The organism is Anaerostipes hominis (ex Lee et al. 2021) (assembly GCF_002270485.1).
Lineage (GTDB): Bacteria > Bacillota > Clostridia > Lachnospirales > Lachnospiraceae > Anaerostipes > Anaerostipes hominis.
The window spans coordinates 1-57,671 of sequence record NZ_NQOG01000002.1 but is presented as its reverse complement, the minus strand read 5'-3'; the positions used below and the strand labels follow the sequence as shown (position 1 = coordinate 57,671).

Annotated in this window: 54 protein-coding genes, 2 tRNA genes and 1 pseudogene; 8 read left to right on the top strand and 49 right to left on the bottom strand. The window is 45.8% G+C overall.

Annotated features, from left to right (window positions below; genetic code table 11):
* Positions 1-40: 40 nt before the first annotated feature.
* From CI597_RS02705 to CI597_RS02635, 15 genes are all read right to left on the bottom strand, one after another.
* On the bottom strand, positions 41-1,243 hold the full coding sequence (locus tag CI597_RS02705; protein ID WP_024728282.1) for a DNA polymerase Y family protein: 1,203 nt from the start codon (positions 1,241-1,243) through the stop codon (positions 41-43).
* 227 nt (positions 1,244-1,470) lie between these two features.
* Positions 1,471-1,605 (bottom strand): lysophospholipase, encoded by a 135-nt coding sequence (locus CI597_RS18330; protein ID WP_235824529.1) that lies wholly within the window; start codon positions 1,603-1,605, stop codon positions 1,471-1,473.
* Between the two features lie 200 nt (positions 1,606-1,805).
* A complete protein-coding gene (gene feoB, locus CI597_RS02695) occupies positions 1,806-3,785 on the bottom strand; it encodes a ferrous iron transport protein B (RefSeq protein ID WP_024728283.1) in 1,980 nt (659 codons plus the stop codon).
* Positions 3,782-4,024 carry a FeoA family protein gene (locus tag CI597_RS02690; RefSeq protein ID WP_009288955.1) on the bottom strand — a complete coding sequence of 81 codons (243 nt, stop codon included), beginning with the start codon at positions 4,022-4,024 and terminating at the stop codon, positions 3,782-3,784. The genes feoB and CI597_RS02690 overlap by 4 nt, the downstream gene beginning before the upstream one ends.
* 59 nt (positions 4,025-4,083) lie before the next feature.
* On the bottom strand, positions 4,084-4,884 hold the full coding sequence (locus CI597_RS02685; RefSeq protein WP_024728284.1) for an ABC transporter permease: 801 nt from the start codon (positions 4,882-4,884) through the stop codon (positions 4,084-4,086).
* 12 nt (positions 4,885-4,896) lie between these two features.
* Positions 4,897-5,748 carry an ABC transporter permease gene (locus CI597_RS02680; RefSeq protein WP_024728285.1) on the bottom strand — a complete coding sequence of 284 codons (852 nt, stop codon included), beginning with the start codon at positions 5,746-5,748 and terminating at the stop codon, positions 4,897-4,899.
* On the bottom strand, positions 5,729-6,850 hold the full coding sequence (locus tag CI597_RS02675) for an ABC transporter ATP-binding protein (protein WP_024728286.1): 1,122 nt from the start codon (positions 6,848-6,850) through the stop codon (positions 5,729-5,731). The genes CI597_RS02680 and CI597_RS02675 overlap by 20 nt, the downstream gene beginning before the upstream one ends.
* 19 nt (positions 6,851-6,869) lie before the next feature.
* A complete protein-coding gene (locus tag CI597_RS02670; RefSeq protein WP_009288959.1) occupies positions 6,870-7,217 on the bottom strand; it encodes a P-II family nitrogen regulator in 348 nt (115 codons plus the stop codon).
* An 18-nt stretch (positions 7,218-7,235) separates the two neighbouring features.
* A complete protein-coding gene (locus CI597_RS02665; protein ID WP_024728288.1) occupies positions 7,236-8,315 on the bottom strand; it encodes a polyamine ABC transporter substrate-binding protein in 1,080 nt (359 codons plus the stop codon).
* A 104-nt stretch (positions 8,316-8,419) separates the two neighbouring features.
* Positions 8,420-10,141 carry a ComEC/Rec2 family competence protein gene (locus CI597_RS02660; protein WP_024728289.1) on the bottom strand — a complete coding sequence of 574 codons (1,722 nt, stop codon included), beginning with the start codon at positions 10,139-10,141 and terminating at the stop codon, positions 8,420-8,422.
* 193 nt (positions 10,142-10,334) lie between these two features.
* Positions 10,335-10,733 (bottom strand): HAD family hydrolase, encoded by a 399-nt coding sequence (locus tag CI597_RS02655; protein ID WP_024728290.1) that lies wholly within the window; start codon positions 10,731-10,733, stop codon positions 10,335-10,337.
* A 25-nt stretch (positions 10,734-10,758) separates the two neighbouring features.
* On the bottom strand, positions 10,759-11,415 hold the full coding sequence (locus tag CI597_RS02650; protein WP_024728291.1) for an HAD family hydrolase: 657 nt from the start codon (positions 11,413-11,415) through the stop codon (positions 10,759-10,761).
* On the bottom strand, positions 11,409-12,203 hold the full coding sequence (locus tag CI597_RS02645) for a Cof-type HAD-IIB family hydrolase (protein WP_024728292.1): 795 nt from the start codon (positions 12,201-12,203) through the stop codon (positions 11,409-11,411). The genes CI597_RS02650 and CI597_RS02645 overlap by 7 nt, the downstream gene beginning before the upstream one ends.
* A gap of 304 nt (positions 12,204-12,507) precedes the next feature.
* Positions 12,508-12,642, bottom strand: a complete 135-nt coding sequence (locus tag CI597_RS18905) for a hypothetical protein (protein ID WP_268876100.1) — start codon at positions 12,640-12,642, stop codon at positions 12,508-12,510.
* 29 nt (positions 12,643-12,671) lie between these two features.
* Positions 12,672-13,028 (bottom strand): hypothetical protein, encoded by a 357-nt coding sequence (locus CI597_RS02635; protein ID WP_024728293.1) that lies wholly within the window; start codon positions 13,026-13,028, stop codon positions 12,672-12,674.
* Between the two features lie 343 nt (positions 13,029-13,371).
* Here CI597_RS02635 and CI597_RS02630 point away from each other — a divergent pair, with 343 nt between their 5' ends.
* From CI597_RS02630 to CI597_RS02615, 3 genes are all read left to right on the top strand, one after another.
* On the top strand, positions 13,372-15,099 hold the full coding sequence (locus CI597_RS02630) for an FUSC family protein (protein WP_024728294.1): 1,728 nt from the start codon (positions 13,372-13,374) through the stop codon (positions 15,097-15,099).
* A gap of 145 nt (positions 15,100-15,244) precedes the next feature.
* The gene (locus CI597_RS02625) at positions 15,245-15,556 is read left to right on the top strand and encodes a prepilin-type N-terminal cleavage/methylation domain-containing protein (protein ID WP_024728295.1); all 312 of its coding nucleotides are present in this window, start codon (positions 15,245-15,247) and stop codon (positions 15,554-15,556) included.
* A gap of 693 nt (positions 15,557-16,249) precedes the next feature.
* Positions 16,250-16,492, top strand: coding sequence for a hypothetical protein (locus CI597_RS02615; RefSeq protein WP_024728297.1), 243 nt, complete (start codon positions 16,250-16,252; stop codon positions 16,490-16,492).
* A 544-nt stretch (positions 16,493-17,036) separates the two neighbouring features.
* On the opposite strand, the gene CI597_RS02610 is transcribed toward CI597_RS02615, so the two are convergent.
* The 19 genes from CI597_RS02610 to CI597_RS02520 all read right to left on the bottom strand — a co-directional run bounded on the left by CI597_RS02610 (position 17,037) and on the right by CI597_RS02520 (position 38,602).
* Positions 17,037-17,942 (bottom strand): homoserine O-succinyltransferase, encoded by a 906-nt coding sequence (locus tag CI597_RS02610; RefSeq protein WP_024728298.1) that lies wholly within the window; start codon positions 17,940-17,942, stop codon positions 17,037-17,039.
* Positions 17,943-18,034: 92 nt separating this feature from the next.
* Entirely contained in the window at positions 18,035-19,333 is a 1,299-nt protein-coding gene (locus CI597_RS02605) for a ComEC/Rec2 family competence protein (protein ID WP_051405232.1), read from the bottom strand.
* Between the two features lie 12 nt (positions 19,334-19,345).
* Entirely contained in the window at positions 19,346-21,301 is a 1,956-nt protein-coding gene (ligA, locus tag CI597_RS02600; protein ID WP_024728299.1) for an NAD-dependent DNA ligase LigA, read from the bottom strand.
* Positions 21,291-22,028 carry a pseudouridine synthase gene (locus tag CI597_RS02595; RefSeq protein WP_034549771.1) on the bottom strand — a complete coding sequence of 246 codons (738 nt, stop codon included), beginning with the start codon at positions 22,026-22,028 and terminating at the stop codon, positions 21,291-21,293. The genes ligA and CI597_RS02595 overlap by 11 nt, the downstream gene beginning before the upstream one ends.
* 101 nt (positions 22,029-22,129) lie before the next feature.
* Positions 22,130-22,327 carry a heavy-metal-associated domain-containing protein gene (locus tag CI597_RS02590; RefSeq protein WP_024728301.1) on the bottom strand — a complete coding sequence of 66 codons (198 nt, stop codon included), beginning with the start codon at positions 22,325-22,327 and terminating at the stop codon, positions 22,130-22,132.
* 44 nt (positions 22,328-22,371) lie between these two features.
* Entirely contained in the window at positions 22,372-23,973 is a 1,602-nt protein-coding gene (locus tag CI597_RS02585) for an MBL fold metallo-hydrolase RNA specificity domain-containing protein (RefSeq protein ID WP_024728302.1), read from the bottom strand.
* Positions 23,974-23,975: 2 nt separating this feature from the next.
* The gene (locus tag CI597_RS02580; RefSeq protein WP_024728303.1) at positions 23,976-25,043 is read right to left on the bottom strand and encodes a GNAT family N-acetyltransferase; all 1,068 of its coding nucleotides are present in this window, start codon (positions 25,041-25,043) and stop codon (positions 23,976-23,978) included.
* Positions 25,044-25,598 (bottom strand): 2-C-methyl-D-erythritol 2,4-cyclodiphosphate synthase, encoded by a 555-nt coding sequence (gene ispF, locus CI597_RS02575; protein ID WP_024728304.1) that lies wholly within the window; start codon positions 25,596-25,598, stop codon positions 25,044-25,046.
* A gap of 122 nt (positions 25,599-25,720) precedes the next feature.
* Positions 25,721-25,794 (bottom strand) — tRNA-Met (locus CI597_RS02570).
* Between the two features lie 27 nt (positions 25,795-25,821).
* Positions 25,822-25,894 (bottom strand) — tRNA-Val (locus CI597_RS02565).
* 216 nt (positions 25,895-26,110) lie between these two features.
* Positions 26,111-27,403 carry a C39 family peptidase gene (locus tag CI597_RS02560; protein WP_235824528.1) on the bottom strand — a complete coding sequence of 431 codons (1,293 nt, stop codon included), beginning with the start codon at positions 27,401-27,403 and terminating at the stop codon, positions 26,111-26,113.
* A gap of 65 nt (positions 27,404-27,468) precedes the next feature.
* Positions 27,469-30,000 (bottom strand): SbcC/MukB-like Walker B domain-containing protein, encoded by a 2,532-nt coding sequence (locus CI597_RS02555; RefSeq protein ID WP_024728306.1) that lies wholly within the window; start codon positions 29,998-30,000, stop codon positions 27,469-27,471.
* A complete protein-coding gene (locus CI597_RS02550) occupies positions 29,997-31,133 on the bottom strand; it encodes an exonuclease SbcCD subunit D (RefSeq protein WP_024728307.1) in 1,137 nt (378 codons plus the stop codon). The genes CI597_RS02555 and CI597_RS02550 overlap by 4 nt, the downstream gene beginning before the upstream one ends.
* A gap of 16 nt (positions 31,134-31,149) precedes the next feature.
* Positions 31,150-31,977, bottom strand: a complete 828-nt coding sequence (locus CI597_RS02545; RefSeq protein ID WP_024728308.1) for a Cof-type HAD-IIB family hydrolase — start codon at positions 31,975-31,977, stop codon at positions 31,150-31,152.
* A gap of 11 nt (positions 31,978-31,988) precedes the next feature.
* Positions 31,989-33,713, bottom strand: a complete 1,725-nt coding sequence (gene recJ / locus CI597_RS02540) for a single-stranded-DNA-specific exonuclease RecJ (protein WP_024728309.1) — start codon at positions 33,711-33,713, stop codon at positions 31,989-31,991.
* A 78-nt stretch (positions 33,714-33,791) separates the two neighbouring features.
* Positions 33,792-36,056, bottom strand: a complete 2,265-nt coding sequence (locus CI597_RS02535; RefSeq protein WP_024728310.1) for a protein translocase subunit SecDF — start codon at positions 36,054-36,056, stop codon at positions 33,792-33,794.
* Positions 36,057-36,071: 15 nt separating this feature from the next.
* Positions 36,072-37,433, bottom strand: coding sequence for a thioether cross-link-forming SCIFF peptide maturase (scfB, locus tag CI597_RS02530; protein ID WP_024728311.1), 1,362 nt, complete (start codon positions 37,431-37,433; stop codon positions 36,072-36,074).
* Between the two features lie 89 nt (positions 37,434-37,522).
* Positions 37,523-37,666, bottom strand: coding sequence for a six-cysteine ranthipeptide SCIFF (gene scfA / locus CI597_RS02525; RefSeq protein WP_006566408.1), 144 nt, complete (start codon positions 37,664-37,666; stop codon positions 37,523-37,525).
* A gap of 75 nt (positions 37,667-37,741) precedes the next feature.
* A complete protein-coding gene (locus CI597_RS02520) occupies positions 37,742-38,602 on the bottom strand; it encodes a PHP domain-containing protein (protein ID WP_235824527.1) in 861 nt (286 codons plus the stop codon).
* A gap of 46 nt (positions 38,603-38,648) precedes the next feature.
* Here CI597_RS02520 and CI597_RS02515 point away from each other — a divergent pair, with 46 nt between their 5' ends.
* Positions 38,649-39,011: a TIGR04086 family membrane protein gene (locus tag CI597_RS02515; RefSeq protein WP_006566410.1), complete on the top strand. Its 363-nt coding sequence runs from the start codon at positions 38,649-38,651 to the stop codon at positions 39,009-39,011.
* Positions 39,012-39,034: 23 nt separating this feature from the next.
* Here CI597_RS02515 and CI597_RS02510 read toward each other — a convergent pair whose 3' ends face one another.
* From CI597_RS02510 to CI597_RS02475, 8 genes are all read right to left on the bottom strand, one after another.
* Entirely contained in the window at positions 39,035-40,165 is a 1,131-nt protein-coding gene (locus CI597_RS02510; protein WP_024728313.1) for a 5-methyltetrahydropteroyltriglutamate--homocysteine S-methyltransferase, read from the bottom strand.
* Between the two features lie 110 nt (positions 40,166-40,275).
* A complete protein-coding gene (gene yajC, locus CI597_RS02505) occupies positions 40,276-40,569 on the bottom strand; it encodes a preprotein translocase subunit YajC (protein WP_024728314.1) in 294 nt (97 codons plus the stop codon).
* 59 nt (positions 40,570-40,628) lie between these two features.
* Positions 40,629-41,756 (bottom strand): tRNA guanosine(34) transglycosylase Tgt, encoded by a 1,128-nt coding sequence (gene tgt / locus CI597_RS02500; protein WP_024728315.1) that lies wholly within the window; start codon positions 41,754-41,756, stop codon positions 40,629-40,631.
* A gap of 4 nt (positions 41,757-41,760) precedes the next feature.
* Entirely contained in the window at positions 41,761-42,864 is a 1,104-nt protein-coding gene (gene aroC / locus CI597_RS02495) for a chorismate synthase (protein WP_024728316.1), read from the bottom strand.
* Between the two features lie 19 nt (positions 42,865-42,883).
* Positions 42,884-43,795, bottom strand: coding sequence for a S1 RNA-binding domain-containing protein (locus CI597_RS02490; protein ID WP_243167368.1), 912 nt, complete (start codon positions 43,793-43,795; stop codon positions 42,884-42,886).
* Positions 43,796-43,871: 76 nt separating this feature from the next.
* On the bottom strand, positions 43,872-45,968 hold the full coding sequence (locus CI597_RS02485) for a hypothetical protein (protein WP_095142874.1): 2,097 nt from the start codon (positions 45,966-45,968) through the stop codon (positions 43,872-43,874).
* Positions 45,969-47,759 (bottom strand): protein kinase domain-containing protein, encoded by a 1,791-nt coding sequence (locus CI597_RS02480; protein ID WP_024728319.1) that lies wholly within the window; start codon positions 47,757-47,759, stop codon positions 45,969-45,971.
* Between the two features lies 1 nt (position 47,760).
* A complete protein-coding gene (locus tag CI597_RS02475; protein ID WP_024728320.1) occupies positions 47,761-48,510 on the bottom strand; it encodes a PP2C family protein-serine/threonine phosphatase in 750 nt (249 codons plus the stop codon).
* Between the two features lie 150 nt (positions 48,511-48,660).
* Here CI597_RS02475 and CI597_RS02470 point away from each other — a divergent pair, with 150 nt between their 5' ends.
* The 3 genes from CI597_RS02470 to CI597_RS02460 are packed head-to-tail and all read left to right on the top strand — an operon-like array spanning position 48,661 to position 50,500.
* On the top strand, positions 48,661-49,008 hold the full coding sequence (locus tag CI597_RS02470; RefSeq protein ID WP_024728321.1) for a GntR family transcriptional regulator: 348 nt from the start codon (positions 48,661-48,663) through the stop codon (positions 49,006-49,008).
* Between the two features lie 17 nt (positions 49,009-49,025).
* Positions 49,026-49,724 (top strand): ABC transporter ATP-binding protein, encoded by a 699-nt coding sequence (locus CI597_RS02465; RefSeq protein ID WP_024728322.1) that lies wholly within the window; start codon positions 49,026-49,028, stop codon positions 49,722-49,724.
* Positions 49,718-50,500, top strand: a complete 783-nt coding sequence (locus CI597_RS02460) for a hypothetical protein (protein ID WP_024728323.1) — start codon at positions 49,718-49,720, stop codon at positions 50,498-50,500. The genes CI597_RS02465 and CI597_RS02460 overlap by 7 nt, the downstream gene beginning before the upstream one ends.
* 68 nt (positions 50,501-50,568) lie before the next feature.
* Here the strand turns inward: CI597_RS02460 and CI597_RS02455 are convergent, their stop codons facing one another.
* The 7 genes and pseudogenes from CI597_RS02455 to CI597_RS02425 all read right to left on the bottom strand — a co-directional run bounded on the left by CI597_RS02455 (position 50,569) and on the right by CI597_RS02425 (position 56,722).
* A complete protein-coding gene (locus CI597_RS02455; RefSeq protein WP_006566422.1) occupies positions 50,569-50,859 on the bottom strand; it encodes a hypothetical protein in 291 nt (96 codons plus the stop codon).
* Positions 50,860-51,304: 445 nt separating this feature from the next.
* Positions 51,305-51,896, bottom strand: a pseudogene (locus CI597_RS02450) (DUF2461 domain-containing protein).
* 13 nt (positions 51,897-51,909) lie between these two features.
* Complete coding sequence (locus tag CI597_RS02445; protein ID WP_024728324.1) at positions 51,910-52,761, bottom strand: RNA polymerase sigma factor; 852 nt, start codon at positions 52,759-52,761, stop codon at positions 51,910-51,912.
* A 96-nt stretch (positions 52,762-52,857) separates the two neighbouring features.
* Positions 52,858-54,345, bottom strand: coding sequence for a threonine synthase (thrC, locus tag CI597_RS02440; RefSeq protein WP_024728325.1), 1,488 nt, complete (start codon positions 54,343-54,345; stop codon positions 52,858-52,860).
* A gap of 154 nt (positions 54,346-54,499) precedes the next feature.
* Positions 54,500-55,639, bottom strand: coding sequence for a M20 metallopeptidase family protein (locus tag CI597_RS02435; RefSeq protein ID WP_024728326.1), 1,140 nt, complete (start codon positions 55,637-55,639; stop codon positions 54,500-54,502).
* 9 nt (positions 55,640-55,648) lie between these two features.
* Positions 55,649-56,080 (bottom strand): DUF1700 domain-containing protein, encoded by a 432-nt coding sequence (locus CI597_RS02430; protein WP_024728327.1) that lies wholly within the window; start codon positions 56,078-56,080, stop codon positions 55,649-55,651.
* A 36-nt stretch (positions 56,081-56,116) separates the two neighbouring features.
* A complete protein-coding gene (locus tag CI597_RS02425) occupies positions 56,117-56,722 on the bottom strand; it encodes a histidine phosphatase family protein (RefSeq protein ID WP_024728328.1) in 606 nt (201 codons plus the stop codon).
* 248 nt (positions 56,723-56,970) lie between these two features.
* On the opposite strand from CI597_RS02425, the gene CI597_RS02420 reads away from it, so the two are divergent.
* Positions 56,971-57,360: a thioesterase family protein gene (locus CI597_RS02420; RefSeq protein WP_024728329.1), complete on the top strand. Its 390-nt coding sequence runs from the start codon at positions 56,971-56,973 to the stop codon at positions 57,358-57,360.
* Positions 57,361-57,671: the final 311 nt, after the last annotated feature.

The following is a 57,671-nucleotide window of genomic DNA, read 5'->3' as shown; positions in this document are numbered from 1 at the left end:
CAGACAGCTGTCTTTCTCTGAAAAACCATCTTAATATAAATTAATCTGTTTTTCCGCCAAGAAACGTGGCCCGCTGCACCGCGTCTCTTCCATACCTGTTCCTGATGGCATCGATGGACTGATCCAGTCTGCGGAGTTTCTCTTTTTTCTGATCACCGAAGAGATCCATCTGTGAGAATTCTACACTTGATATGTCTGTAGCCCGCAGCCCGATCAGACGAACAGAAACACCCCGAAAGCATTCTCTGTACAGTTTCTTTGCCGCCTGGACAATCTCATCAGTGATATCCGTGGGCACAGAAAGTTTTCTCTGATGGGAACTCCGTCGGAAATGACAGTCTTTGATCTCCACCGTGATGCATGAAGTCTTAACGCGGTCCGCCCTGAGCCTGGAGGCAACAGACTCTGCCAAAGATAATAAAACCACATCCGACTCCTCTAAAGAATCAACATCTGAGGGTAAAGTAACACTGTTGCCGTACCCCTTGCTGTCCGCCTGTCCGGCTTCAACGGGAGCCCTGTCAATGCCGTTGGCATATTCATAGATCAGCATGCCGTGCTTATTTCCTATATGGGACCTCAACAGTTCCGGATTCATATGTGCCAGTTCACCAATGGTCCGAATGCCCAGGTTGTGAAGCTTCTTTTTTGTGGCAGGACCGACAGAAAACAAATTCTCCACAGGCAGGGGCCACATTTTTGCCGGTATTTCTTCCTGAAACAAGGTATGCACTTTATTTGGCTTCTCAAAATCGGATGCCATCTTGGCCAGCAGTTTATTCGGCGCCACGCCGATATTGACCGTAAAACCAAGCTTTTCATAAATACGGTCTTTCAGCAGACAGGCCGCCTCATAAGGACTCTCGTACTGCCCCGCCGTCTCGGTCATATCCAAAAACACCTCATCGATACTGAATTTCTCAAGAACCGGTGAAAACTCCAGCGCCTCTTTTAAAAAAGCTTCGGAGAACTTTTCATATAGCCCGTGACAGGGAGGACGAATAATAAGATCCGGACATTTGTTCAATGCTTCACGGACAGTCTCCGCTGTGCGTATTCCCTTTTTCTTGGCGGGTATGGAGGCCGCCAGTACGATCCCGCGGCGCTTAGACTCATCTCCGCCAATGATGGACGGTACTTCCCTCAGATCCACCTCATCTTTCCGTACAGAAATCCCATAGACCGCCTCCCAGCTGAGATAGGCAGAATTGACATCAATATGAAAAATCACCCTGGAATTCATTCTCATCTCTCCTTTTACTCACTGTTGAGATTATAGCACATCCAAACATATGTTTTCAACGAAAAAACTGCTCAGATCATTAATAAAAAAAGACCCTTTGCATTAAACAAAAGATCTTTTTCATCTTATTAATTATAAATGTTTTTCAATCCACAGCAGCGTGTCGTCGATGACTTCTTCTTTCTCCACTTCATTGTAGATTTCATGAAAAAGTTTTGCATATATCTTTAATGTCTTGTCCTCAGAGCGATATCTCCAAAAAACTCTCTGTAGTCTTTTTCGCTGACCAGTCCGTCGTTGGCCCCGTGAAGGATCAGTACAGGATCGGTGAACTCCCTGCTGTTTTCTTTCAGCCATTCCACTCCCCGTAAATGCTGTTTAAAAGTACCGCGGAGATCTCCTTCTCCACCAGGGGATCATTGTTGTATGCCTCCAATCATAGCTGGCTTCCTTATTTGTATTTATTTTAATACAATTCCAAGCCATTGAAAAGGATATTCTTACGCATCTGTGCACAACCCGCGGAGCGTTTTTATTTCACAGAGAAGGTCGCAGAACTTTCCTATGGAATAAGAAAACTTCCCACCTGGTAGATAATTACAGCCACGGCCCACGCAAAGACCATCTGGAAAGCGACCAGCCCCAGCGTCCACCGGGTGGACCCTGTCTCTTTTCTTATGGTCATGACGGTTGCAAGACAAGGTGTATACAGAAGGCAGAACACCAGCAGGCAGTAAGCATTCAGCGAAGTGAAGCCCATTCCGGACAGCATGTGCACAATGTTTGCGTCCGAAGACGATGATACCTGAAACAGGACCATAAAGCTTGATGCCACCACTTCCTTGGCGGCCAGCCCTGAAATCAGCATGACTGCGATCTGCCAGAGTCCAAGACCTGCCGGGGCCAGCAGAGGCACTAAAAATTTTCCGAAAGAAGCACCAAAACTCTGACTCATGTCGCTGACCAGCCCTGTATGATTCAGATTGAGCAGCACCCACATGACGATGGATGCGGCACAGATCGTCGTTCCCGCCTTTGAGAGGAAATCTTTCAGCTTGCTCCACACATAGATGGCAATCGTCCGCTTATTTGGCGTCTTATATTCCGGCAGTTCGATCAGAAGCGGCTGTTTTACACTGCCTTTGAGCATCTTACTGTGGACAAACGCCACAAAAATCCCCAGAACCAGCCCCAGGATATACATGGAATAAGCCACTAACATGGCGGCTTTTCCAAAAAACAGCTGGGAAAACACAAGGTAAATAGGAAGCTTTGCGCTGCATGACATAAACGGGATCAGCATAATCGTCCTCTTCCGGTCCCTTTCATCTTCCAGAGCCCTTGATGCCATGACTGCCGGCACACTGCATCCGAATCCCAGAAGCATCGGGATAAACGCCCTTCCGGAGAGACCCAGTCTGTCCATGACGCTGTCCATGACAAATGCGACTCTGGACATATATCCGCTGTCCTCCAGAAGTCCCAGACTCAAAAACAGAATAAAGATATTCGGTACAAAAGAAAGTACACCTCCCACTCCGGCAAATACTCCGTCCTTCATGAGGGAGATCACCCACGCTCCCGCTCCCAGACTTTCAAGTCCGCCTATTATGTACCCGCTGACATAGTCGATCATCATCTCGACATATCCTTTTAAGAAATCTCCGACCGTAAATGTCAGGAAAAATACCACGGCCATAATGCCAAGAAAGATAGGAATTCCCAGGACCGGATGCGTCAGGACATTGTCGATCTTATCGGTAAACGCTTCCTTCTTTTCTTTGTTGACCAGAACTTCAGCCATAACCCGTTCGATAAAGTGATATTTTTCATTGATAATATCATTCTCGTAGGACCTGTCCACGATCCCTTTCACGAGAGTTCCGTACTTTTGTGTAACTTCCTCGTCCTGTTCGAGAAGTTTTATGGCATACCACCGGCTGTTGGGCATATCCGGATATTTCTCCTTCAGCCGCAGCCTGATCTGTGTAATCTTTTCCTCGATCCTGTCCGGATAGTCAAAGACCTGGCGGTCATTTCCCTCCACCTTGTGATGAGCTACCGCATGCATGAGCACTTCCAGTCCGGTCTTTTTCCGGGCTGAAACCGGCACCACCGGAATCCCCAGCACCTCCGGCAGACGGTGAAGGTCCAGCTCCATTCCCCGCTCCTTGACAATATCCATCATATTTAAAGCCAGAATCACAGGCTTTCCAAGCTCAATCAGGCATAAAGTCAAATAAAGATTGCGTTCCAGCGCAGATGCATCTGCCACATCAACGATGACATCCACATCATCCTGAAGAATATATTCCCTGGAAAGCTTTTCTTCCATCGTATAGGATGTCAGGCTGTAAATGCCGGGGAGATCCACCAGCCTGTACATGTGATTGTGGTATTTTAAAGCCCCTTCTTTCTTTTCCACCGTGACACCAGGCCAGTTTGCCACTTTAAGCTTGGCCCCGGTATAGGCGTTAAATAACGTAGTCTTTCCGCAGTTCGGATTTCCCACGAATCCGACCTGCAATTCCTCTGCACTCATGATAAATCCCTCTTTCCTGCACGGTCCCTGACCTTGATCCCCATAACAATCTCTCTTCCGAGAGCAAATCGGGTCCCTCTGATCTTAATGATCACAGCCCCGTTGCGCTTCTTCCGCATCACGTTAATTTTAGAACCTTCCGTCATGCCGAGAGATTCAAGACGGCGTTTCGTTGCAAGTTCCAGCTGGATTTCTTCCACCAGATACTGATTACCTGGATTTGTCTCTGTTAATCTCATCTTTCGCTCCATTTTGATAATTGTTCTCAACAAAATAGTACGTCATATAAAGCTCCGTGTCAAGCTTCTTCTTTCTTTTCCATTCTCATCTCAAAAAATGTTGCGGCCAGCATAATGAGGACCGTTCCAAGGATCATCAGCGTCGAGAGTGCATTTACGTCCGGCGACACTCCTTTTCTCACCATTCCGAGGATCTTGATCGGAAGTGTCATGCTGTCCGGTCCGGTTGTGAAAAAGCTGACTACTACGTCATCCAGGGACATCGTAAGCGCCAGCATGGCTCCGGATAAAACCCCCGGCAGGATCATCGGCAGCGTAACCCTGCGAAAAATTCTCCAGTCATTTGCCCCGAGGTCTCTTGCCGCCTCCTCCACGGAAGGGTCGAAGCCCGCAAGCCTTGACCGCACTGTGATGACTACAAAAGGCATGGAAAATGTCACATGAGAAATGATCAGGGTAGCCATACTCATCTGTATTTTCACCATCGTAAAAAATGCCAGCACCGCAATACCGAGCACGATCTCCGGGATCACAATAGGAATATACAGCAGATTGCTGACAGTTTCCCGTCCTCTGAATTTAAACCGGTACATGCCCACGGCACACAGTGTCCCAAGAATCACGGAGAGCAGGGTGCTGACGGCCGCTACGATCAGAGTGTTGAAAAACGACTGCATCAGCTGGACATTTTCAAACATCCTTCCATACCACTCAAATGTAAAGCCCTGAAAGGTCACATTGAGCTGGGATGTGTTAAAGGAAAATGCAACGACCACCGCGATCGGCAAATATAAAAACAGATAGAAAAGACATGCATAGCACAGTGCCAAAGGGCGGAATCCAATCTTTTTCTTTTTCATTGCTCATTCCTCCTATACCATATCTTCTATACTTCCGACCCGTGTATACAGCTTCATGATAACGATCGTCACTGCGATGAGTGCAATCGCAAGCGCCGCTCCGAGAGGCCAGTTTCTCGCAGTCAGGAATTGGTTCTTGATCACATTTCCAATGTTCATCGTGGTGGCCCCTCCCATCATATCCGTGATAAAGAAGTACCCCAAAGACGGAATGAAGGTCTGAACCGATGCCGCAAAAATCCCGGGCATCGTGAGAGGAAGTATGACTTTTCGGAACACATGTACCTTGGATGCCCCCAGATCGCTGGCCGCCTCCAAAAGGGAATGATCAAGCTTTTCAATGGAAGAATACAGCGGCAGCACTGTAAACGGGATCAGCGCATACACCATACCCAGCAGGACTGCCCCGTCTGTGTAGAGCATCTGAAGCGGCTGGTTTATGATCCCCAGCTGCATCAGGAGTGTATTTAATATCCCCTGCTCGCGCAGGATACTGTTCCATCCGTAAGTACGGATCAGAGAATTGATCCAGAAGGGCAGCATGATCAGCAGGACACAAAACGGTTTCCATTTTTTCTTTGTATTTGAAATAATATAGGCAAACGGATAGCCGAACAGCAGGCAGAGCCCGGTAGTCTTCAGTGACAGCCACAGCGAATCTAAAAGAATCTTCATATACTTCGACTGAAACATCGTCTTATAGGCTGTCAGATCAAAGGTCTGGATCACGCCCCCATAAAGCCCTTTTTTCATGAAACTGATACCAACGATATACAGAAGAGGCAGCACCAGGAACAAAATAAGCCAGATGATGGCCGGCGATACGGTTGACAGAAACGGAATTTTATTGCTCTTCTTTTTCATTTCCGGCCCCCTCTATAATCTCATAGACCCGGTCTTCCCGCGTGTGCATGACCACAGTTTTTTGGGGAAGCCAGTGAAGGTATACGTTGGTACCCACCGGGATCACTTCATCTTCCGGAGGATTTGTCATCTTGACCAGCTGGCTGCTGGGCAGTTCTATGATGGTCTTTATAGTGGAACCAACAAAAATATGTTCCATCACAGTCCCTCTCAGGGTAAATCCATCCCTGGGTTCCATGGACGCTTTCATATTTTCCGGCCGTACACATACATAGACCATCTCATCGTATTCAAAATCCGGAGCGTCAAGTTCCACTTTCCCGGACTCCATCACGAGAGAAATCCTGTTTCCCTTCTTTTCCTCAATGTAGGCTTCAAAAATATTGGACTCCCCGATAAAATCAGCTACAAATTTTGTCTTAGGGTGATTGTAGATCTCGACCGGAGTCCCCAGCTGTTCGATCCTTCCCTCATTCATAACCGCGATCCGGTCGCTCATGGTCAGTGCTTCTTCCTGATCGTGGGTCACGTAAATGAACGTGATCTTCAGCTTTTTCTGCAGTTCTTTCAGTTCAAACTGCATCTGCTTTCTCAATTTTAGATCCAGAGCTCCCAGCGGCTCATCCAGAAGAAGCACCTTTGGCCGGTTCACCAGCGCTCTGGCGATGGCGACTCTCTGTTTCTGTCCCCCTGACATCTGAGATGGCATTCTTTTTTCCATACCCTGAAGCTGCACCAATTCAATCATCTCATCAACCCGTTTTTTGATCTCCGCTTTCGGCACCTTTTTTTCCACAAGGCCAAAAGCCACATTGTCAAAAACGTTCATGTGAGGAAACAGCGCATAGCTCTGAAACACCGTGTTCACATCCCGGTGATTCGGCGCTTTGCCCGCCACATCTTTATCTTCCAGAAAAATTTGTCCGCCGTCCGTATCTTCAAAACCTCCGATCATTCGAAGCGTAGTCGTTTTTCCGCAGCCTGACGGACCGAGGAGCGTCAAAAATTCACCCCGGGCCACATTAAGATTCAGATGATCAATGACAGATTTTCCTCCGTAAATTTTTTCTATGTTTCTTAAGCGTACGATGATATTTTTCAACGAAGTTTCCACCACCCTTCTACAAAGTTTCAGCGCCCCGTTCTCCGGTGCGGATGCGCATCACATCGTCCACCGGGGATATAAAGACCCTTCCGTCTCCCACCTGTCCGGTGGCCAGTTCCTCATGGATCGCCCCCAGCAGATCCTCCACGTCTTCTTCCCACACGACAACCATCACGACAACCTTCGGCAGCAGATTGATCTCAAAATTCATTTCCTCAAATTCAGGGATAAAGCCTTCCTGGTATCCGCATCCCATTGCCGTGAATACAGTCATGCCCGAATAGTCTTTCTTTTCCAGTATCTCTTTTAACTTCTCCAGTTTTTCCGGACGGATGATAATATCCAGACGTTTCATCGCTTTCATACTCATTCCTCCCATATATTACTCTGTCTTTAATTTCGTATACAGATCGTCATAGATGCTCGCCGAATCCTTTACATCATCAATATATTCTGCCCTTTTTAACTCTTTCTGATCGACATTTGCACCGGGATTTTTCAGATAGTGGTCATCCAGCAGCTTCTTTGTGCCGTTATTGATACATACACCATAGTACTCATCCAGAACTTTTTTGTAGTTTTCAGGCCGTAAAACATAATCGATAAACAGCCTTGCCTCTTTGGCATGCTTTGCCCCCTTGATGATCACAAAATTGTCCAGACATTTCTGCGCGGGTTCTTTTGTATAGATCACGTCCAGGTCTTTATTCTCCTCAATGGCCATAGCCGCATCCATACTGTACATGAGGCCGACTGCCACGTCATTGGAGATCATTACGCTTTTCGGTGCATCAGCATCATAGACCTTCACATTTTTCGCCAGCTTCTTAAGCCACGGCAGTGTGCTCATAATCTCATCTTCCTTTGTGGTACTGGAGCTGTATCCTTTGACTTTCAGTGCCATGGCGGCGATCTCACGGATATCATCCACAAGCACAATATTATTTTTCAACTTCGGGTTCGTCAGATCATTAAAGCTTTTGATATCCACACCCAGCTCTTTTAATTTTTTTTTGTTTCCACACAGTACTGTAAATGAAGTCATATATGGAATCGTGTATTCATTGTTCTTGTCAAATGGCTGGTTCAGCGTGCTTTTGTCCAGATACTTCACATTTTTCACCTGATCCATCTGGATCGGCTCGATCAGGTCCTGTTCTTTCATGGCATCGATCACATAATTGCTGGCGATGGTCATGTCATACTGTCCGGTCCCTCCGGCCGTCAGCTTGGCAAGCATCTCTTCGTTGGACGTAAATGTGGATTCCACAACTTTGATGCCATATTCCTTCTCAAATCCATCCATCACACTCTGCGGGATATATTCTGTCCAATTATACAGGTACAATTTCTTTGCATATCCGTCTTTTGTTTTTTCTTCTTCCTTCCCGCCGCATCCGGCCAGCAAAGATACGGTAAGTGCCATCAGAAGCAGCAGAACTGTTACTTTTGTTTTTCTCATATCACTTCTCCTTTATAATCTTCCATATTTAAAATGCCGTCAGCTTACACTGACGACATTCATTCTTTCTATCCTATTATCTACCATCTTTTTTCATTTGTCTATTATTTTTTAATATAAAATCCGTTTGTTTTTCTCGTAGTCGTATTTCCTGATTTGTCGGTAAACTTCACATAAACGCGGACCCATTTCTTTTTTTTCTTATACGTCACACTGTTTCCTGTTTTCCATTTATACTTTGTATTTTTCTTGCCCCTGGGGACGATCTTATACTGGACTTTGGATTTCCCGCTTGTCCCGTAGGAGGCAGAAAATGTAAGTTTAATGGACTTCTTATACTTCTTGTTATAGCGGTTTTTCGCAGATGTCTTATAAGTCTTGATGCCTGACTTGCTGCCCTTGATCTTTGCACTGGACGGCGCAGAAGTATCGACCGTAAATCCCGGAAGCTTGATGACAGTGGAGCCGAGCCATGTATTGTATTTTACATAAATTCTTCCCACCGATCCGTTCTTTACTGCCACGGAGCTTCCGCTGCGGTAAGGAACTGTCCGGTTGTCCACGCCTTTTTTCACAAACTTATACTGGACGCTCTTTACTTTCGTAAACGGCTGAGGCGTCCCTGAAAATTTGACCGTCACATTTTTCTTTTCATAAAGCTTATAGCTGTTAGCCGCACTGTAAGTCGTCGGCACCAGCTTGTTTTTTCCGTTGGTAGATACGATGACGCTCTTCATCGTCGGTGACGATTTCTTTTTCGGGTTATAATCGCCTGCGTAACTCGGTGCATTTTTCCCTTTTTCTGTCTGGACAGACAGGTTTGTTCCGTCAGAGGATACAATGACCGTACCTCGGTTGCTGGTCAGATAGACATCTGAACCCGCCAATTCATTTAACACCCTTGGAAGAGGTGATTCATTGTCATTGTCATAGCCATTGCTGACTACGGAAATTGATGCATTTGCTTTGTCAAATAAATATTTGTGGTCAGACGGATAATCTTTTCCAATTTTATTGTCTTCTGTCACATCCTGCATGCCGTGATGAGGAACTTTCAGCACCTGAGCCGACAGATTGTACCCTTTTCTCACAATTCCATCTATCGTCTGTCTCTGTGCATCTCCTGTCATAAGAAACGTATTGCTGCCATTGGTAATCTTGCATACAATAGATCTCTTATTAATCTCACGGACATCCAGATTCACTTTTCTTCCATACTGAAATGAAGTTTCATCCACCGGGCCATAGAACTGAAGCCGTACTGTTCCGATATTCGCCACACTTCCCATCTGGGGAACTTCATAAAAATCATCGCCCTTTCCGTTTCTCTCTGCATAGGAATCAATGGCTTCCAATGTTTCTGTATAAAATTCTTTATTGAACTCTTTATTGCTGCCGTCTGCTCCTGAATAAGTAAGATTCCGGTTATTTCCGTATATTTTTTCGACCTCAATATCATCATCCCGAAGGATTCTTCCGAGACCTCCGATGTGATCCCTGTGCGGGTGGGTCAGAAGGATAAATTTAAGCTTTTTGACGCCTTTTTTCCTGAGATAATTATATGCCCAGTCTTCTGTGGTAATCTGCTCGCCTTTTGTTGTTGTATAATAGTCAGCCCCGGTGTCTATCATGGCATACTCCGCACTGCTTCCTTCCCCATATTGAAGCAGCGCTCCATCCCCTGCGCCCACATCTATAAAATGGATCTGAAATTTTTCCGCTGCCCGGACCTGCTTTTTCTGCAGTCCTCCCGCTGTCACTGCAGCCGAGATAACAAATACTGCTGTCAGCAAGTAACTGATACATTTTTTCATGCCCGCTTTCATAATAAACCTCATTTCTTCTTGTCTTCTCTGGTAAACTCCCCCAGAACCTTGAAGCATATCTTGTAAGTAATTTACTCTATTTCAATTTTAACATAACATATTTTTAATATATAATCAATATATCGTCACAATTTTGTAACAAATAAATCTCCCCAAACATCTTCGGAGAGATTTATTTCGTCTATATAAATTCTTAAAAACTTCTGCACAATTCCAGAGTGATATCTTTCATAGGAGTCACTACATGGTCGGCCGGTTTTAGTCCCTGATTTGCAACCTCTAAATTCCGGAATCCGATCACACTCATTCCGGCACTCTTGGCAGCCGTGACTCCGTTGCTGGAATCCTCGATCACCAGACACTGTTCCCGGATTTCGTGCGTGCCCTTCAGACATTCCTCTACAGGAACATCCAGTCCCAGCATTTCTGTTGTTGTCTTCCACATGTGCACCGATGCGCCGCCGAAAAATTGTTCAAAATATTCTTTGGTAATACTCTTTCCATAGCGCTCCAGAAACTTATTAGCCACAATAAAAAAGCCGGGTTCTGTATCTACGATGACTCCGTCCATGTCGAAAATAACTGCTTCCACTCTATTTCCTCTCCATTTATGTATTTTAATTAAATAATCCTTTCAAAGTAGTTACATTCACGTCTTCCAGGGAATGAACAACTTTGTGTGCCTTTTCATGAGCTGGACTTCCATATTCAGGATTGCTGAAACCGAGAACCTTCATACCTGCCCTGCTGCCTGCCAGAACACCATTGACAGAATCCTCCACCACAGCACAATGTTCCGGATTGATTCCAAGCTGTCCAGCGGCCTTTAAAAAGACTTCAGGATCAGGTTTGGAATGTTCGCAGTCTTCTCCTGTCACTAGCGCACGAAAACAGTCAATGACTCCTAAATTCTCTGTGATCCTTACGATGTGATCCATCGGTGAAGAAGATGCAACCGCTGTCGGAATTCCTTCTTTATGGAGAGAATGGATCAGCTCCAATGCTCCTTTGATCGGGGTAAATCCTTCCTCCTCAACCACTTCTTCATAGATCTCGAAAAAACGCCGAACACAATAATCAACGGTCGTATCCAGGTTTAAATATTCAATGGTATCCGTAAATAACTTTTCCATCGTAGTGCCGAAATACCGGGCATTGTATTCTTCATCCACATATGCATCGAATTCATCCAACAGTCTGAGCAAAGCTTTATAATATCCGGGCTCAGAATCTACAATAACTCCGTCCATATCAAAAATAACTGCTTCTAACATAATTCCCCCCTAAGTACTGCCTTTAACACTTTTAATACACCGTCTTCTTTGTTGGAATCTGTCACAAAATTTGCGGCTTCTTTCACCTCTTCCCTGGCATTGGCTACGGCAAAGCTGTGGGCAGCCCGTTTCAGCATCTCAATATCGTTGATATTATCGCCGAAAGCCAGTGTCTCATCCGCAGAAATATTATAATGCTCCTGAAAACGTTTCAAAGAGTTCCCTTTATTTACTCCAAGGTTCATACAGTCTACCCATTTCTCTCCTGCACTCGCAACGTAGATCCTGCCTCCCCATTTATCATAAAAATCTTTTCCTACCGCATCTTCCGCATTCCGGTTGTGGAACACAGACACTTTGCAGACCCCTGCTTCCACTTTGAATAAATCGTCCACCATCACTGCATTGTATCCATAGTCGTCCTTCATATGGCGGTAAAGCATTTCGGAGTCAAAATAGCTGGTCTCCCCGTCGTTCAGAGCGCAGGTACATCCGGGAATCTCCTTTGCATCCTCCATTATGCTTTTGACGATGAACGGGTCCATCACATCTACATGTTTATATTCTCTGGATGTGATACAGGCACCATTTTCGGACAGGAAAATAATATCATCTTTGATCGGTTCAAAAAAACGCTCAATGCTTTTTCTCTGACGTCCGCTGGCTGCTACGAACAAAACTCCCCGTTTTCTGAACTCCCGGATCACATCGAAATATTCAGGATTCAGATTCATAGCTGCTTCTTCTACCAGAGTTCCGTCAATATCTGTTGCAATTAGTCTAATCATGGGCATCCTTTCTATGAACAATAGTTATCGCTGTAAGATGGTATCTGCCATAAACTCCGCAAAACAAAGTGGGCAATCCCACTTCAATGCCCCAGCCCCTCAAGCTTTGAAGGGCTTGACAACTTTGAGCGCCAAATGCGATTTGACGTAGTCAAATAGGTTCCTTTCGCATTTGTGCGCATCATGCCCGGAGGGCTATATTATTCCATAGGAAGGTTCTTAGGACTTTCCTATGGAATAATATAAAAGCCTTGATACCATAGCTAATGCTATCATATCAAGACTCTAAATTCAACGCCGCCGATTATAAATCTTTCTCTGTCCCAGGGATCTGGTCTCTGACCGCTTTCTCTCTATGGGCAATGGCAAGCATATTTTCAAGATAGACGGAAAAATTCTCATCCTGTAAAAGCATTTCGTTGATGAATCCGCTTCTCAACAAAAGTTCTCCGGCATGGATGATGGCTTCTAGCCTCCCGGAATGATCGTGTAGGCTGCATTCCCTGTACTTCCCTTTCTATTTCTCTCCCACTTTTTCGATGATACCGGGGTCTCGTACACGTTTTCGGGGTCTCTTAAATGCTCTTCTCCTTTTCCAAAAAACCAGCATGCAATGAGTACTCCGAGTCCCGGTCCCAAGTTGCCTTCGAGGAGAAAGTAGATTGATTTTCCGGCCTCGGCCGCGTCTGCAAGTCCAAGCGGTGTCAGCACGCCATACTGAATGGCGTTGTTTAAGATTACGAGAATTTCTGCTGAAGAATTGTCATAAAGCATCTCAAAGCCTGTCGGAATCTTGTTTTTCAGCAGACTGTCCAGCTTTTTCACAAGCTATCCTCCCTGCAAAAAGATCGCGGTGAAAAATCCCATGCGATCAGAGCACTGATGTTTGGCAGCACCATGCCGCTCAAAAAAACGTCCGAACTTCTGTACTTGCTGTTTCATAATGTCTCTCTCTTTTCTTAAAAAGATTGTATTGTTGGTATGCTTTTATTATAAAGGATGTTCAGAGCAAATAGTTGCCTAAGCAATTTAACCTTGGCAAGAATGAATCCTGTCAAAATTTATAGGGACATATTGTTCGTGTACGAAAAAAAAGCCAAAAGTGACGTTCTTGAACAAGGTCCTTTGGCATGATACCATTATGAATTGCTGAAAGGAGGCATTCTAATTGAACAATAAGACTAAAAAGATACTGGCTTCCTGCCAGGAAAGTCTGAAGAAGAATTTCAGATTTGCCACTCTGGATTTTATTTTTATTATTACTTTTGTTACAGTATTCCAGAAAGTATTTGGCATGGAGAATTCCATCGTCGGTGTTATTTTTACCATTATGATGGCATCTTCCATGTTAAAGGATATGACCGCTTCACCGGTAAAACATCTGGCAGGCCAGGCTGCTGTCCTTGCAGCCATGGCTGTCTCCGCCTGTGTTGTAAACACACTGCCCCCTGTGTTTTCATTTCCGCTGAACTTCGGAATGATCTTTCTGATCCTTTATGTTTTTACTTATGAGCATTCCAGCCACCTTTACTTCCCGTACATACTGTCCTATTTGTTCCTGATCTTTATATCACCGATTACACCGGATCTGCTGCCAAAGCGTCTGGCCGCCATGATCACAGGTGCTGTCTGCATCATTCTGTATCAGTTCATTATGGGCCGTAAACGGGTTGTTGAGACCACAAGAGATGCGCTGTCTGATATGATTGATGAGACGTGCAATCTGATCGATTATATGATCACCGGAAAAGGCTCCCCTGACACACCGGAAGACGTGAGAAAAAATCTGTTCCGCTTAAGCCGTATGGTTTATGACCGCCGGAAAAGGATTTTGTGCATTTCAGATGCTGATTTTGCAGTAATTGATTCCGGCCGGGGTATGGAACATCTGTTTCTGATCCTTTCCGGTATGGAACAGCCGCTCTCTGTCTTCCAGACTAAAATGCTTTGCTCCGTCTCCGAAAAGCTCTCTGTCTTCCGGCAGTTTGTCCAGGGACAGATCAAAGAGCTCCCTCCGCTCCTTTGGTCTGAATTTCTGTCTCAGAAAGAGGATTCCAAGGCAAATGAACTATTTGACGGGCTTACCTATCTGCGGGAACATCTCCTCCATATGACGGATCCGAAAAAAAAGACCCGGTACCGGAAGACGATGCTCTCTCTTTCCATCCGCCTTAAGGCCGCCCTGGATATCAGTCCCGTCAGAATCGTATATGCCCTGCGCGTCGGTCTGCTCCTGGCATGTTCATGCTTGTTTGTCCAATCCATGCATCTTGTTCACGGGAAATGGCTGCTGTTTACCATCGCTTCTGTTTCTCTGCCGTATGCCGACGACATCGGACAGAAGGCAAAGAAAAGGTTTGCCGCCACAGCAGCCGGCGGTCTCCTCAGCCTGCTTTTGTATGCGGCTGTCCCGTCTATGACAGGCCGCACTGCGATTATGATGTTATCCGGGTACCTTTCCTTTTACTTTACAGACTATACCGGTACTTTCGCCTGTTCCACCATTGGTGCTCTGGGCGCCGCCGTCTTTACCGATGTCTTTGGGTGGAGCAGTGTGGGAGAAATGCTGGCAATCCGTCTGGCGTATATAATAGCCGGAATCCTTGTCTCCCTGATCTTCAACCTCGTAATCTTTCCATTCAGCCGGAGACTTGCAACAGAACAGCTTTGGAATAAATATGCCGCAGCTACAAAACTGCTGACACAAATATGCAGGCAGGAGGATACGGATACACAGCTCTATTACAGCCTGATCATCCAGTCCCATCTGCTGGAAGAAAAGCTGGCAAAAAATGCGGATGATGAAGAATGGGAGAAACTGAAAAATATGCTTCCAAAATGCCGTCAAAGAGTGAGAAATGCCCACAGAAAGAAAACCCGCATTCAGACAGTGTAGGCATCAGAAAAGGGACAGCTGCAGATCCGAAGGCGAAGCCTCTGTTTCACAGTGATTTAACATAGATTTCTCTTTTCCTGTACCTGATCCTAGGCAGATATACTATACCAAAAGAAAAATGTGGGAAGGAGCTGACCATACTGTGATGTCATACAGATACAAGAACAAAAAGGGATTTACCTTAATGGAACTCATTGTAGTTCTCTTGCTCCTGGCAATACTTCTGGCTCTTTTGATTCCTTCCCTGATCGGCTATATTACAAATGCTCAGAAGAAAGCATGCCTGGTCAACAAAGCAGGGCTTCTGAGGGCTCTCACTGCCAATGAGATCTATGAGCTGGAAGGATCAGGCAAGTACGACACCGCATACCTGAAATCTCTTGCCGAGAAATCCGAATACAAATGCCGGATATGTGGCTGTACGGCGAGAGACATTGTCGGCTTCCGATTCTTTTGACGGAAAACCCCCGTACTTATAACGTGCCCGGAAGAAGCGACAGTGATTGGACGGAGTACACTGGAGTGAAGCAGAGTGAGGATGATAAGAAGAATTATACAAAGATATATCAGATATTTAAGAACATGTAAAATTAATGCTCCATTACCACAGGGACGACTCTGAAAAGTCCTCCCTGCGGTAATGGAGCAAAATTATGAAATAACCACAATCTTTTTTCAACAAGCATTATGCCTCTTATTTTTCTTCCGGCTGTTCCTTTTCATCTTTTTTATTATTTTTACTCATAAACTTATGTTTCTCCCTAAAAAATTTTCTGCAGCTGGGAAAATGCTTTTGTTTAGCATCATATGGAATACTGCTTTATTATGTTCTTTTTGTCCCGCTGCTATAATCTGCATATCTTGAAAGTTCTCAGGGATCCCGTCTATAATCTTTTCAACTGATTTTACATCCAAATGCTTTACAAATCTCAACAATGCAGCTGTACAGTCTGGATTTTCAGCGTTTTCAATGAACCGAAACGGATGAATATTTTTATCGTTTTTTAGACAGAGAAAACAGAAAATCGCTATGTCACAGCCTTGGTAGGCCATCGCGCAGCGATTTTGTTCAATTCCAGTTTATATGGCGAGTGATAGATTGGAAGTTGTCAAAATAAAGCATTTCGGCTATGAAAGGAGATATATAATTATGAAATATATTATTAGGATTATTCAGGTTTCTACACTTCTAGGTGGAGCAGAGTTTATGCTAATGTTGCTTTTTGGAGATTTAACCGAAAGTGTAAAGCCAATAGTATTAGGTGCTGTATCTATCAGTCTGATTATATCTGCGGTACTTGACATAATTGACAGAAGATTAGCAAGTAAAAAAATGGGGTATCTAGTGTTTTATCCTGATATTTTAATGAATTTATCAGGAAATATTAGTTAGCAAAGTATTTATCAAATCCCTGTTTATGCAGGGAATAAGCTTAAAATTTTACAAACCGACAGAGTGATCCAGACACGGTGGCGATCGAAGACATAGAGCCACGCCAGCTATGCTGGCGAGTGTCAGCGAGCCGTTCAAAGCCCCCGTTATCTAACAGGGGGGGTACTATTAGAAGAAATAAGAGACAAAGCAAATACAAAAATGCCGATATGCAACGATTTATAAGGTTATAAGAACTTACTGCACTTCACACCCTGTCTTTTCTACCCGACAGGTCAGAAACAGCATATCGGCACAAGAAATTATATGATACAAGGTGTATGCTCCTATGAGTATATGCCTTTTTTGATTTAAAAAAAACAAATACCGATACCAAGGGCATCCTGATAGATATCTCTTTCATTTGCAATCCTCCTTTCTTTATTTAATTTCACACAAAAAAGAACCATTGATTTTTTCAATGATTCTTTAAATATCCATTATATTAAAGCCTTTTCATAACAGCATGTTACTTTTTTGTTGACACCAATTCTACACAATTTTCCTACAGATCGTAAGGGGTTGCCTGATAAACATAATAATTCAGCCAATTATAATACATGGCATTGGCATGGCATCTCCACGACTTTACAGGCCCCTTTTTCGGGTCGTCATCCAGGTAATAGTTTTTCGGTATCTCAGGGTTTAATCCGCGGTTTATATCCCTTATATATTCCTGATGCAGAGACATGACATCGTACTCCGGATGCCCTGTGACGAAGATCTGGCTCCCGGTCTCGTTTAAAATCAGATATGGCCCCGTCTCCTCGGATTCCGCCACAACCGTCAGCTCCCTGCACTGTTTGATAGCCTCGCCGTCCACACCGGTATTTCTGGAATGAGGGACAAAAAAGTAGTCGTCAAACCCTCTTACCAGCAGCGTCTTTTTGTGAAGCGGATAGTGCCGATACACACCGGAAATCTTTTGGTCCAGAACGTTTTTCTTAACCCCATAGTGATAGTAAAGCCCTGCCTGGGCAGCCCAGCAGATATGTAAGGTGGAAGTGACATTCTCTTTCGTCCATTCCATGATCTCCTCCACTTCCTTCCAGTAATCCACTTCTTCAAATTCTTTCAGCTCCACGGGAGCACCGGTTATGATCATTCCGTCAAATTTTTTGTCCCGTACCTCATCAAAGTACACATAAAATTTCTCCATGTGGGATTCCGGCACATGAGTGGGCTCATAAGAGGCTGTCTTTAAAAATGTAATATCGATCTGCAGCGGAGTGTTGGAGAGACTCCGGAGCAAATGCAGCTCTGTATCCAGCTTATTCGGCATCAGATTCAGGATCGCAATCCTAAGCGGCCGGATATCCTGCGTCACCGCCCGGTCTATATCCATCACAAAGACATTTTCCTCCTCCAGGATGGCCCTGGCCGGCAGGTCTGTATCAATTCTAATCGGCATATTTACACGCTCCTTTGTTCTCTACTTTTTCTTCTTTTTAATTACGAAACCTTTTGTCTTTACAATCGTGCTTCCGGAAGTAGTATTGTATTTTATGTAAAGACATCCTTTAAATCCTTTTTTACCCTGTCCTTCTTTCCGGTCTTCCATCGGTATTTGGCACTGCTTTTCCCCTTTTTGACCAGCTTGTACTGGACATTCTTAGTCCTTGTAAATGACTGGGGTTTGGCCTTAATTGAGATTTTCAAAGGTTTCTTTTCTTTGACCTTATACTTGTTTTTCGCATTGACTGACACGATAGACAGTTTTTTCTTCCCGCTGGACTTCACCGACATCTTTTTCAGGAGCAGTGATGACTTCTTGGAAGAAACATAAGTGCTGGCCCTGGCCGGCTCATTTTTATTTCTGGATGTGCTGACGCTCAGCCTGCTTCCATTGGAAGTAACGATAATATTGCCATTGTCGCCCGTAGTATAAATATTAGACTTGGCAAGTTCCCTCGTGATCAGACCGGACGGCACTCTGTCCTTATTTCGGTATCCATTGCTGATAATCGATATGGCCGGCTGTACTTTGTCAAAAAATTTCTTGTGATTCGATGAAAACTTCCCTTTCGCATCTTTATTGCGCACATCCTCATATCCGTGGTGCGGCACCTTCAGAACCTGGGATTTGAGTTTAAGTCTCTGGTTTATCATATCGTACTCGGATTCCTGCTGAGTATCCCCGGTCATCAGAAATGAATTTTTTCCATAAGTAATTCTGCATACAAGGGAAAATTTATTGACCTGCCGGGAATTAAAATCAACTTCCCGCCCATATTTAAAATTGGTCCGTCCCGGTGAATAAAATGTAAGCTTTGCGTTTCCAAGATATATAGATAATTTCATCCGCGGTACAACAACCGGTATTCCCCGCTTCTCTATCAGTTTATTGACGGCGCGGTAGATTTTTGAGCTGTAAATATCATCCTCGCCCGAATAATGATAATAAACCGGCTGCCGGGTCGCATAGACCCTTCCCACAGAGATCGATCTGTCCTCCAGTATGGAAATAAATCCTCCGATGTGGTCCTTGTGCGGATGAGTCATGATGACAAATTCCAGCCTGCGGATTTTATATTTCTTTAAGTAATTATGTACTCTACGGCTGACATCTATGGTTTTTCCTCCCAGAAGCTGTGTCGTCTGAGGTCCTGCATCGATCAGCGCATATTTTGCACTTTTCCCTGATCCATACTGAAGCAGGGCACCGTCTCCGGTGCCTACCTCGATAAAATGCACTTTAAATGCAGCTGCCGCTTCTGCCTGTTTCTCATTTCCCATCCATACGGCCGCAGATGTCATGACCATCACCGCCGCCAGCATCCATGAAATTAACCTTCGTTTCATTTTCATCATTCCTTACTTTATCATGTCCATAAATTCCTCTTCTGTTATGATCGGTATGGAAAGCTCCATGGCCTTTTTGTTTTTGGATGAAGTGGAATTTTTATTGTTGTTGATTAAATAGTCTGTTTTTTTCGTCACGGAGCCGGTCGCTTTTCCTCCCAGCAGTTCGATCTGCTCCTGGAGCTGCTTTCGGTTTTCGTAGTGCTCTAAAGAACCGGTGATGACAAAAGTCTTGCCGTCCAATATTTTCTCTGTCTTTTCGGGCTGCTTCTTCTCAATCTCCACGTACTGAAGCAGTCCATCCACAGTCTGCCTGTTGTTTTCCAGACGGAAGTATCCGCTGACAGCATCACCGATGACCGGTCCGATACCGTCAATGACTGTGAAATCATCGGCATCCGCATTTCTGATGGCATCCAGGTCATCCTCAAAGTACCGGCAGATCAGCTTTGCATTGGACAGACCTACATTGGCGATGCCAAGGCTGTACAAGAACTTAGGAAGTGTCACTTTTCTGGCTCTTTCAACGGCATCCACCAGGTTATGAAAGGACTTCTCCCCAAAGCCTTCCATCTCTATAATCTCTTCCATGTGATCTTTCAGGGTAAATAAATCGTACAGTTCGTTTAAAAGACCCTTGTTCATCATCTTATGCAGAGATGCCTCTGAAAGTCCGTCTACGTTCATGGCATCCCTGGATACAAAGTGCGAAAACAGCTTAATCTTTTTAGCACTGCAGAATTGATTCGGACAGACCAGGGTGCGGATCCCGTTTTCTTCCTCGATTTCCGTCTTTCCTCCGCAGGCCGGACAGGTATCCGGGATCGGTGCATCGCCGCTTCTTGTCTGATTTTCTGCAAGCTGCGGAATGATCATATTGGCCTTATATACGGAAATCTGATCTCCTACGCCAAGTTCCAGTTCTTCCATCACGCTGATATTATGGAGACTTGCCCTGCTGACCGTAGACCCCTCTAATTCCACAGGATCAAAGATCGCTACAGGATTGATCAGTCCTGTCCTGGACGGGCTCCATTCGATCTCTTTCAGTGTAGTCTCCGCAATCTCATCCGCCCATTTAAAAGCGATGGAATCCCTCGGAAATTTGGCTGTCGTCCCAAGGCTCCTGCCGTATGCAATATCATCATAGATCAGCACCAGTCCGTCGGAAGGCTGATCATTGGTCTCAATGGCCTGCGAGAAGCGTTCCACTTCCTCTGCCACCGTATCTTTCGTCACTGCCACATAATCCACGATATCAAAGCCAAGAGATCTTGCCCAGATGAATTTCTCTTCTACAGAATTATGAAAATCCACATCCGGAACATCCCCCACGGAAAAACCATAAAAGCGGACATTCCGTTTGGCTGTCACTTCATTGTTCAGTTGCCTGACAGAACCGCTGCAAAGATTCCTCGGATTTTTATATCTGCTGTCCAGGTCTTCCATCTCTTCGTTCATCCGCTCAAAATCAGAATAATGGATCACGGCTTCTCCCCGGATTACAAGGGTTCCTTTGTATGCGAGCTTTTTGGGCAGATTTACAAATACCTTTGCATTGTTTGTGACGACCTCTCCCACTTCCCCGTTTCCCCGGGTCACGGCTTTTAAAAGTACGCCGTCCTGGTACGTAAGGACAATGGTAAGCCCGTCCAGTTTCCATGACAAAAGGCCCTTTTGGTCTCCCAGCCATTCTTCCAGCTGTCCCACCTCTTTTGTCTTGTCCAGGGAAAGCATCGGGGAGGAATGGGGTTCTTTTTCCAGTGAAGTTAAAAGCTCATATCCCACATGGACAGACGGGCTGTTGGCCAGCACCGTATCTGTCTCTTTCTCCAGCTCCAAAAGTTCATCATAAAGCTTGTCATATTCAAAATTACTCATGAGCTCTCTGTTTTCCTGATAATAGGCTTTGGATGCCTCACTCAGGATATGGATCAGCTCTTTCATTCGGTCAAACTTATCTTTCACGGATCAGTTCCTCTTTTAACTTTTTTATTTCCTCCGGCGTAAGCTTCCGGTAGGATCCTTCTTTCAAATTGCCGAGCCTGATATTCATGACCCGGACTCTTCTTAGTTTGGTAACCCTGTATCCAAAATATTCACACATTCTGCGGATCTGCCGGTTTAAGCCCTGGGTCAGGATGATCCTGAAGTTCTCGGGACCTTCTTTTTTGACCGTACATTTCCTTGTGACTGTGTCAAGCTCTGAAAGGGGCACACCGTTTCTCATTCCCTGGATAAAGTCATTGGTGATCCTTTTGCTGACTTTCACTTCATATTCCTTTTCGTGATAATTCCTGGCCTTCATAATCTCATTGGCGGCTTCCCCGTCGTTGGTCAGCAGGATCAGTCCCTGGGAATCCTTGTCCAAGCGGCCCACAGGATAGATTCTTGAGGGATAACCGACGGCGTCAATGATATTGTTGGCTTCCTCTTTGCTTGATGTACAGACGATCCCTTTCGGTTTATTGTATGCAAGATATACTGTCTGAGTATTCATCCGGATCGGCTTTCCATTAAAACAGACTTCCTGCCCCTCACAAACCTTTGTCCCCGGCTCGGCTGTTTTTCCGTCAACCGTCACCTTGCCCTGCTCTACATAAAAATCAGCCTGCCTTCTGGAACACACGCCTGCCTGACTTAAAAACTTATTAATCCTCACGGCGGAGTTTTCATTCCGTCTCTCTTCCTTCATCGTTTCTCCCATATCCTTAAAAATGTCATACTTAATAATTGTATCACGATTGCCTGAAAATTGCACGTCTCTATAGACAGTTCCCGGATCATCCGGGTATTTTATATTTCCTGTGCAAAATACCCCAGCTCCCCCAAAACTTCTTTTGCTTTTTCGATCAGTGTATCATCATCTTCCGGAAGGATGATACTTTTGTCACTCAGTTCAACTTCCGCTTCAATGCCCGCGTCCATAAGACCTATCTTTATCCGGTCCACACAGTGGTCGCACAGCATCTCATCAGACTTTAAAACCTTCATCTGTTTCCTCCTTCATGATCGCATCTCATAATGCTCTTATGCTGTCATCGCTCCCATTTGTCACAGAGAGCATTGATCTGATCCGCAAATCTGGCCAGATCCTTGTTGGCCCCGCCTTCACTTTTCCGTATGACAGACATCATGCGCTCACCTGCAGCCAGCAGCCTTGCAAATACAGCATTGGCTCTTCTCGTGCTCTTCCTGCTTTCCGGCACTTTTTTCGGCGCAACTCTGAGCTCCCACTCTCCTGCGGCTAAATCAAAAATATCTCCGCTGTACGGTGCTTCCGCCTTCCTGCCGCATTCACTTTCCAGGTATTGGGCAAAGCTGTCGCAGGTTTCATCCTCTCCGTGAACGATAAAAAATTTTTCAGGCTGGTCTTTAAAAGCCTCCGCCCAAACAGAGAGTCCTTTTTTGTCCGCATGTCCGCTCATTCCTTCCAGGCGCACCACATCGGCTTCTACTTTGATAGTCTCACCGAACAGCCGGACTTCTTTCGTACCTTCCACAAGAGCACGGCCCAATGTGCCGTAAGCCTGGTATCCGACAAACACAATGGTATTTTCAGGCTTCCACAGATTATGCTTTAAATGATGCCGTATCCTTCCCGCCTCACACATACCGGAAGCGGAGATGATCACCTTCCGGTCTTCATCAAAATTGATCGCCTTGGAATCATTGCTTGTGATGGATAATTTCAGATTGGAGAAAGTGATCGGATTGATGCCCTGATTGATCAGTGCCATGGCATCCTCATCAAATGTATCATGTATGTTTTCCTGAAAAACGTTGGTGGCCTCCACTGCAAGAGGACTGTCTACATACACGGCAAAATCTCCGTGGTCCTTCACCCTGCGCTCCTCTTTGATCTGGCGGATATAGTACAGAAGCTCCTGGGTCCTTTCAACCGCAAATGACGGGATAACTACATTTCCGCCCCTGTCAAACGTCTTCTGAATCAAACCTGCAAGTTCACCGACGTAATCGGGATGACTTTCATGAAAACGGTCTCCGTATGTGGATTCCATTACCACATAATCTGCACTCTCCGTATAATGGGGGTCTTTGATCAGAGGCTGGTTGTTATTCCCGATATCACCGGAGAAGACAAGCTTTTTCTGCGTGTCCGCCTCGGTGAGCCATACCTCAATGCTGGCGGAGCCGAGCAGATGTCCTATATCTGTAAAACGGACGCTGATGCCCCGGCTCAGTTCTAATTTCTCGTTATACTGACAGCCTATGAACTGCTCCATAACACTTACCGCGTCATCCATCGTATACAGAGGAGGCTCTTCCGGCTTCCCCGACCGTCTGGCCTTCCGGTTTTTCCACTCCGCCTCAAACTCCTGAATATGGGCGCTGTCACGGAGCATGATGTCACAGAGTTCTTTGGTAGCCTTTGTGGTAATGATACTGCCCCTGAAGCCATTGGCATATAAAAGCGGAAGCAGTCCCGAATGATCAATATGGGCGTGGGTCAGCAGCACAAAGTCAATTTCTGACGGATTCACCGGAAGTTCTGCATTCTCATAAACATTCTTTCCCTGCTCCATTCCATAGTCAACCAAAAAACGCTTCCCACACGCCTCCACGTAATGGCAGCTGCCCGTTACTTCATGGTCTGCTCCGATAAACATTAATTTCATAGTTATACCTCCTCGGTAATATATACGGCGTCCAATGGTATCAGTTCTCTCAGACACGGATGCCTCTCCAATACTTCCTCCCCGCCGTATCCAAATACTGCTTTTGAGAAATCACCGATCGACAGCTCTCCCACAGCTTTTTTGGATGAAGGGCGGATTTCTGTCCCGTCTTTTGAGGCGGAAAACAGGAAAGTTCCGTTATTCTTCCCGATCACAGGGTCCGTTACAGTAAGAATAAATTCTGTTTTCTTTCTGCTCTTCAGGCAGCGGCACAGCGCCTCAAGGGATGTAATTCTGAACATGATCTTCGGGACCTTTTTCCCCTGTTTCAGACAGCCCGCGGATATCTCGATTTTATTGTCCGGAAATGTTCTGCTGATCATCTCTAAAAATCTTTTCTCATCTGTACCGAATCCCAACCGTATATATACTGTATCTTTTTCTTTTCCGTATGCAAAAACTCCGGTTATCTCACCGTGCTCTCTGAACACCATCAAGTCTCCGTCCTGGCTTTTTGCTTCCCTTGCCGCCTGCTGTATATAATCCTGATCTATCACCGTATAAATATCATATGACCGGATCTGCCGGTTTAAGAACCGAAGTACTTCCTGCATATCATCTCCCCGGAACTGTTCCGGAGAACCTGTAACTGCGCCCGCTTCCCCTGTGATCTCTGTCTCTGCCCAGTCCATCACAAACACAAAGTCGAAAGGTTCATAGTAAGCCTTGTCGGCAGGTATCAGATATGTGAACGGCTCACCTCGCTCTGCCATATCATTGAGGACCCTGCAAAGCATTTTTCGCATGACGCCTTTTCTCCTCATTTCTTTCCTTGTGGCCACAGCCACGATATAATGTGCATCAAATTCTTTGTCTGAGATCTTCATGCGGTACGGATTCAGGTGGATCATTCCCTGCAGCCAGACGCCGTCCCATGCCATGAGCACCTGATTTTTAGGATAGATCACATCAAAATAATACTCCGCAAACTTTTCAGGGTCCTTAAAAATATCCTGATACATCTGAAAAATCAGATCCCTGTGGCTTTTGTCGTCATAAACAAGTTCCATCTATTCCCCTTTCCGGCATCCCTGGCATCCCTGACATCCGGTCTGTGCGCCCGGCCTCAATACGTCTTCATAGATATAATTATCTACTGCAGTCAGCATGCAGACCGCCTGGGCGCTGATCCCAAGTCCTTCACCGGTAAATCCCAGATGTTCTTCCGTGGTCGCCTTTACGTTGACCTGTTTTCTTCCGACTCCGAGTGTCTCTGCGATCTTCTCTGTCATATCTTCAATATAGGGCGCCAGCCTGGGTCTCTGTGCGATCACAGTGGCATCTACATTTTCAATCAGATAACACTCTTTCTCCACCAGTTCCCTGACCTTCTTTAACAGTTTCATGCTGTCCACACCTTTATATTTGGGGTCTGTATCCGGAAAATGCCGGCCGATGTCCCCCAGAGCCGCGGCTCCGAGCAATGCGTCACAGATGGCATGCAGAAGCACATCTGCATCTGAATGGCCTAACAGTCCTTTTTCGTATGGAACATGCACGCCTCCTAAAATCAAAGGACGGCCCTCTACTAACTTATGCACATCATATCCCATTCCAACTCTCATATCCCATACCTCGCTTTCATATTTTTCTGTCATCTATATAGAATATCTCATTTTCTTTATTATAATATAATTCCATGCAAGATACAAAAAAAAGACATGTTCTAAAAAAACATGTCTTTTCATAGCGATGAGCAGATTCGAACTGCTGACACTACGGGTATGAACCGTATGCTCTAGCCAACTGAGCTACATCGCCATATCCTTATGCGTTCCGCATAAAGAATGGGACCAATAGGGCTCGAACCTATGACCCTCTGCTTGTAAGGCAGATGCTCTCCCAGCTGAGCTATGATCCCTTGTCTCGCGACAAAAATTAGTATATAAAATAATGCGAAAAATGTCAACAATTTTTTAAATTTTTTTTAAAAAAGTTTCCAGATTCACGGTTTCCTTGAAAAACAAAGCAGACAAATCCACCTCATCGCCTGAACCCTTTCACTCTTATTATTAAAGAAAAAATACAGCCTGACCGCGTCTGTCCGCGGTTCAGACCGTATTGCTTATTGCTCAGTTTAATCTTTTAAGAAATCAGACAGGGTAGGTCCCTGGCTCTTTTCCATCGGATGGGTCATCTCCCAGAAGGTCTGGCTGATCGCCTTCGTCTGCAGTTCATCCACAACCGTCTTCAAAGAATAATCTTTGATCACCTGTTCTTTTAATTCTACGGATACATGATCCCTGGAATCAATATCCAACAGAGTCACAAAGCTTTCTTCCGTCACAATGGTTCCCCTTTTTAATGGAACAACAACGCTCTGGTGCTGCACCAGGACTGCTTTTAAGTCATTATAGCGGTGCTGTTTCTGCCGCTGTTCCTTTGTCTTTTCCGCATCATCTCTTGACTTCTTGGCCTTCAGTGCAGCTTTCTCTTTCTTTCCGGGATTATAGATCTCCCAGAACGGCCCTCCTGCGGATGCAGATTTAGACTGCTCGATCACATCTTTTAAACGGTACTTGTATGTACTGCGCTGTCTGCTTCCCACGTCTGCAACCGTGACCTGGTCTTTGTCATCGATCGCCACCAGAGCTATAAAATGTCCTCCTTTGGTAAAATAGCCGGGTCCCATGAGACCGACTACCGGATGCTTCTTTTTAAGCGCATCCCTGATCTTCTTATAGTCCGTTCCGAGTCCATTGCAGCCCAGCTGATAATTTTTAGCCAGGGCCGGCACAACTTCATGAGCAGAACCTGCATTACTGTAATAACCATGCTCATATGCCCAGACAGTCGTGTCAAGCGGGGTTACCCACTTGCCGGTCAGCGAGGTAATACACACTGCCATGGCAGTAGGTCCGCAGCCGCTGCTCTTAATGCAGTAGCCATTCTGGTTCCAGGCGGAATCTCCCTGATTAAAATAGGTAAAACCTGCGATGGTTTCCTTCTTATCCTTCATGCTGAGACGCGTGTCATTGTAGATCTTGGGGATAATATTGGAAACTGTCTTTTCTTCCTTCAGATTCTTGTTCTTTTTCAGCTTTTTGACTTTGTTTTTCTGTTTGATCTTTTTTGTCTTTTTGTTAGAAGCCTTAGATGTCTGTTTCTTCTTTTTTGTCGTTTTCTGGTCCTTATGCGCCGTTGTCGTCTGCTGTTCCGTCGTCTCCTGCGGCTGTGCCGTGGTTGTGGCTTCTGTCTGTGCAGCCGTTGTCGATGTGCTTTCGGACGCTGTTGTCTGATCTGTTGCCGAGCTCTGTTCTGTTGTCTTTGCCGTTGCTGCCGCTTCCTGACCGTATGCAAACGTGTTGCTGCCCACTACAAGGCAGCCGCATAGTACAGCAGAGCAGATGGATTTCATGTGCTTGTTCATTCTGTATTCACTCCTTAGCTCACTCATTTATTCTCCATCCCCCAAAATTTATTATAATCCTTTTCTCACAATTTCTCAATGATACTCCCCATATTTTTCTTACGGACCGTAATTTTTTCTTCAATCCGCTCAGACAGCTCCGGAACATGGGAAATAATGCCGATCATCCTGTTTTTTCCGGAGAGCTCCTGGAGACAGGAAACTGCCTGTTCTAAGGATTCACTGTCCAGGGAACCGAACCCCTCGTCTACAAACAAAACTTCGATCTCAATGCCTCCGGCGCTGTTCCTGACAATATCCGATAGTCCCAATGCCAGGCACAGTGCCGCCTTAAAGGACTCACCGCCCGAGAGGGTTTTTACAGACCTGCGCTTTCCGGTATAATAATCCATTACTTCTATTTCTAAATTATCTTTTTTTCTGGCATCTGTGACTGTCTCACTCCGAAACATCTCATACCGCCCTCCGGTCATTTTCAGAAACCTGATATTTGCGGCCTTTAAAATATCCCGGAAATAAGTAATGAGAATAAACTGTTCAAAGGTCAGACGAAGTGCATTATTTCCGCTCAAAAGCCGGTCCACATCTCCCACAATGCCGTAACTCTCTTCAAGCTTTTCTCTCTTTTTCTGCTTCTCTTTTAAAGAACAAAGTGCCCTCTGTCTCTGATGCACAAGCACGGCAAGCTGTTCTCTTTCCTCCTCTGTTTTTTTGATCTCTTCTTCCAGTTTCTCCAGATCACCTCTTGAAACCTTCCCGCGTTCAAGCTCAGCCTGCTGTTTCTGCTTTTCCTCAAAATCCGCACGGCGTTCCTCCAGGAGAGTCCGCGTCTTGGAAAGCGCCGTTTCCGACTCGATGCTCTCTGCCGTCAGCCGGTCTTTCCCGGATTCATATTCTTCCAGCTCTTTTGAAAGCATGAGATGCTCCTCCTGGAGTTCCTCCGCTTTGCCCCACGATTTCAGCTGTTCTCTGAACGCCCTCATCTGGCCTTCTGCCTTCATCAGCTGTTCTCTGATGTCCGCCAGACATCTTTCTTCCTCCTGTTTGGAAAGCTTTTCCGCTGAACAGGCTTCTTCTCGCGTGATCTCCTCATATTCAGGTTCTTCTCCGAGCTCTTCCTGTTTTCTTTTCCATTGTGTCTCTGCCGTATTCTTCTGTTCTTTCAATTCCAGCATTTTTTCATACCATTTACGGAAAAGTTCTTCTGCCTTTTCTGCCCGGTCTTTTTGTGCCTCCATCTGCTCCCTGTCCGGAGCTTTTGAAGGAACCCTGGCCGGCTTTGGATGCTCCATGGAACCGCAGACAGGACATGGTTTGCCTGCCCTTAAATCTTTTGCCAAAATGCCAATGCTGCCCGCATAAAAAGCGGACTGCATCTCCATATAGGTGCCCTGTTCTTCTTTCCTTAATGTATCTGCCCTCCGGTACTCGCATTCAGCCTGATCAAATTCATCTGAGAGACGCTTAAAAATCTCAGAAGAAGCCTTTGCCTCTTCCTCTGCTTCAAGCCATTCCTGGTAAACTGCCATCCTGGTCCTCTTGATCTGCCCGAACTCTTTCTGACTGGCTTTTTCATATTCTGTTTCCAGCTGTCCCAATCGTTCCAGTTGGTCTTTGATCTCCTTTAATGCGCCGAGACGCTCCTTTTTAAGATCCATCACATCCCTGAGGCTGTAAAGTTCTTGCTTCTTTTTCCGGATATTCTCACGCTTTTCTTTAAGCTTTACTAATTCCTCTTCCAGACTGCGGATCTTGGAAGCCAGAATTTCTGCCTCCTCAGATATTGTCTTCGACTGCTCAAAAATCTGTTTCTTTGAGTCAAACTCTTCTCTCTTATGCCTGCTGTTTATTAAAGCCTCGGCTGCCTGCTGTTTCTTTTCCTTGTAATCGGCCTTAAGATAAGCGATCACAGACGGGAAATCTTTGTTTTCCCTCATTTCTTCGTATGCCGGATCTTCTCCTGACAGTTTGGCCGCCTCTTCCATCTGATTTGTGATCTCACGTATTTCACCAAGCAGAGCTCTGGCTTTTTCACCTGCCAAAGCCTGGATTCTTTTATAGATCTGCGTATGAAAAATAGAGCGGAACACTTCTGCCCGGTCACTGGATTTTGCTATGAGCAGCCTTTGGAATTCCCCCTGTGCCAGCATGGAAATCTGGCGGAACTGGTCATAATCAATAGAGAGGAGGCGGGCTAACTCCTCGTTAACTTTGGACGTTCCCGCTTTTACAGTTCCATCAGGCAAAGTCAGCACAGCATCCTCTTTTTTTACCGTCATTCCCGAACCTTTTCTTTTGGCTCTCCTATATTTCGGATGGCGCTCTACCCGGTACTTCTCATTCCTGTGTGTAAATTCGAGGATCACATAGGTATCTTCCTTTTGTGAAGCGAAATCGCTCCTAAGATTTTCCTTCGTGCGGATGCTTCCGCTGACTTCTCCGTAGAGAGCATAGGTCAGCCCGTCAAATATTGTAGTTTTCCCGGAGCCGGTAGGCCCGGTGATCAAAAACAGTCCTCCCTGAAATTTTGAAAAATCAATCTGGTTTTTGCCCGCATATGGACCCCATCCGCTGATCTCGAGAAATAATGGCTTCATGAGTCCAATCCTCCTTCTTCCAGAAGTTTTTTAAGAAATTCCATCCTCTTTTCTTCTGCCTCACCGCAGGTCAGCTTAAGAAACGATTCCCCGAGTTCCAGCGGTGTCTTTTCACGGACATCGGCATAAACCTCACCGCCACCGGATCTCTGTTTTTTTTCCAGGTTCAGTTCCATAATATTCGGATAAGAGGCACGGAGCTTTTCCATAGGATCTGCAAGTTCCTCATCATCTGTCAGCACAGCGCTGATATAGTCTTCACAGTCGGCGGCCTCAACCACCTGCGGATCGAGTAGGTCTCCAAGTTTTCCTTTGATCCGGCGCATATCATGTCTGGGCCTGAGCGGGTAGACTGTCAGTGTTATATTGCCTTTTTCTTTCAATTCAACCAGCGTCACAGATTTCTTGTGAAATTCTTCAGAAAAAGAGTATTTAAGTAGGGAACCGCTGTATCTCACGGTCTCCCTTCCCGCTTTTTGAGGGCCATGGATATGCCCAAGTGCAGCATAGTCATAGTCTTCAAAAATGGTGTAAGAAATCTGTTCTGTCCCTCCCACACTCAGCAACAGTTCTGAATCAGACTGCCTGACAGGTTCCGTCCCTGTGACAAACTGATGGGTGACCAGCACATTCCGCTCTGTCCTGTCCACCGGATGACGGGCGAGGACGGAGCGCATGGCATCTTCATGTGTGCGGATCTCATCCTCAGGAAACAATGCTCTTGCCTCAGCCGGCTTAAAATACGGAAGCAGGTGCAGGCAGACCGGCCCGTATTCATCTTCCAGCCTGACAGCGGGGAATTCTTCTCTAAGCGTCCCTTCCATATAAATGTTCTGCTGTCCGAAAAGCTTCTGCCCAAACTCCAGCCTCTCGCCCGAATCGTGGTTTCCCGCCACTAAAAAAACAGGCACCATAAGCTTTGCCGTACCTGTCAGAAACCAGTCAAACAAGGTCACAGCCTCAGCCGGAGGAATACTCCGGTCATAAATATCTCCTGCCAAAAGGAGCCCGTCAACGGGCTCCTTCTCCATCAGTTCCAGTACCTGTGTAAGCACATGTCTCTGATCTTCTATGAAATTCATTCCATTTACTGTCTTGCCCAAATGCAGGTCAGCCATATGCAAAAGCTTCATGATCTTTCGTTCCCCTTTAGTTCAGCGCGAACCGCTCGATGGCATAGGCGACTCCGTCTTCCTCATTGGATTTTGTAACAAAGTCTGCTATATTTTTCAGTTCATCCATTCCATTCTCCATCACTACACCGAAGCCCGCTGCCTGAATCATAAATGTATCATTGGCTGCATCCCCGCACGCCATCGTTTCCTCGATCGGTATGGAAAGATGTTTTGCAAGCTGTGTGATCCCGTCTCCTTTGTCACATCCCATCTGAGTAATCTCTATATTATTAAACAGTGCGCTGGAAACGCTGGCAATCCCCAGATCACTCAGTTCCTTCATGACACGTTTTCTCTCTTCCAGATCACCAAAGAAGGCACTGATCTTTTCAATGCCGTCACTGTTTTCTTCCACATAGGCTTCCAGATCATTGATCTCCTGTCTGGTTCTTAAAATAAGGTCTTTCTGCTGGCTCTTAATATCAAAATCTTCTAAATGATGATAGAATTTTCCTTCCATATAGCCCTGGCCGTTCCTGTAAATATCTCTGGTACAATTATATTCAGTAAGTTTCCTGAGCAGAGTCAGAGCTGTCTCTTTCGGAATGTGGTTCTTGTATATAATTTTATCTTCCAAAGCGTCATAGATCGTCGCCCCATTGCAGCAGACGGCATATCGGACTCCCTCTAAATTCCTGATAAAATCTGGGATTGCTTTGTAAATCCGCCCTGTGGCCGGCACAATATGTACGCCTCTCCTCGCTGCTTCCTCAAGTACTTCCCTCGTATGTTCCGAAATCTGCTTCTGGTCATTCAGCAAAGTTCCGTCTAAATCCATGGTTACCAATTTAATCTGGCTCATAACTGTCCTCCCTAGGTAAAAAAGTAATGCTGTATCCGTATCTGCAGGCTCTCATTTCCCCTGTATACGTTAATATCCGGATAGTAGGTGCAAGTGATGTACTGCTTTCCCTCTCCCATCTTTTCACGGAATATATCTTCCTCTTCAAAGATCATGCCCGTCATTCTTGTTCCCCTGTTACTTAAAAGCGACAGCCGGATTACATTTCTATTATCGCCGAATACCTGGATTCTTTCAATGAAAAGTTTTCTGTGGGCAAACAAAGGCCTCTTATTTTCCTTTCCAAACGGCTCCAGCACCGCCATCTGGCGCACCAGTTCTGCAGAAATATAGTCAATCGGCATATCCACATCGATCGAAACCTTTTTTATGAAATCATCCTCTTTAAGATCACAGCAGCCATTGATCCGTCTGCGGAATTCCTCCACTTTCGACTCATCTGACAGAGAACACCCTGCAGCCATGGCGTGTCCCCCGAATTTGGTAAAGACATCCTTCACTTCATTCATGGCTTCAAACATGTGATAGTTCTCGATGGAACGTCCGGAACCTTTGATCCCCTCTCTTCCTTTGGTCAATACAAAAACCGGCCTGTGCACCTTGTCTTTGACCCGCCCGGCAATGATTCCCGCGATGCTCTCATGGCAGTCCGGAAGATAGATCACGAGGACCTTGTCTTCCCCGTATCCATTTTGTTCTATCTGATCCAGCGCTTTTTTGACTCCCTCGTTGGTCATTCCCTTTCTCTGGTCATTGAGCTCTTTCAATTCCTGAGCTGTCTCTTCTGCGGCGGCCATATCCTTTTCCATGAACAGTCTTAAAACCTTTTCCGCCGATTCCAGTCTTCCGCTGGCGTTGATGCACGGGCCGATGACAAACCCTAAATGATAAGAATTGACAGATGCCTCTTCAAGATTGTGTACCCTTAAAAGCGCCCTCAGACCAGTATTTTCAGTAATACCGATTCGGTTCAGCCCTTCTCTCACAAAAATGCGGTTTTCCTCCGTGAGATCCACCACATCACATACTGTGGCGATGGCCAAAAAACAGAGCAGCGGTTCCAGGTTCTTATCCTCCCTGCCCTCCATTCGGTAAAGTGCTCTCATGAGCTGAAACGCCACCCCGGCCCCGCAGAGCTGTTTATAGGGGTATACGCACGATTCCTGTTTTGGATTCACGACCGCATCCGCCGGCGGCAGGATCTCCCTCTTTCTGCCTTCTTCCATTTGATACGGAACCTCATGATGGTCTGTGACAATGACTTCTATGCCCAGATCTTTTGCTTTTTTTACCGGATCAAAAGCGGCGATCCCATTGTCACAGGTAATGATCAGTCCGACACCGTCTTCTTTGGCATTCACAGCCATCTCCGAATTCATTCCGTAACCGTCCTGGATGCGGTCGGGAATGGTAAAGTCCACACTCCCTCCGAGATCACTGAGGCCTTTCCACAATATATAATTAGATATCACCCCGTCCACATCATAGTCAGAGATGATCCTGATTCTTGTGCCCCCACGGATCGCATGATGGAGCAGTCTGCATGCTTCCGTTGCGTCCTTCATCATGAACGGATCTGAAATATCCGAAAGAGTCCCGGATAAGTACCTGCGTATCTCCTCCTCTCCCGTGATATCCCGGTTCCGGATCAGCCTGGCTATGACCGGATCGATGCCGAATTTCTCTCCGATCCGGATAAAATCTGCTTTCTTCTTGCTGATAAACCATTTTTCCATAAGTAACTTTTTGTCCCCTTCTCGTGATGTAAGAAAACTGCAATCAAACTTCTTGTCTGATCACAGTTTTCAAATGTTCTATCGGATTCCTTTTTTCTTTTTCTTCTTCTTTTTCTTAGGCTTTGGCGCAGCAATGGTCTCCTGCCCGTTTTCGGTCTCTGTTTTATGGTCAGTGACAGCAGCCTTCTGCTCTTTCTTAAACCCTGTCTTCATAAAGTACCAGAGCGGTCCCGTGATGCACACAGAGGAGAATGCCCCGCACACAACGCCGACCATCAGGGTCAAAGCGAACTGGCGGATGGATGACACTCCCATCAGGAACAGTACAAACACCATGATAAACGTAGTGAGCGACGTATTGATGGATCTGGTGAGTGTCTGGATGATACTCCTGTTTACAATGCCTTTCAGCTGTGTATTGTCCGCCTCCTGTATATTCTCCCGGATACGGTCAAATATGACGATGGTAGAGTTGATAGAGTATCCGATGATCGTAAGCATACATGCGATAAAGGTTCCCCCCACGGAGAGCCTTCCGATAGAGTATGCCGCAAAGACGATGAGCACGTCATTCAGCAGTGCGATGATGGCACTGGCTCCGAATTTCACATCTTTAAACCGGATGGCGATATAGATCAGCATACAGATACTTGCGATCACCACGGAAACGATTGCATCCCTCTGCATCTCATTGCTGATAGTAGAGCTTATATTTTCAGTGGCAACGGATTTTGCCTTAAAATCTTTCTTCATGGTATTCTCGATCTGCTTCCTCTGACTAAGGTTCAATTCCACAGACTTGATTACCATCTGATTATTTGCTTTTACTTTCTGTCCCTGGACCGAAGTGGATTTGCTGACTTTTTCGTAGGCAGATACTACCTTCTTCTCAAGGCTGTCGTCTACTTTTACACTCTTATCAAATGTAATCGTAGAAGATGTCCCTCCGGAAAATTCCAAATCAAAATTAAGCGGCGACCCAATCTTTGATTTATTGACCGGCAGGAATGCCAGACCTACAACGATCACAAGCAGCGCTGCCGCCATGCACCGTCTGCTGACTCCGATGAAATCCCGTTCTTTTAAAGCTCTCGCTTTTCCATAGAGTTTAGGGCTCCTCAGACCGAATTTGTATGCGGCGGTAACCAAAAACCTGCTGATGACCAGGGCTGTAAACATGGAAATCAGGACACTCATACCGAGTGTCTGCGCAAATCCCTTGACCGTTCCGGTCCCCTTAAACCAGAGGACTGCCACCGCGATCAGCGTGGTCACATTTCCGTCGATAATGGCTGAGGCAGCCTTGTGAAATCCCGACTTAATGGCAGTTCCCACATTTTTGCCAAGCGACACTTCTTCCTTGATTCTGGAATAAATGATGACATTGGCATCCACCGCCATACCGATACCGAGTATGATACCGGCCAGACCCGGAAGGGTCAGCGTCACATTGAATCCATTCAGCGCCAGCAGCGTCATGAGCACATAGATGGCCAGCGCAAAACATGCGATCACTCCCGGAAGATAATACAGGGCGATCATCAGTATACAGACTAATGCAAATCCAATGGCACCGGCTTTGACACTTGTCTGGATGGCATCCACTCCTAATTTGGCGGAAACCACATTGGAGCGCAGTTCCTTTAATTTTACAGGGAGCGATCCGATCCGGATGGAAGATGCCAGATTCTCGGCGGCTTCAAAGCTTTCCATTCCTGTTATGCTGCATTCTCCCTTAGTTATGACAGTCTGCACGTTCGGCGCACTGATGATCTGATTGTCATATATGATATAGATCGGTTTTCCGACATTCTTCTTTGTGGCATCTGCAAATGCCTTGGTTCCTTTCTTGTCGAACTCCAGGGCTACGACATAGTCTTTTGCCCCATTGTCTCCCTCGGTTGTCTGTGCTTTTGCGGATTTGACGTTATTTCCGGTCAGAACTGTCTTCATGGACTTGCCGTCCTGGACCATAAATGCCAGAGTTCCCGGCTGTCCCAGTTCATCAAGGATCTTATTGGCATCTGTCACACCCGGGATCTCGATGTTGATTCTGTTTTTACCCTGACGGTAGACTTCGGATTCTGTACTGTATCCTTCCACACGCTTCTGCAGCTTATATACCGTATCGTCAATGTTTTTATCAGATACATTTTTGCCGTCCACTTCATAGGTAATGCTGACTCCTCCGGCCAGATCCAGACCCAGTTCGATGTTTTTTGCACGGCCTATCTTGTTTTTCCCAAGCCCCTTTGCGGTGATAAAAACTCCAAACACACACAACGCGGCCAGCAGGATAATCCCGACAGCGTATCTTCCCTTCTTATTTTTGTTTGTCTTCATAAGTTTTCTGCTCCTTTATTCTTCACTCTGATCAGCCAATGCAGCCTTTATCATCAGTGCACACTCCACTCGCTTTCTCTCCAGCTTACAGCCCACTTCATAGGTACCGTTGATCGTACCGTTCAGTTTATGAGAGTTAGCACTGCATCCCCCGCTGCAGTAAAATCTGGCGAAACACTCCCTGCAGTCTTCTTTCGAGTAAACACTGGTCTTCTTAAACTCAGAGACAATATCACGGCGGGTGACTCCGTCAAACACATTTCCCACACAGAACTCATCTTCCCCCACAAACTGATGACACGGATACAGATCTCCCCACGGTGTCACCGCGAGATATTCGGTTCCCGATCCGCATCCTGAAAGGCGTTTTGCCACACAGGGTCCTCCGGTAAGGTCGATCATGAAGTGGAAGAACGTAAAGCCCTTCCCTTCTTTTTCCCGCCGGATGATTTCTTTTGCCAGAAGGTCATATTCTTCCATGATTTTTGGAAGATCGGCTTCTTTGATCGTGTACCGCTCCTCTTCGGGTCCTACCACAGGTTCCACGGAAATCTGGTCAAAACCTTCGTCTGCAAGGTGCAGCACGTCTTTTGAAAAGTCCAGGTTGTCATGGGTGAAAGTACCTCTCACATAATAACTTTTTCCGTTTCGCATCTCTGCAAACTTTTTAAATTTATCAATGATAAGATCGTAGCTGCCTTTACCGTTTCTGGTAGGCCTCATCTTGTCATGAACCTCTTTCCGCCCGTCAATGCTCAGGACCACGTTGGCCATCTCACGGTTTGCAAACTCCATCACATCGTCATCCAGAAGGACGCCGTTGGTCGTCAGAGTAAAACGGAACTTTTTATTGTGTTTCTCCTCCAGAGACCTGCCGTAAGCCACCAGCTGTTTTACAACTTCAAAGTTCATCAGCGGCTCCCCGCCGAAGAAATCCACTTCCAGGTTTCTCCTGCTGCCTGAGTTTTCAACGAGGAAATTCAATGCCTGTTTTCCTACCTCCAAACTCATCATCGAACGGTCCCCGTGATATTCCCCTTCTTCAGCAAAACAGTATCTGCACGCCAAGTTACAGTCATGGGCAATGTGCAGGCAGAGTGCTTTGACCACGGTGGGGCGCCTTTTGAACTCCGTTATGTAATCCTCATACTCGTCCCTTGTAAAGAGTGCCCCTTCGCTCTCCAGACGCCTGATTTCCTCATAGACTTCCTCGATCTCCCCGGCATCGTATCCGGAAAGTTCTTTTTGTATTTCTTTCAAAGTGTGGGTGCCGTAAAGCCCAACAACGTCATAGCTCAGATCATCCACGACGTGGACTGATCCGCTCTCCACATCCAGCACCATATTATATCCGTTATTTTTGTATTGATAAACCACGCTGCTTCTTCTCCTTTATCTGTCCTTAACGAAAAGAGACGGTTCAAAAAGGAACCGCCTCTCATTCTTCTGCTCTTTCCCACCGTGGGTTATTTGCTGTGTTCGCAGCTCTGGTTTCCTACGGTGCAGGATGTCTTGCATGCTGACTGACAGGATGTCTGGCACTCACCGCATCCGCCTTTCTTTACTGTGTTCTGCAATGTTTTATTCGTTAGAGTCTTAATGTGCTTCATGCCAAGTTCCTCCTTCAATATGAATCTCTCTTATTCCCTTTTTAACTTGCCCATTATATCATATTCATTTCGGAATTACAATAAGTTCTTCAGTTCATCGTAGAGGTGATCCGGGACCTTTAAATTGCCCCGTCCCGTCCCGATCTCAATGTCCGGTTTATTGCTCCCATGAAAGTCCGAACCTCCTGTGGCCAGCATCCCATATTTCCTGCACCATTGCCTGAGCTTCACGATCTGTCCGTGATGATGGGAAGAATGGTAGACCTCTATTCCCCCCAGGCCGTAAGAGATCAGCTCCCTGATCAGTTCCTCAAGATCCGCGTTGGAAAGATGATACTGAAACGGATGCGCCAGAACCGCAGTGCCTCCTGCATCTTTGATCAGCCTGACCGCATCCCCGGGCGCAAAATAAGGCTTTGGAATATAGTATTTGCATCCATCACCCACATATTTCTTAAATGCCTGATCTTTACTGGCACAATATCCTTCCTCGATCAGCACTCTTGCAAAATGTGCCCTGGTGATCACCGTCTCTTCGTTGCCATGCAGAAGTTTTTCGAGCGTCATCGGTATCCCGTCCTCACGGAACTTTTCAATCATGGAGAGATTTCTCTGCCTTCTACCTCTACGCAGCCCCTCCAGTGTTTCGAGGAGTTTCTGATCACAGATATCAATATTATAACCCAGTATGTGGATCTCGTGTTTTTCCGCCTCACATGAAAGCTCGATCCCCGGCATAAAATGAATATCTGTAAGTTCTCCCGAATAAAGGATTGGCGGAATTCCTCCGACTGTATCGTGATCGGTGAGTGCGAACGCATAAAGTCCCTTTTGTTTGGCTGCACGCAGCACCTCTGTCGGCTTCAGTGTTCCGTCCGAAGCATCCGAGTGCAAATGTAAGTCAATCATCGTCTGTCCTTTCTCTCTATGTGTCATAGAATGACCCCCTCCTGCATAAAATCTTACTAAAAGGAGGCATCCCATGGAAAATAAAAATATCGGTATTTCAATCTTAAAAAGCTTAATCTTTTCCTACATATTGACAGGAATTATTCTATGTATTCTGGCTTTTATTATGTATCAGACCGAAGTCAGCACAAAAGTGGCAAACCTTGGTGTAACCTTTACCTATGTGGCTGCGTCTGTATTTGCAGGGTTTATCATCGGCAAAAGGATGGGAAAGAGAAAATTCCTCTGGGGCCTGGCCGTAGGCCTTCTGTACTTTGCCGTACTCTTTCTGATCTCCCTTCTCCTGGATCAGAACCAGGCACTGATGAGCGGAGAGCGCATCACCGCAATGCTTCTGTGCGCAGCCGGAGGAACCCTGGGCGGGGCTCTGGCATAATCTTTTGCCGCCGGCAGCGGGCTCTAAGCCCCTGCCGGTATCTTCCATACTTCCTCCGCAATTCTCTTCATATTCCTGATCTTCTCCCACTGCTGTTCCTCTGTCAAAAATCTCTGTTGTTTTTCTGAGGCAAATCCGCACTGCGGGCTTAAGCAAAGCTGTGTCAGCGGAACATAGGACGATGCTTCCATAATTTTCTTTTGAATTACTTCATCCTTTTCCATCACAGGAGACCTGGTAGAAATCAATCCAAGCGCAACTTTCTGATTCTTTATGTATCTGAGCGGCCTGAAATCTCCGGCCTGCGCACTGTCATTATATTCCAGAAAAAAGCCGTCCACAAGACAATTACCGAATAACTGCTCTGCCACTGCCTCATAGCTTCCTGATATCATACAGGCAGAATGGAACTTTCCCCGGCAGATATGAAGGGTCACCGCCATATCCTCCGGTTTCACTTTCAGCACCTGGTTGATCAGCCAGACATAATGCTCTGACAGGTTCTCTGTGTCAATCCCCCTGTTCCGATAAACCTCCCTCCGTTCCCCGGAACAAAATTCTCCCCAGGAGACATCATCAAACTGAAGGTATCTGCATCCTGCATTGTAAAAAGCCCTCAGCGCTATTTGATAACTCTTGACGATATCTTCAAACAAAACTTTTTCATTCCTGTAAAGCGGAATCGACTGGTATGACTCAGAGTGTACACAGCAGATTAAATGGAACATAGCCGGTGACGGAATCGTCATCTTAGTCGCCGTATTCCCGGCAATCGACTTTAGAAACCGGAAATGGTTTAAAAACGGATGATTGCCGAAGCTGATCCTGCTGCAGACTGCAAGCGTCTCCGGCTCTGTCTCTTCTTCCCTGAAAATGTCCGGTCTCCGTTTATATTTCTTTCTCTCGATTCCGTTCAAGTACCAAAGAAAATCCAGATGCCACCATCTTCTGTGCAGTTCTCCGTCGGTAACTGCCTTAAGTCCTGCTTCTTTCTGCTTCCTGACCAGTTCCCTGACCGCCTGATTTTCAACTCTCTTTAATTTTACTGCACTCATATCACCCTGTTTATACTGTCTTTTGGCAGCTTTCAATGTCTCTGTTCGCAAAAAACTGCCAACGATATCATAATAGTAGGGAAACGATGTCCTGTCCATGATCACTCCTCCTGGATGCTTCTGATAACCAACTTCTTTTGACTCACTCCTTCTTAAAGCGCCCTCTTGGGTACAGAAAAGACGGCGCAAAAAAGCGCCGTCCCTGCATATTAATCTTCTTTTGTTCCCTGATTCGGTTTCTCAACCTGAGAAATGGCAGCACGTTCCATAGGAATACGGCAATGTTTGTCATTTCCGAATTCTACAACGATCGTTTTGTCATCTACGACATCCACGATCACACCATAGAAGCCGCTGATGGTAAGTACACTGTCCCCAACTTCCAGAGAAGCCGCTAATTCCTTCATCTGCTGGTCTTTTTTCTTCTGCGGACGGATCAGTAAGAAATACATACCTCCGAACACAATAATAAGCCACAGAATCATACTAAATTGTGATTGCATTTGTTCTTTTTCCTCCATTTAAAATAATAATATATCAAATTCAATTTCTTGAATCCTGATCACTTATTTTCCATACCAGAAAGCTTTCTCTCCTTGTACTCTCTGTATCGCCCCTGTTCAATGGCCTCCCGAATCTCTTCCATCATTGTATTATAAAAATATAAGTTATGCAAGACACACAGTCTCATACCAAGCATTTCTTTTGCCTTGAGCAGATGTCTGATATAAGCCCTGCTGAAGCTTCTGCACGCTGGACACTGGCATCCTTCTTCTATAGGCCTGTGATCCAGCTCATATTTTTTATTGAACAGGTTCATCTTGCCGTGGTTGGTATAGACATGTCCATGCCTGCCGTTTCTTGTCGGGTAAACGCAGTCAAAAAAGTCTACTCCCCGGTCTACCGCTTCCAAAATATTGGCGGGAGTGCCCACTCCCATCAGATAAGTAGGTTTTGCTTCTGGAAGATACGGGACGGTTTCATCCAGAATACGATACATCTCCGCGTGGGATTCCCCTACCGCCAGGCCTCCCAGGGCATAGCCGTCAAGGTCAAGCCTGGAAATCTCTTTTGCATGAGAGATACGGATGTCTTCATAGGTTCCGCCCTGATTGATTCCAAACAGCATCTGATGCGGATTCACCGTATCCGGCAGACGGTTCAGACGATCCAGCTCTTTTTTACAGCGGTGCAGCCATCTGGTCGTGCGGTCCACAGAATCCTGCATGTATTTTCTCTCCGCTGGATGGGGCGGACACTCGTCGAAGGCCATAGCGATAGTAGATCCCAGATTAGACTGGATCTGCATACTCTCCTCGGGTCCCATAAAAATCTTCCGTCCATCAATATGGGAAGAAAAAGAAACACCTTCCTCCTTTATCTTACGCAGCTTGGCCAGGGAAAAGACCTGAAATCCCCCTGAATCTGTAAGGATCGGACGGTCCCAGTTCATAAACTTATGAAGGCCCCCGAATTCCTTGATCAGCCGATCCCCCGGTCTTACATGGAGATGATAGGTATTGGAAAGTTCCACCTGTGTTCTGATCTCTTTTAAATCATCTGTGCTCACTGCCCCCTTGATCGCAGCCACTGTCCCCACATTCATAAAAACCGGGGTCTCTATCGTCCCATGAACGGTCGTAAACCGTCCTCTTTTTGCTCTTCCGTCTTTTTTTATTAACTGATACATATATTCACCATTGTCCGTATATTTTTTTTACAGAGTCCATGCTGGCACTCAGATTCATAAGCAGCCCGTCTGCAATCGTGACCGCTGCCATGGATTCGACCACTACCACAGCTCTTGGAACAATCATCGGATCATGTCTTCCCCCGATGGAAAGGTCGATATCTGCTCCGTTTTTTCCTGCCGTAGGCTGGACCTTTGCGATAGACGGAGTCGGCTTGACTGCCGCCCGGAACACGACCGGGCTGCCGTCACTGATTCCTCCCAGCACTCCTCCTGAGTGATTTGACTTTTTTACAATTCTGCCTTCCCGATACTCATAAGCGTCATTATTCTGGGATCCGCTGGATGAGGCCGCCGCAAAGCCGTCACCGATCTCAAATCCCTTTACGGCACCGATCGAAAGCACTGCTTTGGCCAGATTGGCATCCAGCTTTTCAAACACCGGATCACCGATCCCGGGCTTTAACCCTTGAACGGTACACTCGATAATACCGCCCATAGAATCCTGCTCTCTCATCATGTGGTCCGCATATTCCTGCACTTTCAATGCTGCTTCTCTGTCGGGCATATAAAACGGGTTCCGGAAGATCTCTTCTATATCAAATCGTTTCTCGTCTGCCGTGATGCCGCCGATCTCTTTTGCGTATGCCGTTACCGTAATGCCAAGTTCCTTTAAAAGCTTGACGGCCACTGCCCCGGCAGCCACACGCCCGATGGTCTCTCTTCCGGAAGACCTTCCTCCGCCTCTGTAATCCCTGATTCCATATTTGGCATCATAAGTATAATCCGCATGCCCGGGCCGGTAAACATCTTTGATCTGACTGTAGTCTCTGGATCTCTGGTCCTTGTTATAGACAGCCATGGAAATGGGAGTTCCGGTAGTTTTTCCTTCGAAAACTCCGGACAGGATCTCTGCCTGATCGTCCTCTTTCCGGGGCGTCGTATATTTTGACTGTCCCGGTTTTCTGCGGTTTAAGTACTGCTGAATATCTTCCTTTGAAATAGAAAGTCCGGCCGGGCATCCATCTACGACGACTCCAAGCCCCTCTCCATGGGTCTCTCCCCACGTTGTAATTTTGAATAATGTGCCAATGCTTGAACCTGCCATCTTTTGATTCCTCTCTGAATTATAACTTAAGATTTGCCAGTAAGTCTCCGAGGCTGGTCTGTGCCTTTTCCTCTTCCTTATATTCAATTCCGGTCTCAACTTTTTCCGCCTCTCTGGATTCCTCCAGTACCTTCATGCTGAGACTGATCTTGTTGTCGGCGATTTTTAAAACCTTTACTTTGACCTTTTGTCCTTCTTCTACCATTTCTTTCGGGCTTTTAATTCTTTTTTCGCTGAACTGTGATATATGGATCAAGCCGCTAAGTCCATCGCCAAGATCCACAAACGCTCCGTACGGCATGATATTTTCTACAGTACCTTCCAGCACCATGCCCGGACGCATCATGGCCATCTTGTGGTTAAGCTCCTCCTGAGCCTTTGCCTTTTCCACTTCTTTGGCTGAGAGTACAAGTTTATTCCTGCTCTCATCTACGTTAATGATCTTGGCTTCCACTTCTTTTTTGAGCCATGTGTTCAGGTCTTCCACATAATTTAAGGAAAGCTGGGAAGCCGGGATAAACCCGCGGATTCCTTCTACGTAAACGATCACACCTCCGTTGACGACTCCGCCCACAGTGAGACTGAGAACTGCTTCTTCATCCATCAGTTTCTGAAGGCGGTCCCAGGCGAGAACCTGATTGGCCTCTCTCTTGGACAACAGGATATTTCCCTCTCCGTCATCCACGGAAATTACTTTTGCTTTTAGCCTGTCGCCTTCACGGAGTGCTTCTGTCAATGTGATATTCGGATCATCGCTGTATTCAGAAGCTTTCAGAATACCCTGAGCATAATATTTTAAATCGATAACTGCCTCTTCGTCGCTGACGCTCAATACATCCCCCTCAACTATATCTCCCTCATCCATCTTACGGAAGGATGCTTCCAATTCATTCTCATACTGTTCCATTGTTTCTTTCATTTCTTCTGCCATTTTTAAATCTCCTTTCACGAAACCTCTGCATTAAGCCTCATTATAACACAGAATAAAGAAGATTTTAACTTGTTTCTTATGATTTTCGGCTTCGGAAAAAGAAAAACATGAGATAAAGTGCCGTAAGGAAATAGATCCCGGAAATCAGAAACCCGAATGGACGTTTTGAATGTTTTCTCTGTTTCGTACTGATTTTAAACTCCACCGTTCTGCCGGACTTAAGCCCCGACCTTCCCACGGCCTCAGCCTTTAGCCTGTGATTTCCGTCTGTGCCGCACCGGATCACCGTCTGTCCGTCTGAAAACTTTATCTTCCTGCCGTCCATCCATAAACCCGTTATCCGGTCCTGATCATCCTGAACTTTTACCTGGATTTGCTTTTTCTCCCGATAAGTGATTCCGTGTCTGACCCCGGATATGAGGATCACAGGAGGTTCCGCATCATAGTGAAGATTCAATGGCTTTTTCAGTGTACTGACATGGCCGGTTATATCTTTCATCTTCACTTTTATCTGGTTTGACCCATTCTTTAAATACTTATTGCTTATATAGACATAATCTCCCTTTCTCTCATAGGGTACGGTCCGGCCATTCACAACAAATTCTGTCACATAAGAAGGCACTACATTTTTCATCCGAAATCCGAATGATCCCTGATCCTTCATTGAACTGCTTTGGTGTACGGTATTCCCGTCCGGTATGATCTGTGTTCCCTTACAGCTGACAGTAAAAAAAACTTTTTCTGATGCCGTATTTCCGGCACTGTCTCTGGCCCGGGCTTCGGCACAATAGTATCCGTCTTCTGACAGCATCGGGTACGCCGCTTTCCTGTTTTCTCCTGGCTTTACGTTCTCTCTCTTTAACAATTTACCGTTTAAGTATAAAGAAACCTCCGTAGGAGTATCGTCCATACAGCTCACCTTGGCCTCTGGCGCAAAATTATAGATTCCAAGAGAACTGATCCCCGTGATTTTAAGCTGTGGTTTTGTTTTATCTATGAAAAAATGCCCGGCAGAAGCCTCTGCGGAATTTCCGGCCTGATCCTGACATGAGACTGACAGCTTTTGCTCCCCTTCTTTTTCAAAATATATATCTGCTTTCAGCACTCCTTCTTTTGCTGTTTGATTCACAACTTTCCCCGTAGTCTGCCACCGTATGCTCTCTGCATCCAGATAGGAATCTTTTATGGTCACTTTGAGTTTGCAGCCATCCTTCTCATATAGATTCACCGTTTTTCCTTCCAGGCTGATCCGGGGCTTACTGCCGTCTATATAAATATTCTTTTTCCATTCTTTCTTTGAGATATTTCCTGCCTCATCCTTCTGAACCACTCGGATCTGGTATTTCCCTTCTTCAGAAAGCAAAAGACTGTTTTCTTCAATAGTTTTTTTCCTCCCCGTATCCAAATTCTTTGCTGTGATAAAGGTTTTTAGTCTGGGACCCTTTTTCTGCCTTTTCTCTGCACGGATCCTCACCTCTTTTTTGTGCCACTCTCCATCCGCGGAGCCGGGGCAGTTTACCTTTGGTTTTCCGGGCTGTTTATCCCAGAACTTCACAAAGACATCGGCAGCGGCACTCCGGTACCCTGCTTTGGAAACCGCGCGCACTTTGTATCTGTGTATCCCGTTTGTCTTAACTGTAATACTGTCCCCCTCAGCTTCTTTCCACTCTCCCTGTTCTGATTCCAGGTATTCAAAGCCGGATCGTCCTGAAAAAGAGCTTCCCTGAGACAAATTTATATGCACAGGGCGGTTTGTCCATGTGCCCTGCATATAGGAACCCGTATCCGCCTCCGGCTCCTCCGGTTTTGTTGTTTCCAGACAAAATTCCTGAAGCATACTGGATTCACCATCATATTCCACACTGACTCTGTACCAGCCCTCCCTCTGAAAGATAACCCTGCCTTCTTTGTCTGACAGCCAAGTTATATTTCCTGCATCCCACTTTTCTTTACCATCGTTCCCTTCGGCGCGGCAGATTACTTTGTCCCTGTCTGCTTCTTCCTTCAGCAGAGTAATTTTAAGTTCCCGCTCCTTTGCTATATAGGTTTCCTGCTCTCCATCCGCAAACTCCGCCCTCAAAGAAGGTTCCTCTTTCTCACCGCCAAAAACCGTGCATCCCGCCGCAGCAAACACGATCATAAAAACTCCTGCTATCTTTTTTCGATTCAGCATCTAATTATTTTCCTCCCCCAAAACAGCTCCGAGTTTATGAAGTTCCGTATCCCCTCCTGCACCGAGGCCCTTTGCCCTGCGGTACATATTCTGTGCCATATCCCTCTTTCCTGCTTCCGCCAAATAAAAACCATATGCTATATATCCCTCAGGCCATCCCGAATACTGTCTGATGACTGCCCGGTACACTTCCTCTGCACTCTTTTTTCTCCCATACCCGGCGAACAGTCTGGCCTTTTTCAGCTGCATCTCTGCCTTTTCTTTTTCCTGCTCCAGCATATCTGTGTACCGGTCTGCGGCCTCTATCCATGCCTCAAGGCCGCAGCTGTCTATCATGCGCTCATAATATGCCGCTTTTTCGCGCAGTGCAGTCCTCCTTTCATCACTGTTCTCAGACAATTTTTCCATGAGATCTGCCAGTTCCTCCTGCTTTTTTTCAACATCCCCGAACTTCTTCAGCTCCTGCTCTTTTTGTCGGCAGATCTGAAATAAAAGATATGTCTGCCGGAAATCTTCTGTCTTTTTCCCGCACCGGTCCAGAATTTCCCACAGCCTGTCTGCCTGATAACTCTTTCCCGATAAAATCCCCGCAAGTTCTGTATAATCTTTTTCGATATCCGAAGGATGCTCCTGCATCGCCAGATACCGGTATGCCAAAATCGGGTCCGGTGGGAATCCTTCCTTTCCCTCTTTTCCCTGGAGATATAAAAGACCCATCCTGTATAAAAGAGCTTCCTTCCCCACGGCATCAAAGTCTTTAGACTCCACATATTCTGCCAGAACTGTAAGGCCTTCTTTTTCCCTTCCGGCAGACTGATAATATTTCAGCAGTCTCTCATATGCCGGTGCCTGACCCGGGCCCCGATCGATCGCCAGCTCATAATACCGGACTGCTTTCATCGAAAACCTGCTCCCTGCCTTTGACCGTTCTTCTTCGGCTTTGGATAACAGCTCAGCATATGCAGACTGCTCTTGCCCGTCTCCAGTCTTCCAGCAAGTTCCCGCCGCAAGAATCAAAAAAACTGCTGCTCCGGTCCGGATAGCGGCCCGCTTTCTTAAAGCTCTCTTAAGCCCGCGTCTCACTTCTGATACCGTCAGATAACGGTCTTTCTTATCCTTTTGCAGGCACTTGTTCAGCACCTTTGAAAATCCCCTGGAAAACCCATAGTTTTTATCATCTTCCCATGGTTTCTTACCAGGGTGGTGTCCTGTGGCCATGTGATATAAGGTCATGCCAAAACTGTAAATATCACTCTGTTCATCTGCATACCCGAGTCCATCCATCTGCTCCGGTGCAGCATATCCGCAGGTCCCCAGCTTTTGATTCCCATCCTTCCCCAGAATTGCCGTGCCATAGTCGATCAGAAAGAGCCTGCCTCTCTTCGTGATTATCAGATTGGACGGTTTAATATCGCAGTGGATCACCGGCGGAGATCTCCTATGAAGATAGTCTAAAATATCCAGCAGCTGTATGCCCCATACAGCTGTCCGGCGTTCGGGGATCTTCTCATGAATCCTGATATACTCTTTCACTGAGATGCCCGGAATATATTCCATAAAAAGATCTAAGTGTCCGTCTTCCGATCTCCGTCCAAGATACTCTGGTATCCCCGGATGACATAATGACTCCAGTATCCGCGCTTCCCTGATTCCTTCCAAGAGCTGGCTTTCAAACCTTTTAACCGCTGTGTAGCTTGATTTCTCTTCATCCCAGGCTAAATAGATCTCTCCCTGTCCTCCCCTGCCTAACCGCTTTAAAAGTATACAGTTTCCTGTACAGTCTCTGTCCATGTCAGGAAACTTTTACGACAATGCATGATAAGTTGTCCAATTCCCCTCTTTCTTTTACTTTATCAAAACATTTTCTCACCCATCGTCTCATCTCGTCTTTGGAAGCTTCCACTTCGTAAATCTCCTCCTCCCTGAGCATACCGTAGAACCCGTCTGTGCAGAGCAGAAATTCCATCCCCGGTTTAAGTTTCCCATTGTAACAGTCAATGGTGATCTCCTTTGTAACACCAATGCACTGCATCAGAATATGTTTTCTGGCATCGGTCTTCGCTTCCTCTATGGTCAGCAGTCCGCGGCTGACTTCTTCCTGGACCAGGGTATGATCCCTGGTGACATACTTCTGGTCCCGGTCAAACCAATAGGCTCTGGAGTCACCGATGTTCAGTACAAAAAACCGGCGGTCTGCCGCAAAAAGAAGCGTCAGGGTGCTCCCCATCGTGTCCCCGTATTCTTGGCTCAAAAGGATCAGCCGGTGGTTGATCTTCTTGATGGCAGCCACCAGTTCCTTTTGAATCCTCATGATCTTCATCTTTTGTTTGAGGAGGACCGGGAGTGTGTGGGCAAACCACCGGTCCAGCGAACCTACAATGTATCCGCTTGCGATCTCTCCCCTGCTGAGTCCTCCCATGCCGTCGCACATAACCGCCATCAATATCTGCTGTCCGCAGATCTCTTCTTCTTTGAGGAGATAAGAGTCCTGATTGGAATCCCGGCCATTGCCCATATCTGTCATATCTACAATTTGAAACATAATGTAAATCCTCCTTTTATTTCCATTTATTGATCTCATTATACAATTATTTCCAGTCACAGTCAATTTATTTTTAAAAATTAATTGACTTTTTTTCCAGTCTATTATACCATTGTACTAGATACTTAATACAAGAAAGCGAGGTTTATTATGGCATGGGAATTATCCGATGACCGGCCGATTTATCTTCAGCTGATGGAACATATTCAAGGCGATATCCTTTCCGGTGTCTATCCTCTCGGAGGAAAGCTGCCTTCCGTCCGGGATCTGGCCGCCTGTGCTTCTGTGAATCCGAATACAATGCAGAAAGCACTGTCCGAACTGGAGCGCAGCGGCCTGCTCTATTCCCAGAGGACCAGCGGACGATTTGTCACCGAAGATGAGCAGCTGATTCAGTCACTGCAGGCTTCAATTGCCGAAAAGGAAATTGCAGAGTTCCTGAAGAAGATGGAACGATTTGGTCTGAAAAAAGAAGACATTATCAAACTAATAAGATAGCAATGAGAGGTATCTATATGAACTATATTCTTGAATGTAATAATCTTTCTAAGGTTTACTCAGGTTTTTTAGCCTTAGACAGACTCAACTTAAAAATTCCCTCCGGACGTATCATCGGTCTTTTAGGCCCTAATGGAAGCGGCAAGAGCACACTGATCAAACTGATCAACGGCCTGCTGACGGCAACAGAGGGAGATATCCTGTTTGACAGCCAGCCCCTCGGCATCCATTCCCGGGAGCACATTTCCTATCTTCCGGACCGGATGTATCTGCCGGAGTGGATGAAAATCCATGAAGTATTTACTTACTTTGATGATTTTTATAAAGACTTTAACAAAGAAAAGGCGCTCTATATGCTGAAGGATCTTGGAATTGATGAGAATAAGCGCCTGAAAACACTGTCTAAGGGAACAAAAGAAAAAGTACAGCTCATCTTAGTCATGAGCCGGAATGCAAAATTATATCTTCTGGATGAGCCGATCGCCGGTGTAGATCCCGCTGCCCGTGATTATATTTTAAAAACGATTATTTCAAACTACAATCCGGATGCCAGCCTGATCATTTCCACCCATCTGATCAGTGACATCGAAACCGTCCTGGACGACGTCCTGTTTTTACAGAACGGAAAGATCACTCTGTCTGCAACCGTCGACCAGATCCGGGAGGAGAAACAAAAATCTGTGGACCAGTTATTCAGGGAGGTATTCAAATGCTAGGAAAACTACTGAAATATGAATTGAAAGCCACCGCCCGGTATTTTGTGCCTCTGCTCGCAACATTCGGCGGGATCACACTGTTATTCAAACTGTTTATGATGATGATCGGATTCGGCAATGATCCGCTGCGCATGACTCTCAGCATTTTTATTGTGACCATCTATGTAGTGGCCGTGATCGCTCTGTACCTCATGTGCTTTATTATCTCTTTTTACCGGTTTTATAAGAACTTTTATACCGATGAAGGATACTTAAGCTTTACGCTTCCTGTTTCCATCAACCTTCAGATCCTGAACAAACTTCTGATCAGTATCTTCTGGTTTGTTATCTCCTCCGTCGCATTCATGTTCTCTATTTTTATTTTCCTGGCAGGTACGCCATACTGGACCGATTTCTGTCATGTGCTGTCCCTTTCATTCCAGGAATTTAACAAGATTGACCCAGGAATCAGATTTTTATTTATCACTGAGACTTTGTCTTCATTGATATTGAGTGCCATATCATCACCGCTGTTCGTATACCTCTGTATTACCATCGGAGGTCTTTTACCGAACCACCGCCTGGCGGCATCCATAGGAACTTATTTCCTTGCAACTGCGGCACTTTCACTTGTGACCAACATCTTCTCGTCCATCTTCCCGAACTTTATGAATTTTACCGGACTTGAGAAATTCTGCTACTATCTGCTGCCTATGATGATCATCGGCAGCATCATAGAGATTATCGTCTCCTTCTTCCTGACAAGATATCTCATGGAAAGAAAAACAAATCTCTGATCACACAACACTAAAAAGCCGGCAGGATAAAATTTCCTGCCGGCTTTTATATTTTACTAATCTCAATCTTACGATTCTTCTTCTCTGACCATCTCAAGGTCCGCTTCCATGACTTTGATATCTCCCCGGATCTTTTCGATCAGATTAAACAGATCAATATATTCCGCTTCCGGATAATCCATATGAGACTCAAAATACTGCCGTCCAACCTGCTCATACAAATCATTTAATTCACGCTTCGCAACGCGGATATCATTTTTAATCTTTGCCGTATCTGCTACTTCCCTTGCCTTTTTCGCCGCTGCCTTCCCAGTAGTCGTTATGGTCTGCTCGATCTTATCAAATAAATCCTTTGGCATAATCACCGTCTCCTCACATACTTTTTCTTAAATTATACCTTAACACGCGAAGCGTGTCCACCCGTAGGGTATAAAATACGGGATGCCCTGTGGGTATACCTTAACACGCGATGCGTGTCCACCCGTAGGGTATAAAATACGGGATGCCCTGTGGGTATACCTTAACACGCGATGCGTGTCCACCCTCAGGGTATAAAATACGGGATGCCCTGTGGGTATACCTTAACACGCGATGCGTGTCCACCCTCAGGGTATAAAATACGGGATGCCCTGTGGGTATACCTTAACACGCGATGCGTGTCCACCCTCAGGGTATAAAATACGGGATGCCCTGTGGGTATACCTTAACACGCGATGCGTGTCCACCCTCAGGGTATAAAATACGGGATGCCCTGTGGGTATACCTTAACACGCGATGCGTGTCCGCCCTCAGGGTATGGCATTTTTATCTCTGAGGCATCTTAAAGCTTTCCAATGCTCTGTTCAGATAATCATTAAACGGTTTCATTTTATGAAAAATGTCTGCAGCTCTGTCCAGAAATTGTTCCCCATCCAGGAGTTCCTCGTCTTTTATGAAATATTCCAGATACCAGCTTTTATTCTTCAGATATTTAGCCTGTAGATGATCCTCATCGTAGCCTGCAGGCACATTTTTCAGTGCCGTGCCCTTTACAGCAAAATAGCTCTTAAACTCTTCAGACCCGATGATTTGTTCCCACTCCGCAGGATGTTTTGAAAGATAGTCCCGCACCATCCTTGTAGCGTCTTTAAACATATCCGCAAATAAACCTCCGCCTAAAAAAGACTGATCACCCGGCCGGATCATGATATAATATCCAACGGGAACCGGCAGTTTGCCTTTTGATGAAATGTGAGCGCGGAAACAGGGATTATACGGAGACTTATCACGGCTGAACCTGGTGTCCCTCACCAGTTGCATTGGCCTGCTGATACTCTTCCTTGTGCGCATGATACCACTCCCGGTTATTATTTCGACTGAGTTCCGATAAATAATTTAAAATCAGTTCCATATTCATGTATAATCCCTCCTTACGATTCTTTCACGACAGAAAACGGAGCAGAATCCAGAAACTCCCTGATAAACTGTTTCATTTTCTCCGGTGACCCATAGGATTTACAAAAAGAAAATTTCATTGATAAATCATCAATATCTTCCATTGCATCCTTCACATGAAACAATGTCTGTTCTGAAATTTTATCTGCCGCCGTATAATCCAGCTTGCCCGGGTCCAGGCGGTGATTCTCGATGGCATAGTTGAGCCTGTCTCTGCATCTGCATGTCCCCCGGCCAAATTCACCGCAGTAGCAGTCAAGGAAATCTGCAACTTTGCCGCGTATTCTGGAAAGCCTCTTTCGGTATGCCTCCGGTGTCATTCCCAGGATATCACCTGCGATACGGCTGTCCAGTTTAAACATTGTTCCCAGAATAAAAATACATCTGCTCTCGCTGTCCAGACACTGCAGCAGCACATTGGTACATGACATTTTCAGTTCTTCTTCTAAAATAGAAACCTCTACATTCTGTGTAAGATCAGGGATGTCCCGGATTTGGGCATTCTCAATATCATCCCTGTAAAAATCCAGACTCAGAGGACTATTGGCAAACATGTGCTTTTTATAATCCTTCAAATGGTTTACCGCAATCCTGTAGACCCACGTAGAAAAAGCACTCTCTTTTCTAAACGATGACAAGTGGGTGATGACTTTCACTATGATGTCCTGTGACGCATCCTCTGCATCCGCAAAAGTCCCGAGCATCCTGAGGGAAAGATTGAAGATCAGGTCCTGTACGCTCATGATCACTGTTTCCAGGGATTTTTTGTCTCCGTCTACGGCTTTGCCGATGAGCAGTTCAAGTTGTTGGTTTGTTATCTTATCCATAAATTTTACCTCCTGCAGTATTAGACATCAAAAATACTTTTTTGTGACAAAAAAACGGCAGAGAATTCAACTCTGCCGTTTTTAATAATTGGTATCTTAAATATTCAAGATTTTTTTCATTTCTTCTTCCATAGCTGCCGTCTCACAGACTGTATCGTGGAGGATCGGAGCCGTCCTGATCTCTTCGATGGCGCCGGGGACAGTCACGCCGGAAATTCTATGTAACTCATCCACTAATTCAAAATCAGACTTTTCATCATATTTTGGATCGATGGCATTCATTACGCTTCTGGTAAACTTATACGGGCTGGCGGTGGACGCTATGACTGTCGGTGTCTTGTCACCACTGTCTTTGATATATTTGTCATATGCCACGGATGCTACTGCCGTATGGGTATCCAGTACATAATGTTCTGCCTCATAGATCTGTCTGATCTTCTCCATAGTCTCTTCTTCTGTGGCATAAGCCCCGAAGAACTCTGAGAGCTGGTCTCTCATCTCCTGTGTGATCTCATATGCGCCGTCTTCTGTCAGAGCATTCATAAATTTCGCACACTGTTCGGCATCATTTCCAGCAATTCTGTAAATCAAACGCTCCAGATTGCTGGAAATCAAAATGTCCATGGAAGGAGATGATGTCACAACAAACTCACGCTTTCTGTCATATTCTCCAGTCCGGAAGAAATCAAACAAAACTTTATTTTCATTGGACGCACAGACAAACTTTCCGATCGGAATTCCCATCTGTTTTGCATAAAACGCTGCCAGGATATTTCCAAAGTTACCCGTAGGGACTACGACGTTCATCGGATCTCCTGCTTTTACTGCACCTTTTTTCACCAGATCCGCATAGGCTTTTACGTAATATACGATCTGAGGAACCAGACGTCCGATGTTAATTGAGTTTGCAGATGAAAACTGATACCCGTTCCCGTCCATCACTGCTGCCAGTTCCCTGTTGGAGAACATCTTTTTCACGCCGGTCTGGGCATCGTCAAAGTTACCTTTGATGCCGATAACGTAAGTATTTTCACCCTTCTGGGTCAGCATCTGCTTTTCCTGGATCGGGCTGACCCCGGATTTCGGATAAAAGACAATGATCTTCGTTCCCGGCACGTCTGCAAAACCGGCCAGAGCAGCTTTGCCGGTGTCTCCGGAAGTGGCTGTCAGGATCACGATCTCATTTTTCACATGATTCTTTTTTGCGGAAGTAACTAAAAGATGAGGGAGGATGGAGAGAGCCATATCCTTGAATGCGATGGTGGAGCCGTGGAACAGCTCAAGATAATATACATCCCCTGCTTTCACTATCGGAGCGATCTCCTCTGTGTCAAACTTGTCATCATAAGCATTGGCAATACAGGTCTTTAACTCTTCCTCTGTAAAATCTGTGAGAAACTCCTTCATAACCGCATACGCAATTTCCTGATAGGTCATCTCTGTCAGGTCTTCTACGGAAACCTGGAGCTTCGGAATAGAATCCGGCACAAAAAGTCCTCCGTCATCCGTCAGTCCCTTAAGGATCGCTTCAGAAGCAGATGCCGTCTCTTCCCTGTTTCTTGTACTACGATAAACTAAATTCATAATTACCCGCCTTTTCCCTGGTTTATAATCTGTAAGGCCATAAATGAGGCCTATTTTTTCTTTGGCTATGATTATAGCATACTTGTGAATTGCGGTCTAGCACGAAATACTGTACATTCTGCCGTTTTTTGTACTGCTCATCCCTGCGAACTGCCTACTCTTCCATGACATAAGCAAGCATCAGTTTCACTCCGCTTACCAGTGCCTTTTCATCCATGTCAAATCTGCCGTGGTGATTGGGAAACTGATCTTTACCTCCTCCCACAAATGCAAAGGCTCCCGGAATCGTCTTTAAATAGTTGGAATAATCTTCTCCTAGCATCATCGGAGGCACATGCACAAAGTCCTTCTCGGAAAAAATCTTTCCTGCTCCCCGCATGGCTCTCTCCACCGTCGATTCCCCGTTGATCAGAGGCGGATGACTGGACGGCGGATAATCTACGGCCGCTTCTCCTCCCAGCTGACCGGCTGTTCCCACGGCGATTTCGATGACCCGTTCCTTCACCATTTTTTCAGTCTCCTCCGAAAATGTCCGGACCGTTCCCTCGATTCCGGCAGAGCCGGATATGACATTTCTGGCTGTACCTGAGGTCATCTTTCCCACAGTAACTACAGCTGAGTCCAGAGGATCGGTATTTCTGCTCACGATCGTCTGAAGGTTCATGACCGTGGCGGCAGCGATCACCGATGCGTCCGTACAAAGATGAGGTTTTCCGGCATGACCGGATTTCCCTCTGATGTCTATAGAAAACCAGTCCGTAGCAGCCATTCTCGGCCCTGCCTCCAGAGAAATCTTCCCGGCTTCGATCCCGGAAAAAATATGGAGGCCGAAAATTTCTTTTACACCTTCTAATAGCCCTGACTCCAGGACCAGTTTTGCCCCCTGGGCAGTCTCCTCCGCCGGCTGAAAAACAAGAAATACTTTTTTTGATAATTCCTTTTCATGCTTTTTCAGAATACCGGCTGCGCCCAAAAGAATGGCTGCATGCCCGTCATGTCCGCAGGCATGCATATATCCCTGATGTTCTGACGCAAAAGAACACCCTGTCTCCTCTTTTACTTTTAATGCATCAATATCGGCCCTTAGGGCAGCCGCTCCCCTGCCCTTCCCGATCTCCGCCACAATACCTGTGGGATGCAACGGTGTATAGGATATCCCCATGGCATCCAGCTGCCGCTTGATATAGGCTGTAGTCTTATATTCTTCAAAGGCCGTCTCCGGACATCGGTGAAGATCCTGCCTGTACTTTACGATCCTCTCCCTGGCCTGGTTTACTTCCTGAATGATATCCATTTTCTGCCCTTACCTCTTTCCAAAAACATTTTTGATCAGGTAGATAAGAAGAAGGATCATAATGATCGGTCCGATAAAGCGGAGCGCTACGGCGAACACGCTTCCAATCAGTATGATGACAATGATCACCGCTGCCAGACACCCAATCTTCGTCAGAAAAGAATCAAACACAAAAACTTTCGGAGAACCTTCCTCTTCATTCACCTGTTCTTCATAGGTATCTTCATAATAGATCTGCTCCCCGCCCTTTGTCTCGATGATGGATTTTGCGATAAGTCTTGGGCTGCCTAGTTCTTCCAAGATCTCCTGCTCACTCCTTCCATCTGCCTCCTGGCGGCTGAAATAATCTCTGTAATAGGAAATGGAATCATCAATTTCACTCATCGGCACCTGTCCCTCCAGCGCTTCCCGGAGTTCCTTTAAAAACTCATATTTCGTCATCGTATGTCTCCTTTAGCTTCTTTCTCTTTCTGAATTTCAATAAAGGACCTCTGCCTCACTGAGAACACAGAAACGGCCGTCTTTTAATTCTGCCGTACTTATGGAACAATTCTTCAGCTTCGGCCCCTTCCAAAAGTCTCTCACATCTCTTTTATACATGTTTGTCAGCATTCCGTGAATAAACGCTCCGTGCGTAAATAAGATCACACTTTCTGCTTCCTTTTCCATCGGAAGAATAAATTCCTCCAGAAATATTTTCGACCGCTCTACGACCTGAGCCGGGGTTTCCGCGCCCTCGATCAGTGTCATCTTGTGCGGACGGTCAAAAAAGTCCAGAATAGGTTCTTTTTTTTCGTATAATTCATTCAGGTCAGCCCCTTCATACGGTCCGAAATTGGCCTCTTTCAGGCGTTCGTCTTCGATCAGCGGAATATCTCTTCCTGCAAGTACGATCTCCCCCGTTTCCCTGGCCCTGCTGAGCGGACTCGTATAGGCTGCGTCGAATCTGAAATCTTTCAGAGCCTTACTCGTGAGCCTGGCCGCCTCTCTGCCGGCCTCATTCAGATCAATGTCCGACTGTCCCTGAATCCTGCGTATTTTATTCCATGAAGTTTCTCCATGCCTCATCATGTATAATTTCAATAAGATTCCTCCTCACCTTAATTTTAATATTATATCCGTCAAAAACTATTTTAACGTATTTACCGGCTTTGCACCATAGCCTTTTGAGGACTTTTACAGCCTTACGCTGTGAGAATCATCTTCAGACATATATAGATTACAATAAATTCTTAAAAAACTATGGCATTTTTATCTTATTTTGCTATACTAAGTGTATGAAATGTTACCTATCCTAAAATGATATGGAATAAATCAAGAGAGGACAACTTATGAAGATTGAAATTGGAGACAAGATCACCCTGTCAGAAGAAGTTACTGACGAATTGACTGCCGCCCGCTGGGGGAGCGGAAGCCTTCCTGTGTATGCCACACCTGCCATGACACTCCTGGTAGAAAGGGCTGCCGTAAAATTATTAGAGGGAAAGCTGGATGAGGGCATGACCACAGTCGGCACCAATTTAAACATTTCCCATGTATCTGCCACTCCCGTAGGCTGCAAAGTGACCTGCCAGTGTCATCTGACAGAGATCAACCGCAAGAAATTAGAGTTTCAGGTGGAAATTATGGACAATAAAGGCCGAATCGGTATCGGCACACACGAGCGCTATATCGTAGCCGCCGATTCATTTTTAGATAATGCAAAACAAAAATTAAATTAAACATTCAGAACAAAGTGGGCAAGCCCACTTCAACGCCCCAACCCCTCACTCTGAGGGGCTTGACAACTTTGCGTGCCTGATGCAATTTGCCGCAGGCAAATAATTTCCTTACGCATCTGTGCACAACCCGCGGAGCGTTTTTATTTCATAGGGAAGGTCGTAGAACTTTCCTATGAAAATCGAGTGGGGCTGTCGCACTAAGTGATTAGTGCGCAGCTCCTTTTCTATGCAAAAAATAACTGCCAGACCTCGAAAGAATCCGGCAGTTGGTGTAAAATATTAGTATGCTAACACTTAATAAATTACAAAAA

What these genes read in the sequence shown, in the direction of transcription:
- CI597_RS02580 (WP_024728303.1), bottom strand. Translation starts at nt 25,043, where the DNA reads ATGGAACTTGTTTATGACGACAAAAGCCACAGGGATCTGATTTTTCAG.
- CI597_RS02545 (WP_024728308.1), bottom strand. Translation starts at nt 31,977, where the DNA reads ATGAGCCAGATTAAATTGGTAACCATGGATTTAGACGGAACTTTGCTG.
- CI597_RS02435 (WP_024728326.1), bottom strand. Translation starts at nt 55,639, where the DNA reads ATGGATATCATTCAGGAAGTAAACCAGGCCAGGGAGAGGATCGTAAAG.
- CI597_RS02660 (WP_024728289.1), bottom strand. Translation starts at nt 10,141, where the DNA reads ATGAAAGCGGGCATGAAAAAATGTATCAGTTACTTGCTGACAGCAGTA.
- CI597_RS02650 (WP_024728291.1), bottom strand. Translation starts at nt 11,415, where the DNA reads ATGTTAGAAGCAGTTATTTTTGATATGGACGGAGTTATTGTAGATTCT.
- yajC (WP_024728314.1), bottom strand. Translation starts at nt 40,569, where the DNA reads ATGCAATCACAATTTAGTATGATTCTGTGGCTTATTATTGTGTTCGGA.
- CI597_RS02665 (WP_024728288.1), bottom strand. Translation starts at nt 8,315, where the DNA reads ATGAGAAAAACAAAAGTAACAGTTCTGCTGCTTCTGATGGCACTTACC.
- CI597_RS02430 (WP_024728327.1), bottom strand. Translation starts at nt 56,080, where the DNA reads ATGACGAAATATGAGTTTTTAAAGGAACTCCGGGAAGCGCTGGAGGGA.
- CI597_RS02420 (WP_024728329.1), top strand. Translation starts at nt 56,971, where the DNA reads ATGAAGATTGAAATTGGAGACAAGATCACCCTGTCAGAAGAAGTTACT.
- CI597_RS02515 (WP_006566410.1), top strand. Translation starts at nt 38,649, where the DNA reads ATGGAAAATAAAAATATCGGTATTTCAATCTTAAAAAGCTTAATCTTT.
- ispF (WP_024728304.1), bottom strand. Translation starts at nt 25,598, where the DNA reads ATGAGAGTTGGAATGGGATATGATGTGCATAAGTTAGTAGAGGGCCGT.
- CI597_RS02625 (WP_024728295.1), top strand. Translation starts at nt 15,245, where the DNA reads ATGTCATACAGATACAAGAACAAAAAGGGATTTACCTTAATGGAACTC.
- CI597_RS02690 (WP_009288955.1), bottom strand. Translation starts at nt 4,024, where the DNA reads ATGAGATTAACAGAGACAAATCCAGGTAATCAGTATCTGGTGGAAGAA.
- CI597_RS02480 (WP_024728319.1), bottom strand. Translation starts at nt 47,759, where the DNA reads ATGGACAGAGACTGTACAGGAAACTGTATACTTTTAAAGCGGTTAGGC.
- CI597_RS02485 (WP_095142874.1), bottom strand. Translation starts at nt 45,968, where the DNA reads ATGCTGAATCGAAAAAAGATAGCAGGAGTTTTTATGATCGTGTTTGCT.
- CI597_RS02585 (WP_024728302.1), bottom strand. Translation starts at nt 23,973, where the DNA reads ATGAAATTAATGTTTATCGGAGCAGACCATGAAGTAACGGGCAGCTGC.
- CI597_RS02460 (WP_024728323.1), top strand. Translation starts at nt 49,718, where the DNA reads ATGCTAGGAAAACTACTGAAATATGAATTGAAAGCCACCGCCCGGTAT.
- CI597_RS02455 (WP_006566422.1), bottom strand. Translation starts at nt 50,859, where the DNA reads ATGCCAAAGGATTTATTTGATAAGATCGAGCAGACCATAACGACTACT.
- tgt (WP_024728315.1), bottom strand. Translation starts at nt 41,756, where the DNA reads ATGTATCAGTTAATAAAAAAAGACGGAAGAGCAAAAAGAGGACGGTTT.
- CI597_RS02560 (WP_235824528.1), bottom strand. Translation starts at nt 27,403, where the DNA reads ATGAACAAGCACATGAAATCCATCTGCTCTGCTGTACTATGCGGCTGC.
- CI597_RS02680 (WP_024728285.1), bottom strand. Translation starts at nt 5,748, where the DNA reads ATGAAAAAGAAGAGCAATAAAATTCCGTTTCTGTCAACCGTATCGCCG.
- CI597_RS02590 (WP_024728301.1), bottom strand. Translation starts at nt 22,327, where the DNA reads ATGAAGGTTTTAAAGTCTGATGAGATGCTGTGCGACCACTGTGTGGAC.
- CI597_RS02520 (WP_235824527.1), bottom strand. Translation starts at nt 38,602, where the DNA reads ATGACACATAGAGAGAAAGGACAGACGATGATTGACTTACATTTGCAC.
- CI597_RS02555 (WP_024728306.1), bottom strand. Translation starts at nt 30,000, where the DNA reads ATGAAGCCATTATTTCTCGAGATCAGCGGATGGGGTCCATATGCGGGC.
- CI597_RS02705 (WP_024728282.1), bottom strand. Translation starts at nt 1,243, where the DNA reads ATGAATTCCAGGGTGATTTTTCATATTGATGTCAATTCTGCCTATCTC.
- aroC (WP_024728316.1), bottom strand. Translation starts at nt 42,864, where the DNA reads ATGGCAGGTTCAAGCATTGGCACATTATTCAAAATTACAACGTGGGGA.
- scfA (WP_006566408.1), bottom strand. Translation starts at nt 37,666, where the DNA reads ATGAAGCACATTAAGACTCTAACGAATAAAACATTGCAGAACACAGTA.
- CI597_RS02595 (WP_034549771.1), bottom strand. Translation starts at nt 22,028, where the DNA reads ATGAAGGAAGAGAGACGGAATGAAAACTCCGCCGTGAGGATTAATAAG.
- CI597_RS02535 (WP_024728310.1), bottom strand. Translation starts at nt 36,056, where the DNA reads ATGAAGACAAACAAAAATAAGAAGGGAAGATACGCTGTCGGGATTATC.
- CI597_RS02475 (WP_024728320.1), bottom strand. Translation starts at nt 48,510, where the DNA reads ATGTTTCAAATTGTAGATATGACAGATATGGGCAATGGCCGGGATTCC.
- CI597_RS02610 (WP_024728298.1), bottom strand. Translation starts at nt 17,942, where the DNA reads ATGCCGATTAGAATTGATACAGACCTGCCGGCCAGGGCCATCCTGGAG.
- CI597_RS02615 (WP_024728297.1), top strand. Translation starts at nt 16,250, where the DNA reads ATGAAATATATTATTAGGATTATTCAGGTTTCTACACTTCTAGGTGGA.
- CI597_RS02645 (WP_024728292.1), bottom strand. Translation starts at nt 12,203, where the DNA reads ATGATTAGACTAATTGCAACAGATATTGACGGAACTCTGGTAGAAGAA.
- CI597_RS02605 (WP_051405232.1), bottom strand. Translation starts at nt 19,333, where the DNA reads ATGAAACGAAGGTTAATTTCATGGATGCTGGCGGCGGTGATGGTCATG.
- CI597_RS02510 (WP_024728313.1), bottom strand. Translation starts at nt 40,165, where the DNA reads ATGGACAGGACATCGTTTCCCTACTATTATGATATCGTTGGCAGTTTT.
- CI597_RS02685 (WP_024728284.1), bottom strand. Translation starts at nt 4,884, where the DNA reads ATGAAAAAGAAAAAGATTGGATTCCGCCCTTTGGCACTGTGCTATGCA.
- CI597_RS02465 (WP_024728322.1), top strand. Translation starts at nt 49,026, where the DNA reads ATGAACTATATTCTTGAATGTAATAATCTTTCTAAGGTTTACTCAGGT.
- recJ (WP_024728309.1), bottom strand. Translation starts at nt 33,713, where the DNA reads ATGGAAAAATGGTTTATCAGCAAGAAGAAAGCAGATTTTATCCGGATC.
- thrC (WP_024728325.1), bottom strand. Translation starts at nt 54,345, where the DNA reads ATGAATTTAGTTTATCGTAGTACAAGAAACAGGGAAGAGACGGCATCT.
- CI597_RS02670 (WP_009288959.1), bottom strand. Translation starts at nt 7,217, where the DNA reads ATGAAAGCGATGAAACGTCTGGATATTATCATCCGTCCGGAAAAACTG.
- feoB (WP_024728283.1), bottom strand. Translation starts at nt 3,785, where the DNA reads ATGAGTGCAGAGGAATTGCAGGTCGGATTCGTGGGAAATCCGAACTGC.
- CI597_RS02470 (WP_024728321.1), top strand. Translation starts at nt 48,661, where the DNA reads ATGGCATGGGAATTATCCGATGACCGGCCGATTTATCTTCAGCTGATG.
- CI597_RS02550 (WP_024728307.1), bottom strand. Translation starts at nt 31,133, where the DNA reads ATGAAGCTTTTGCATATGGCTGACCTGCATTTGGGCAAGACAGTAAAT.
- CI597_RS02490 (WP_243167368.1), bottom strand. Translation starts at nt 43,795, where the DNA reads ATGGCAGAAGAAATGAAAGAAACAATGGAACAGTATGAGAATGAATTG.
- CI597_RS02445 (WP_024728324.1), bottom strand. Translation starts at nt 52,761, where the DNA reads ATGGATAAGATAACAAACCAACAACTTGAACTGCTCATCGGCAAAGCC.